A 54,528-nucleotide genomic window follows, 5' to 3' on the forward strand; every position below is an offset into this window, starting at 1 on the left:
CCGGACGACCTGCTCTCGGGCACCGGCATCCGCTTCATGGAAGGCGCGATCCTCGCCGTCCCGCTGGTCGGCACCTACATCCAGATGTTCCTGTTCGGGGGCGAGTTCCCCGGCCACGACATCGTGCCGCGCTTCTTCACCGTCCACGTGCTGCTGATCCCGGGCATCATGCTGGGCCTGCTCGTCGCCCACCTGATCCTGGTCTTCTACCACAAGCACACCCAATGGGCGGGCCCCGGAAAGACCGAGAAGAACGTCGTCGGCATGCCGCTGATGCCGGTCTACCTGGCCAAGGCCGGCGGCTTCTTCTTCCTCGTCTTCGGCGTCATCGCCCTGATGGCCGCCGTCGCCACGATCAACCCGATCTGGGCGTACGGCCCGTACCGGCCGGACCAGGTGTCGACCGACGCCCAGCCCGACTGGTACATGGGCTTCGCCGAGGGGCTCATCCGGGTGATGCCGGGCTGGGAGATCGGCGTCTGGGGGCACACCCTCAACCTCGGCGTACTGGTCCCCTTCACCCTCTTCCCGGTGATCCTCGGCGCGATCGCGGTCTACCCCTTCGTGGAGAGCTGGGCGACCGACGACCGGCGCGAGCACCACCTGCTCGACCGGCCGCGCAACGCGCCGGTGCGGACCGCCCTCGGCGCGGCCTGGATCTCCCTGTACCTGGTGATGCTGGCCGGCGGCGGCAACGACCTGTTCGCCACCCATCTGCACCTGTCGCTCAACTCCATCACCTACGCCGTCCGGGTGGGATTCGTCGCCGTCCCGGTGGTCGTGTTCGTGGTCACCAAGCGCTGGTGCCTCGGCCTCCAGCGCCGCGACCGGGAGAAGGTGCTGCACGGCCGCGAGACCGGCGTCGTCAAGCGCCTGCCGCACGGCGAGTTCGTGGAGGTGCACGCCCCGCTCGCGCCCGCCGAACTGCACCGGCTCACCGCCCACGAGCAGCCGCGCCCCCTCGAACTGCCCGCCCCCGTCGACGAGAATGGAGTCGCCCACCCGGCAGGTGTGCTGGAGCGCACCCGTGCGAGGCTGTCCCGTGGGCTGCACGGCGAGGGAAGCAGGATCGCCAAGCCCACCGCCGGCGAGTACCACGAGATCACCGACGGCCGCGGCCACTGAGGCGCCCGCCCCGGAGCCCCGCCGCCGGCCACGAACCGTCCGACTCGGAGAGGGTGGACATCGTGCACGACCGTACCGACCAGCTCGCCGACAGCAGGTACCTCCTGCTCACCACCTTCAGTGACGACGGCCGTCAGGTGCACTCACAGAGCTGGGTGGTCGCCGACGGCACGGCGCTCGGCATCTGGACGCCCGTGCACTCGGGCGACGCCGACCGCGTCCGCCGCCGCCCCAAGGTCCTCGTCGGCCCCTGCGACGCCCACGGCCGCCCGACCGGGCGTCAACTCCCGGCCCGCGCCGCCGTCTGCGACGAGGACGACACCGCCCGCTACCGCACCTCGCTGATCAACAAGTACGGCCTGCCGGCCCTCGTCGCGCTCGCCCGCAGCCGGATGCGGCTCGGGCTGGCGGGGACGGTCGGCATCCGGATCACGCTCAGCGAGCTGGAACAGCGACTGGTCGGCCCGGAGTGGCAGGTGCCGGGCACCTACTGCCCGAACTGAGCGGCCCCGGGGCGCACGGCGTCCCGAGGTGCGGCGTCCCGGGGGCGCCGTACGCCCGCGCCCCCGGGGCGCACCCCCCGGGGGCGCCGGCCTTCAGGCCGTGTCGTCGTCCGGCGCCCGGGCCAGGTCGCCCGGCTCGCAGGCCTCCTGACCGGTGCCGACGTGCACCACCTTCACCGCGCGCCCCGGGCCGCCCGGCACGACCTGCTGCTCCCGGCCGCAGCGCGGACAGATCAGCGGAATGCGCGTCCCGCGGCCCTCCGGTCCACCCGACCCCGCGGCACCACCGGGCGCCGTCACGTCAGCGGGTGGGTCGGGATCGGGCTGACCGCCTGGATCTCCCCGTGCGCCTTGGTGAGGAGCTGTGAGGCGAGGTCGTTGAGCGCCCGGGCCGCCGCGATCTCCTCGCCGACCCGCAACTGCTCCGGGTCCGACGGGTGGCGGCTGGTGTAGCCGTGGGCACGCACCTCGGTGCCGTCCCCGAGTCTCAGCAGGGCGGCGGCGGTCGTGCGCGCCCCCTCCTCGCGGAACTCCATCTCGATGTGCCAGCCGACCAGTGTCTGCATGGCGGATCACCTCCGGCGGTCGTTCCGGTCGTTCCGGTCGTTCCCCGTTCGGTTACTCCTCCAGGGTGCGCCGACCCCACCGGGAACACCAGGGCAGGGCTCCGGGGAGGCAGGTCGCGGAGATCTCCCCAGGGAACTTGAACGCGTTCAATATGCGGCGTAGAGTCGCCGACGCCATCGTTTGAACACGTTCAAGGTAAGGGGCGGCCATGGGGCGGGGCACCGTCGAACTCGTCGACCTGCTGGTCCTGCTCGGCATGGGGGCGGTGATCCCGATCGGCCTCGCCCTGATCGACGAGCCCGGACTCGCCCGTCTGCGCCGGTACTGGCCACTGGCCGCCGTCCCCGGTGCGCTCTCGCTCTGGCTGCCACGCGGCGGACTCGCCACCGGCAGCGCCGTCCTGTACGCGCTCGGCACGCTCGCCGTCGCCGCCCACGTCCCGGTCCGGCTGGCCCGCACCCGCTCGCTCGCACCGCACGAGATCGCCGTGCTCACCGCCCTCGCCGCCCCCTCGGTGGCCGGCCTCGCCCTGGTCGCCGAACGCTCGGGGCACGAGCTGTTCGGCTTCGACCTCGACATCCTCGCCCTGACCGTTCCGCACTTCCACTACGCCGGATTCACCGCCGCGCTGGTCGCCGGGCTGGTCTGCCGGGCCGTGCCGGACAGCCGGGCCGCCCGCTGGGCCGCACTCAGCGTCCCCGTCGGCACCCTGCTCGTGCTGGCCGGCTACTTCGTCGACGACTGGGCCGAACTGGTCGGCGCCGCGGTCCTCACCACGGGCATGTGGCTGGTCGGCCTGCTCACCTGGCGCGACCTGCGACCCCGCGTCCGCGCCGGTGGCGACCGCGGCGGCGGTGACGGCGGTGACGGCCCCGGTGGCGGCGACGGCCGGCACCGGACCACCGCCGCGCTGCTCGGCGTCTCCGGTGCCGTGCTCGCCGTCACCATGCTGCTCGCCCTCTGGTGGGCGCTCGGCGAGGCCTCCGGACTCCCCCACCCCACCCTCGGCTGGATGGCCGCCACCCACGGCGTCGGCAACGCGCTCGGCTTCGCGCTCTGCTCACTGCTCGCCTGGCGCCGCCTCGCCCGCCCCCAGGAGAACGCCCGATGACCGGCACCCCGCACCCGGCCGACCTGAACTACCCCGAGGTCGGCGCCAGCACCGCGCTCGACCGGCCCCTGCCCGCCGGCTACCACCACCTCCGCCACCGCGCCCCGATCGGGCGCGGCCGCGCCGCCCTGGACGCCGCCGGCACCGCTCTCCTCGGCTGGCGGATGCACCGCGCCGCAGGTGTCCGGATCACCGCCGAGGCCGACCGCGCCGCCCCCGGGGTCGCCGTCCGGTGCGCCATCGGCCTCGGCCCGTTCCGGGCCGGTGCCCCCTGCCGAGTGGTCTCGACCACCGACGGCCCCGACCGCTACGGCTTCACCTACGGCACCCGGTGCGGGCATCTGGCCGTGGGCGAGGAGACGTTCGTGGTCGAGATGGACCCGGACCGGATCGTCTGGTTCACCGTCAACGCCTTCAGCCGCCCCCGTCGCTGGTACGCCCGCCTCGCCGGCCCGTTCCTTCCCCTCGCCCAGCGGCTCTTCGCCCACTGCTGCGCCCGGGCACTCACCCGGATCGCGGCGGAGGCCGACCGGTCGGAACGGACGGCCGGGGGCAGGGGCCGGCGACGTGAACGGCGGGGCTGGGCCCGGTAGTCCCCGGGCGGAGGCGGCCGGCTTCCCGCGCCGGACCCCGGCCGGGCCGCGGAGCGGGAAGCCGGCCTCCCCGCCGAGCCCTCCCCCGGGGGCCCGATCGCCGGCGTGTCGCCCGCGGGCCCTCGGCGGACCACCGGCGGAATAGCCCGGCCACGGCAGCCGTTGTCGCGGGCACATGGCCTGGACCGCCACCACCGGAAGGGCAGGAATCGCGACATGAGCAGCACGGTCGAGCTGACCAAGGAGAACTTCGACGACGTCGTCCCCGGTCAGGGGGGCAAGGACTTCGTCTTCATCGACTTCTGGGCCAGCTGGTGCGGCCCGTGTCGCCAGTTCGCGCCGGTCTTCGAGAAGGCCGCCGAACGCCACCCGGACCTGGTCTTCGCCAAGGTGGACACCGAGGCACAGCAGGAGCTGGCCGCGGCGTTCGGTATCCAGTCGATCCCGACGCTGGCGATCATCCGTGAGGGCGTCCTCGTCTTCTCGCAGGCGGGCGCCCTGCCGGAGCCGGTCTTCGAGGATCTGATCGGTCAGGCGCGGAAGCTGGACATGGACGAGGTGAAGCGGAAGGTGGCGGCCGAACAGAACGGCGGCCCGCAGGACTGACGCCGCCGAGAGGCGAGTGCCCCGGGTGGCTGACGCCCTGAGGCGGTGACGCACGGCGGGTCCCGGTGGTGTCCTTCGACGCCCCGGGGCCCGTCGGCGCGCGTCCGGACGCGTTCAGACGGACGCCTCGGTGTCGCTCCACCCGGTGAGACGGGCGGCCAGGGCCCGGACCTCCACGCGCAGTTCGTCCGGCCGGAGGACGGTGAACGGCCAGCCGAGGCCGGCCAGCATGACCGCCATCCCGTCCAACTGCTGTGCCCGGGCCCGCAGCAGGACCCGACCGTCGTCGGTGGCGGTGACCGCACCGGCGGTGGGCGGAATCCGTCGGCGGGCCTCGACGAGCGTGGTGGTGAGCACCACCTCCACCTCGTGCGTCCAGGGCACCGAGGCGAGGGACTCCAGCACCCGCTGGACCGGGTCGACACCCGCCGGGGGTTCGAATCCGGTCTCGCGCAGTTCCGCGGAGCGGATCCGGTCGAGCCGGAAGGTCCGCTGCTCGCCGCTGCGGTGGTCCAGCCCGGTGGTGTACCAGCGGCCCGAGTGGAAGACCAGCCCGTACGGGTCGAACTCGCGCTCGCTGGGCGTGCCTTCGCGGTCCCGGTAGTCGAGCCGGACCCGGCGCCGGCGGCGCGCCGCCTCGGCCAGCGTGAACAGCGCGGCGGCGGCCGGACTGGGGCCGCCGACGGGCGCGCCGGTCAGACCGAGGGTCTGCTCGACCGCCGCCACCCGCTCGCGCAGCTCCGGCGGCAGCACTCGTTGGATCTTGGCGAGCGCCGTCTCGCCGGCCTGCTCCCCCACCGAGAGCCCGGACCGCCGCCCCGCCAGCAGCCCGAGCACCACGGAGGCGGCCTCGTCCCCGGTGAGCATCAGGGGCGGCAGCCGGAAGCCGGGCATCAGCCGGTAGCCGCCGTACCGGCCGCGTTCGGCCTGGACCGGGATGCCGAGGTCGACCAGCCGGGTCGCGTAGCGGCGGACGGTGCGGGCGTCGACCTCCAGCCGCTCGGCCAGCTCGGCGCCGGTGAGGCCGGGACGCGCCTGCAGGATCTCCAGCAGGGCGAGCGTGCGGCTGACCGGATGGTCCATCGGTGTCCCTTCGTCGGGCCGTCGTTCGGCCTTCGTTCGACCTTCGCCCGCGCCTCGGCACACGCCTTGGCATACGCCTTTGGTCCGCGCCTCCGTTCCGGCCGCGAACCGACGGTGCGACCCGGCGGTGAGGCCGACAGGTCGGAGGCGAACCGACGGGGTGGTCGAGCCGTGGGACCGGCCCGGGAAGTCCGCCGGTTAATCCGGTCGCGTTCTGTCCGCATTCGATCCTAGGGTCGAAGACAGCGGCCGGCACCCCAGGGGTTCCTCGGGGCACCAACAGCCGCGCACGGCACGGAAGACAAGCACGGCATGGATGCCCGGAGAGGATTTTCCACCATGAGCACCTTCGTACTCGTTCCCGGATTCTGGCTCGGCGGTTGGGCCTGGGACGCGGTCGCCGAACCGCTGCGCGCGGCCGGTCACACCGTCCACGCGGTGACCCTGCCCGGCCTCGGCGAACGGGCCGGTGAGGGCTCGCCCGAGACCGGCGCGGAGACCCACATCGCGGACCTGACCGACCTGCTGGTCCGTGAGGACCTCCGGGACGTGGTGCTGGTGGCCCACAGCGGCGGCACCATCGCCGTCTCCGGCGCGGCCGACCGGGTGCCCGAGCGCATCCGACGGGTCGTCTTCCTCGACTCCGGCCCGCTCGGCGACGGTGTCGCGCTGGCCGACCTCTGGGAGCCGGCCTACCGCGAGACACTGGAGGCCTCGGTGGTCGACGGCTGGCGGCTGCCGCTGCCGTCGTGGGAGGTGCTGGCCTCCGACGGGGCCAGTGTCGACGGGATCGACGAGGCGGGGCTGGCCCGGTTCCGCGAGCTGGCCACCGACCAGCCGGCCGGGACGGTCACGGAGCCGATGCGGCTGACCGGCGGGGCGGAGAAGCTGCCCAAGGGCCTGATCTCGTGCTCCATCCCGTTGGAGCAGGTCCGCGCGATGATCGCCGACGGTCACCCGTACTTCGCCCTGCTCGGCGGCCCGGAGTGGGAGCTGCGCGAGGTGCTGACCGGGCACTGGCCGATGTTCTCGCGGCCGGCCGAGACGGCGGCGGCACTGGTGGAGCTGGCCGAGGTCGAGTAGCGGGCGACCGGGCCGGGACGGGGGGCGGAGCGGGGCCGGACGGCAGACTCGTCCGCGTGTTCGGCTGCGAGGGGCGGCCGGGTCGGCGCAGGATGGGCACGGTGCCCCGGCCCGGCACGCCGACCTGCACCGACCTGCACCGACCTGCACCGACGACCGAACGGGGGCGACCTTGCCGATGTTCGCGGGACGCACGGGGCGGAGCGGTGCCCGGACCGGGCCCGACCACCGGACGAACGGGGGTGCCGGCCCGCCTCAGCACCGGGCCGCACCCGTCGGCGCGTTCGGCGCCGCCCGGCACCCCGACGTCCGCGAACGCACGCCCGTCACCCCGGCCCTGCCGGCCGGGGCGACCGTCACCACCACGGAGGACCAGGCATGACCACCGATCCCACCGCTTCCGCCGCCGCCTCGTCGGCCGTTCCCGAGGAGTACGACGTCATCGTCGTCGGGGCCGGCCCGACCGGCGAGAACGTCGCCGACCGGACCGCCGCCGCCGGGCTGCGCACGGTGATCGTGGAGAGCGAACTGGTAGGCGGCGAGTGCTCGTACTGGGCCTGCATGCCCAGCAAGGCGCTGCTGCGCCCGGTGGCCGCGCTGGCCGACGCCCGCGCGGTGGCGGGCGCCCGGGAGGCCGTGGGCAGCGGCGGGCTGGACCCGGCCGCCGTGCTGGCCCGGCGCGACTCGTTCACCTCCCACTGGAAGGACGACGGCCAGGTGAAGTGGGTCCGCGAGACCGGTATCGACCTGGTCCGCGGCCACGGCCGGCTCGCCGGCGAGCGCAGGGTGACCGTCGAGGCGGAGGACGGCAGCGAGCGGCTGCTGGTCGCCCGCCACGCCGTCGCGGTCTGTACCGGCAGCCGGTCCGTCCTGCCGCAGGACGTCCCCGGGCTCGCCGAGGCCCGCCCGTGGACCAACCGGGAGGCGACCGCCTCGCCCACCGTGCCCGGGCGGCTGGCCGTGGTCGGCGGCGGCGTGGTCGGCGTGGAGCTGGCCACCGCCTGGCGCGCGCTCGGTTCGGAGGTCGTGCTGCTGGTACGCGGCTCCGGGCTGCTGCCCCGGATGGAACCGTTCGCGGGCGAGCTGGTCGCGGAGGGCCTGCGGGACGCCGGGGTGGACCTGCGGTTCGGGACCTCGGTCGCCTCGCTGGAGCGGGCGGACGAGCCCGGCGCGGACGTCGTCCTGGTCCTGGCCGACAGCGAGCGGCTGGCCGTCGACGAGGTGCTCTACGCCACCGGCCGGGCCCCGCGCACGGCGGACATCGGGCTGGAGCAGGTGGGTCTGCACCCCGGCGGCTGGCTCGACGTGGACGACAGCTGCACCGTGCTCGGTGTCGACGGCGACTGGCTGTACGCGGCCGGCGACGTCAACCACCGGGCGCTGCTCACCCACCAGGGCAAGTACCAGGCGCGGATCGCCGGCGCGGCGATCGCCGCACGCGCCCAGGGGCGTCCGCTGGACACCGCACGCTGGGGCAAGCACGCCGCGTCGGCCGACAGCGCAGGCGCGCCCCAGGTCGTCTTCACGCACCCCGAGGTCGCGGCCGTCGGCCTCACTCTGGACGCGGCCGAGCGGGCCGGGCTTCGGGTGAAGGCGATCGACCACGACCTCGGGGCGGTCGCCGGTGCCTCGCTCTACGGCGACGACTACCGGGGGCGGGCGCGGGTCGTCTTCGACCTGGACCGGGAGGTGCTGGTGGGCGCCTCCTTCGTCGGCCCCGGGGTCTCCGAGCTCCTGCACTCGGCCACCGTCGCGGTGGTGGGTGAAGTGCCGATCGACCGGCTCTGGCACGCCGTCCCGGCCTACCCGACGATCAGCGAGGTCTGGCTGCGGCTGCTGGAGGGCTGTCGCGGGTGAGCCGGTACCGCCCCGGGCCCGCCGTCCGCCCGGACGCGGCCCGGGGCGGACGGGGGCCGGGGCGGACGGGGGCCGGGGCGGACGGGGGCCGGGGCGGACGGGGGCCGGGGCGGACGGGGGCCGGGGCGGACGGGGGCCGGGGCGGACGGGGGCCGGCTGCCCCGGGCGCGGGCCGCAGGCACCGGCGCGGCGAGGTGTGGGAGCCGCCGGGCGGCGCGACACTGGCCGGAGGGGGTGTCCGTGCGGGGGCCGTTACGCCGACCAGGTGGTGTGTGATGACCGAGGTGCTGTTGGCCGTCGGGACCGAGAAGGGCCTCTTTCTCGGACGCAGCCGCGACCGGCTGAACTGGGAGTTCAGCGGGCCGCACTTCCGGATGAACGCGGTCTACTCCGTCGCCGTCGACAGCCGGGACCCCGTCGACGGCGGGAACCGCCGCGACGGCCGGGTCCGGCTGCTGGTGGGCGCCGACAGCAGCCACTGGGGGCCGACCGTCCGGCGCTCGGACGACCTGGGTTCGACCTGGTCCGAACCGTCCGCACCGGCGATCCGCTTCCCCGAGCACACCGGCGCCTCGCTCACCCGGGTCTGGCAGCTCCAGCCGGCCGGCCCCGAGGCTCCGGGCGTGGTCTACGCGGGCACCGAGCCGGCCGCGCTGTTCCGCTCCGCGGACGGCGGCGAGACCTTCACGCTGGTCGAGTCGCTCTGGGAGCACCCGCAGCGCGCCGAGTGGGGCGCCGGCTACGGCGGCCAGGGCCTGCACACCGTCCTCACCGACCCGCGCGACCCCGAACGGCTGCTGGTCGCGATCTCCAGCGGCGGCGTCTACCGCAGCAAGGACGGCGGCGGCACCTGGGAGCCCTCCAACTCCGGGCTGCGCGCCGAGTTCCTCCCGGAGGAGAGCCAGTACCCCGAGTTCGGCCAGTGCGTCCACAAGATCGCGCGGGACGCCGTCAACCCCGACCGGCTCTACCTGCAGAACCACGGCGGCGTCTACCGCAGCGACGACGCGGGCGCGAGCTGGCGGTCCGTCGCCGACGGACTGCCCGCCGACTTCGGCTTCGCCGTGGCCGCCCACCCGCGCCGCGCCGACACCGCGTACGTGTTCCCGCTCGGCGGCGCCGACGACCGCATCCCGCCCGACCGCCGGTGCCGCGTCTTCCGCACCGCGGACGGCGGCGACAGCTGGCAGCCCCTGGCCGACGGGCTCCCCGGCGGGGACCACTACGGCGTCGTGCTGCGCGACGCGCTGCGCACCGACGACGCCGACCCGGCCGGGCTCTACTTCGGCACCCGCACCGGCGAGGTGTACGCCAGCCACGACGAGGGCGAGCACTGGTCACCGCTGGTCTCCCACCTGCCGGACGTCCTCTGCGTCCGCGCGGCGGTGGTGGCGGACTGACCCCGCCCTCCCCCTGGGCGCCGTCCCGCGCACCGCGAGCGGCACGGCGGCCGGGTCGTGCCCGACGTGACGCCGGCAGACCGGTCCGGCCGGGAAACGGGGTTGCCGTCGAACGGGACGCTCACGGAGCATGGCCGACGACGGGGTGTTCCGGTTCTCGGAGATCGGAGGGGCGGCGTGGCGGAAGCGGAAGCCGGCTGGCGGTTCGGGTACGGCACCGACGGCCTTCCGGTCGTGCGGTACCAGCGGGGCGAGCGGGAGGGCCTCCCCTGGGCCGACCGGTTGGACGTGGTCGGCCACCACCCGGACCCGGCCGTCCCGGCCCGGTACGTGCTGGCGGAGATGGCCGGCTGGGTGGTCTCCGGCCCCGTCCCGCTCGGCCGGGAGCTGCTGCGCCGCGGCGCGACCCCGCTGCGGCACGGCCACACCATGCACCGGAGCCTGGTCGACGCGCCTCCCGCCGGGGGCTGGCCGTCCTGGGCGCGGACCCCGCTCCGGGAGGGTTTCCAGGTCGTACCGTGCGACCGCGGGGCCACCGAGCTGGACGGGCCGTCCCGGGCCGCCTTCCGTCCCGGGCACCCCGACCACCGCCCCGAGGCGCAGGGGGACGACCCGGTGCGGCGGATGGCCGAACTGCTCTCCGGAAGCGTCATCGGCCCCCTGCTGCCGGCCAGCGCCCTGGTCGTCGACGACGCCGACCGGGTGGCCGCCGGCGCCGTCCTGACCGACTGGGACGGCCTGCCCTGGATCGCCCACGTCTTCCGTGACCCGGACCTCGGCTACCCCGGCCTCGGCCGGGACCTGCTGCGCCGCGTCCTCGCCGGAATCGCCGCCGACGGCGCCACCGGGATCGGCCTGGCGGTGACCGAGGGCAACCGGGCCCGGCAGCTGTACGAGTCGCTCGGCTTCTCGGTCACGCGCAGCACGCTGACGGTGATCGTCCCCTGAGTCGTGCGGCGGCCGGGCCGTACGACACCCCGGGCGGACCGGGGAGCACCGGTCCGCCCCGCCCGGGACAGCTCCCGCCCGGGACAGCCTCAGGGGCGGGCCAGCTCCAGGACGGCTATCCCGGCCAGGACGGTCGCGCTCGCCGCCATCCACATCCGCCCGAGGCGCTCCCGGAAGACCACGGTGGCGATCAGTGCGGCCATCACGATGCTCGTCTCGCGCAGCGCGGCGATGCTCGCCAGGTTCCCCCGCGACTGTGCCCAGACCACCAGCCCGTACGCCGTCAGCGACAGCACCCCGCCGAGCAGCCCCACCGGGACCAGCGGGCCGGCCCCGACCAGCAGGCCCCGGCCCCTGCGCGCCCAGGCGATCAGGGCCAGGACCGGCCCCTGGAGCAGGAACAGCCAGGCCACGTAGCCGCCGACCGTCCCCGCGTGCCGCACGCCGCCGCCGTCCAGCACCGTGTACGCGGCGATCATCACCCCGGTACCGGCGGCCGCCCCGAGCGCGGGCAGGTGCGCCCGCCCCGGTATCCCCCGGGCGAAGGCCAGTCCGATCAGACCGCAGGAGATGACGGCGACGCCGAGCAGTTCCCCGCCGCCGAGCTCGTCGCCCAGCACCGTGACGGACAGGACCGCCACCAGCAGCGGAGCCGAGCCCCGGGCGATCGGGTACATCTGCCCGAAGTCCCCCAGCTGGTAGGCCCGGAGGAGCAGCAGCTGGGAGGTCACCTGCATCACCACCGAGGCGATCAGGTACGGCCAGGCCGCGGCGGCCGGCAGCGGGTTGAGCAGCACCAGCACCGCCGCGCACCCGGTGTACACGAGGTTGATCAGGGCGAAACCGACCAGTTTGTCCTGGAGCCGGTGGGCCAGGCCGTTCCAGACCGCGTGCAGCACGGCGGCGGCGAGGACCACCACCGGGACGGCCGCAGGACCGGACACGGGGCCGGCCCCGGCAGTGGCCGCGGCGACGGCCACTGCTCCGGCGGTGACAGCAGGCATGGCGGAACTCCCCCTCTGAATCCTCGGACCTGGAACAGAATTCCACGCTACAGTAGATCCATGGAAGAGCGTTCCGAATATTTCCCCCCGCCGGAGACCCGGCTGGAATCCCGGCTGGCCGCGCACATCCGCGCGCGGCTCGGCGAGTTGCGGGGCACCGAGGCCCGGGTCGCCCGGGTGGTCCTCGCCCGGGGCGCCGACCTGGTCGACCTCAGCGTCAGCGACGTCGCGGAGCTCGCCGGCACCGCGCCGTCCTCCGTGGTCCGGGCCTGCCAGCGGCTCGGCTTCCGCGGCTACCAGGAGCTGAAGATCGCCGCCGTCCGACAGGCGCCCGCGCCGGCGCCCGACCCGGCGGACCCCCGGGACCCGGCGGCGCGGGCCCTCGCCGACACCGTCCGCGCCGCCCGCGAGGCGCTCGACGGGATGGCCGCCACCCTCGGCGCCGACGACCTCCGGGCGGCGGCCGAGGCCCTCGACTCCGCCGACCACGTCCTGGTCGTCGGCGCGGGCCTCTCCGGCGCGGTCGTCCTCGACGCCGCCTACCGCCTGCGCGCCCTGGGCATCCTCGCCGACTCACCCGCCGACCCGATCACCGCCCAGTTCGCGGCCGCCCAACTCCCCTCCACCGCAGCCTGCCTGGCCGTCAGTCACACCGGTGCCACGCGCACCGTCGTCGACGCCGCCCGCCACGCCCGCGCCAACGGCGCCGCCGTCGTCGCCCTCACGAGCTACGCCCGCTCGCCGCTCAGCGAGACGGCGACGCACACGCTGGTCGCCGGCGGGCAGGACCTCGTCTTCGGCCTGGAGACCACCGCCAGCCGCATCGCCCACCTCACCGTCGTCGACGCGCTGACCTCGACACTGCTCTCCCTGCGCGGTGAGACGGCCGAGCGGGCCCTGCGCCTGTCGGCGGACGTGACGGCGGACCACGCGTACTGAAGGGGGCGGCCGGGCTCGGACGGGACCCCTGCCCTGCTCTCAAGGGGTGAAATGGCAACGTCGCCGGTCAGGCGCGGTGTGTAGGCTCGCGGACATGGCGAGGGTGACGCGGGACGACGTGGCGAGGGTGGCGGGGACGTCTACCGCGGTCGTGAGTTATGTGATCAACGACGGACCGCGCCCGGTGGCTGCTGCCACCCGGGCCCGAGTCCTGGCAGCGGTCGAGGAGTTGGGGTACCGGCCGAACCGGGTCGCGCAGGCGATGGCGCGGCGGCGCACCGACCTGATCGGGATGGTCGTGCCGGACGCCCGGCAGCCGTTCTTCGCCGAACTGGCGCACACGGTGGAGCGGGCGGCGGCCGAACGCGGGCGGCTGCTGCTCATCGGCAACTCCGACTACGCCGACGAACGCGAGGCCCACTACATCCGCGCCTTCCTCGGGATGCAGGTGGACGGGCTGATCCTGGTCACCCAGGACCCGTCGGCCCCCGGGGTGGTCGGCATCGACTCCACCGAGGGAACGCCGGTGGTACTGCTGCACCACCGGGCGGAGACCGAGCACGGGCTCGCCGTGGTGGCCGACGACGAGGGCGGCGCCCGGGAGGTCGTGCGCCACCTGCTCGGCCACGGGCACGCCGAAGTCCACTGCTTCGGCGGCACCTTCTCGCTCAGCCCGAGCGACCCGGTGACCGTGCGGACCGCAGGCTGGGCCGTCGCCCTCACCGAGGCGGGGATCTCCACCGAGGGGCGGCTGACGCAGGCGCCCTTCGACCGCGTGCGGGCGCACCGTGAGGCGCTCACGCTGCTGGCGCGCGCCGACCGTCCGTCCGCGGTCTTCTGCGCGACCGACGACCAGGCGATCGGCCTGCTGCGGGCCGCCGACGACCTGGGCATCCGGGTGCCGGAGGACCTCGCGGTGGCGGGCTTCGACGACATCGCCGAGGCGGTGATCGCCGGTCCGTCGCTGACCAGCGTGGCCACCGCTCAGGAGGAGATGGCACGCGCCGCCGTCGGCCTGGTGCTCGGGGACCGCCCGGGCGGGGAGGGTGACGCGCGGCCGGACGGCGAACCCGCGTCGAACGGGGCCCGGATGTTCCCGGCCCGGATGGTCGTCCGCCGCTCCTGCGGTTGCGATCCGAAGCGCCCGGAGCAGGACACCGGGCGGAGCGAGGAGCCGGGCCGAGCCGTCCTGCGCTGAGCCCCACCGCACCGGGCCGACGCCGCACGGGAACAGCGAGCGGCGGGCGACCGGCGGGCGCTACCCCTCCGCGCCCGGCGGCGGGCCGAGCATGACGTCCAGGTTCTCGTGGCCGTCGGGGGCGACGAGCCGGTCCAGGTTGAGGGCGGAGATGCCCGCCCAGAACGCGCCGCGCTCGAACATCGCCTTCTCGTACCCGGCGATCGCGGCGTCGAGCGCTCCCGCCTCCCACCGCTCGTCGGCGAGGACGGGGGCCACGGCGAGAGCGAGCTCGGCCGCGTCCCACATCGCGAGGTTGACACCCTTGCCCGCGAACGGCGACATCAGGTGCGCCGCGTCGCCGACCAGGGTGACCCCCGGGGCGCGCCGCCAGGTCAGGCCGACCGGGAGCATGTCCAGCCGCTGGGCGCGCAGGCTGTCGTCACAGGCGGCCAGCGCCGACCGGAACTCCGGCGCCCAGTCCGCGAAGTGACGCGCGACGGCGGCGCGGGTGCGGACCGGGTCCTGCTCGGAGAGGCCGGCGGACTCCAGCCAGCTCTCGGCGCTGCGGTAGAAGGCGTAGATCCGGATCCGGCCGTCGCTGTTGCGTTGCAGGGCGAGGCCCTTGTTGTCCTGGAAGGCGTACAGGCTGCCGTTGCCGACGAAGGCGGCGGCCCCGGGAGCGGTGCGGTCCGCGTCCGGGATGCCGAGTTCGACGAGGCTGACACCGGTGTAGCGCGGCTCGGTGCCGGTGAGAAGGGGGCGGACGCGCGAGCGGGCGCCCTCGGCGCCGACGAGCAGGTCGCAGGTCTCGACCGTGCCGTTGTCGAAGTGGAGCCGGTGCCGGCCGTCGCCGAGCGGTTCGGCGCGGTCGAGGCGGTGCCCCCACCGGACGGTGGCCGGGGGGAGGGAGTCGAGGAGGAGGGCGCGCAGGTCGCCGCGGTCGATCTCGGGAGCGCCGTCCTCGTCGGGCGAGTTCGCGTTGCCGGGGGCGCCCGGGCGCGCTCCTCGGCCCTCTCCCGCTTCCGTTCCTGCGCCCTCGCCGGCGGGTCGGCCGGTGTCGAAGGCGCTGTGGACGGTGCCGTGCTTGTCGAGCAGGCGGAAGTCCTCGCCCTCGGGTCGGGCCTTGGCCCAGAACTCGGTGTCCAGCCCGGCCTCCCGGACGGCGCGCCGACCGGTGTCGCCGTGCAGGTCGAGAGTGCCTCCCTGGACGCGGGCGTCGCGGGAGGGCTCGCGCTCGTACACGGTGGCGGCGACGCCGTGGACGTGGAGGACGCGGGCGAGGGTGAGTCCGGCGGGGCCGCCGCCGATGACGGCGACGTGCGGCGTGGTCGTGATTCCGGTCATTGGTGCGCACTTCTCCTTGAGAGGGGGAGATGGCGAAGGCCCGAACGCCGTCCCAGTCTGGTCGGCCGGGCGCTCGGGTTGAAGACCGGAATCGGACGGTACGGGCCGGCACCGTGAACGGAGGGGACGGCCCGGGCCCGGACGGGGATCCGGCGGGGAACGTGCGTGTGCCCGCGCCGGTGTCCGGTGCGGGCACACGCACGTCGGGCCCCGGCTCTCGCCGGAGTTCGTCGACCGGGTCGTCGTCCGGCAGGGGCCCGCGCCGGGGACGGGCCGCCCCCGGCGGAGCAGGTCACCGCCCTCGCCGACGCATCGGGCCGGAAGGCCCGGTGACGACGCGACACCGCCGGGGCGGGCGGCGCCGGCCCGGATTGCGCCCGGACCGGACCGGAATCGTCCGAGGTGCCCGAGGTGTCCGAGACGACGTACTTGCGGATCGCGCCCGAACGGCCGACGGTCGCCCGGACCTCAGCCCGAGGCCCTGGCGATCCGCCGGAACACCACCGCGAGGGCGATGACGGCGAGCACGACCAGGATGCCCGTCTCGACGAGCTGGATCGGGACGAAGTGCGAGACCGGGTGGTAGTGCCCCCAGGCGCCGACCGCTTCGTCGCACTCGTAGCTCGCCACGCAGTACCCGTCCGGGGCCCTCGTGCCGTCCGGCAGGATGATGCCCCGCTCGACCAGCCAGGCGTTGGTGGGCTGCATGAAGCCGCCCATGGACTCGTCGTACGGCACCACGGCGTCGACCACCGGCCAGAGGTACGGCCGGACCAGCCGCACCACGACGCTCGCGATCACCATCAGCACCCCGCTCACCAGCACGGCGGTGACCGTCCGGCGCACCAGTTCCCCGACCAGCACCCCCAGCGCCAGGCCGAACAGCGACCAGGCGAACGGGGCCAGGCCGAGCGCGGGGTAGGTGGAGGTCTGGAACGGCGGGTCGAAGCCGGCCGGACCGTGGATGACGTCGGTCCACCACACCCAGGTGGTCAGCAGGGACAACACCCCGACGGCCGGCAGGACGACCAGCCCGGCGACGGCGAGCCGGGCCGCGAGCCAGCGACGCGGAGCGACGGACTGCGCCAGCACCAGGCGGATCGTGCCGCGCTCGTACTCCTGGGCGAGCAGCGGCCCCCCGAGGAACATGCCCAGCACGACGGGAAGCGCGAAGACGGCGGGCTGGACCAGATCGGTGAACGCCCGGGCCGCGAGGTCGATCCGCTGGATCAGGGGCCAGCACTGCTGTTCCCCCCAGAAGGACGAGTCCAGGCAGCCCCTCTGCTCCATGACCCCGGCCCGGTCCTGGACGACGAAGTGGATGGCGAGCAGCACGACGGTGGCGAGGACGAGCAGGGCGGCGGTGACCCGGATCGCGGACCGGCTCTGCCGGAGGGCCAGCCACAAGAGCCCGGTCGGTCGGCGCGCGGGACGGGTCGGGCCCGCCGGGCCGTCGGCGGACCCCTGGGCGGCCCGGCCGTTCAACAGGCTGGTGCTCATGCGGCGGCCTCTCGGTCGGGCTCTGCGGAGCCGGCGGTACGCGTGGTGGTGCCGGGGCGGTCGGCGATCGGGGTGCGGAGGTAGGCCAGCAGCAGTTCCTCCAGGCTCGGCCGGGTCGCCTCCCACGGGCCCGCCACCGCCTCCCCGGTGCGGATCAGCGCGGTGACCTGACGCCCCCGGACGCGCTTCTCCACGGCCAGGTCGTCGGGGAGTTGGGCGGCCCCGGCCGCACCGGTGAGCAGCTGGTGGCCGTCGAGGATCTCCTCCAGGTCGCCGGCGAGCCGGATGCGCCCGGACTGCATCAGGAGCAAGTGGTCGATGACGCCGTCGAGTTCGGGCAGGATGTGGGAGGAGATCAGGATCGTGGTGCCGCGGTCGGCAGCCTCCGCCATCAGGGCGCCCATCAGTTCGTGCCGGGCGAGCGGGTCGAGGTCGGCCATCGGCTCGTCCAGCAGGAGCAGGTCGGCGCGCTTGCCGAGGGCGACGGCGAGCGCGACCCGGGTCCGCTGGCCGCCCGAGAGCGAACCGATCTTCGCCCGATGGTCCAACTCCCCCAGGTTCACGACCTTCTGCGCCACGTCCTCGTCCCAGCGCGGGTTCAGCTCGCGGCCGAGACGGAGGGTGTCGGCCACCGTGAAGGAGGGGTAGAGCGGCTTCTCCTGGGTCACGTAGGCGACCCGGGTCCGCAGCTCGGGGGTGCCCGACGGCTCGCCGAGGACCCGCAGTTCCCCGGCGGTGGGCTTGATCAGACGGGCGGCCAGCGTCAACAGGGTGCTCTTTCCGGCCCCGTTGGCGCCGACCACCCCGCAGATCCGGCCGGCCGGAACGGTGAAGCTGCAGTCCCGCAGGGCCCACCGGTCCCCCCGGTAGCGCTTGCCCAGCCCCACGGCCTCGACCGCCGGTCGGCTGTCGGCCTCGGATGTCATGCGGTCCCCCCGCCCTCCTTGTTCGGCACCGCCGGGGCGACCCCGGTCTCGAAGCGCTGTTCCAGTACGGAGGCCATCAGGGCGTCGATGTCCTCCCGGTCGAGCCCGGCCTCCCGGGCCTCGTCGACCCACCCGACCAGTCCCGCGCGCAACGGACCGTCGGCGGCCGCCTCCGGTCGGGCGAGGGAGCGGCGGACGAAGGTGCCGAGTCCCGGTCGGGGTTCGACCAGCCCTTCGCGTTCCAGCTCGCGGTAGGCCTTGAGCACCGTGTTGGGGTTGATCGCGGTCTGCTCGACCACCTCCCGCGCGGTCGGCAGCTTGTCCCCCGGCTGGAGCATCCCGAGCCGCAGCGCCTGCTTGGTCTGCTGCACGATCTGCTGGTACGTGGAGACGCCGCTGCGCCGCTCGATGCGGTACTCGATCACACTCGCATCGCCCTTTCACTAGTTCAATAGTGGAATGGTGGCGCACCGCACCACCGCGGTCAAGTCGAACCAGGGGGGTCGCCGGAGGCTACGGGCGCTTCAGCAGGAGCAGGCCGCCGCCGTCCACGACGGGCCGGTAGCCCTCCCGCTCGTAGCGGCCGAGCATGCGCCTGGTGTCCTCGACCGCACAGGGCGCCTGCACGCTCGGGTCCGTGAGGTCGACGGCCACCCACTGCGGCCCGGTGGGCGCCGGCGCACCGGACGCCGGCGCCGGCTCGCGGCAGACCAGGGCGACCGTCGCCCGCCCGGTCAGCTGCGCGGCGAGCCGGTTGGACGCGGCGACGGTGGCGCCGTCGGGTATCCGGGCGAGCATCGCCCGGGCCTGCGCGAGCCGGGGCGACGTCTGCCAGGCCTCGGGCATCACCACCTCGTGCAGCGGGAAGGCGGGGAACGTCACGGCGGCGACCAGCGCACCGACCGCCAGGGCCCGCCGGGCGCTGCGGACGCGGCGGACCCGGCCGGGCTCCACGGCGTCCGCGGCACCTCCCGGCGCCTCGACCGGCCCCGGCACCTCCGCCGCCCCCGGGGCGCCGGACCCGTCCCGGGCGCCCTCCGGGGCGGTCGCATCCGCCCGGCCCGGCAGCCCGGCCCGGCCCAGGGCGTCCACCAGGGCCGCCACCGCCAGCGGCATCAGCACCGCGCTGTAGTGGTAACCCACTCCCCAGTAGTGCGGGTTGTCGGCGAGCAGCCGCCAGGCGAGGGTGGGCACGCAGAGCAGCGCGAGCGGCGAGCGCAGCCCGAGGAACCCCGCGGTCGCGGCGAGCAGGAACAGCAGCAGCCACTTCAGCGGCGGCCACCCGAGGCGGGCGACCGGCGCCCACGGCGCCGTGGTGGTGCCGCCGGAACCGAGCTGGCGCCAGTAGTCGAAGCCGCCGTCCGGATTGAACGACGGCAGCACCACCAGCACGGTCAGTGCGGTGGCGGCGACCCCGAGGAGCGCCACGCCGAACCCCAGCGCCCGACCGCCGCCCGCGCGCGGTGCCCGCCGGAAGATCAGCACCCCGAAGGCCGCGACGGTCAGCCCGAGGTCCTCCTTCACCAGGACCAGCGGCAGGGCCCAGAGCGCCGCGGCCACGGGCCGGCCTCGCCCGAGCGCCGTCGCCGCGAACGCGAGCAGCGGCACGGCGAACGCGATCTCGTGGAAGTCGTCGGCGGCCGCGTTGACGATCCCCCAGGACGCCCCCGTCAGCACCCCGACGGTCAGCGCGACCCGCCGCCCGCCCACCTCGTACGCCCAGCAGGTGAGCGGCACGACCGCCAGCGCCATCAGCACCGCCTGTGCGACGAGCAGCGTCACGGCGCCGGGAAACGCCCGGTAGAACGGGGCCAGCGTGACGAGCACCGGGTGGAAGTGGTCCCCGAGCAGGTGGTAGCCGGGCCCCTTGAGCAGGACGACCGGCGCCTCACCGTGGGCGTACGCGCGGACCGCCTGCTCGAAGATCCCCAGGTCGTACGCCTGGGTGAGCATGCGCCGGTGCCGGTTGACGGCGACGCAGCCGTACAGGACGGCGAAGAGGCCCGCCAGCGCCCAGGCCGGTGCCCAGGCCGGCCGCGGCGCCGACGACCGGGCAGACAGTCGCACCGACGACCGCACCGACGACCCGGGGCGGCGGAGGCGGGACCGGAGGAGGGAGAGGAACGGGAGCATGGGCAAAGTACCCTTCCACTAATGAATTAGTGGAAGGGTGATGGAGCCCCGGAGCGCCAGTCAACCCCGGCCCGGCCGACGCCGACCGGGCCCTCCGGCCTGCCCTCGGGCCCCCGGATCAGCCCGAAAGGTCAGCCCGAAAAGGCAGCTCGGAGGGGTTCCGGCGGTGGTCGGAGGTCAGAAGTTGAGGTGGGCGAGGACGGCGAGGACCCGCCGGTTGTCGTCGCCCGACTGCGCGAGGCCCAGCTTTCCGAAGATGTTGTTGGTGTGCTTGCTCACCGACTTCTCCGTGATGCAGAGCTCCCGGGCCACCGCCGCGTTGCTGCGCCCCTCGGCCATCAGCGCGAGCACCTCACGCTCCCGGGTGGTGAGCGACCGCATCGAGTCCTTCGTCGAGTTCCGTTGCAGCAGCTGGGAGATGACCGAGGTGTCCATCGCGGTCCCACCCGCGGCCACCCGCCGCACCGCATCGACGAACTCGCTGACCTCGAAGACCCGGTCCTTGAGCAGGTACCCGATGCCGCCCCGGTGGTCCGTGAGCAGCTCCCGGGCGTAGAGGTGCTCGACGTGCTGCGACAGCACCAGCACGGGCAGGTCGGGGAGTTCGCGCCGGGCCCGGGTGACCGCGTGCAACCCCTCGTCGGTGAAGGTCGGCGGGAGCCGGACGTCGACGACCGCGACGTCCGGGCGGTGTTCCAGCAGCGCCGTCAGCAGGCTCGGGCCGTCGTCCACCGCCGCGACCACCTCGAAGTCGTTGAGCGTCAGCAGCTGGGTGATGCCCTCCCGCAGCAGCGCCAGGTCCTCGGCGATCACAACACGCATGGCAGCTCCATCGTCACCGTGGTGGGGCCACCCACCGGACTGTGCAGGTCGAGGGTCCCGTCGAAGGGCGCGAGCCGTCGACGCAGACCGTCCAGTCCACCGCCCTCGCGGACCTTCGCACCCCCGCCGCCGTCGTCGCCGACGACCAGCCGGAGCCGGCCGTCGGCGTACCCGAGCCGGATCCAGGCCGAGCCGGCGGCGCTGTGCTTGGCCACGTTCGCGAGGACCTCGGCGACGGCGAAGTAGCCGGCCGACTCGACGGGCGGTTCCGGCCGCCCCGGCAGGTCTATGTCGACCTGGACCGGGATCGGCAGATCGAGGGCGAGCGCCCGGACGGCACCGTCGAGACCGCGCTCGGCGAGGACCGGCGGGTGGATGCCGCGGACGAGGTCCCGCAGCTCGGCGAGCGCCTGGGCGCTGGCCGCACGGGCATCGGCCAGCAGCCGGTACGCGGTGTCCGGATCCTTGCGGAACATCTGGGACGCCAGACCGAGCTTGAGCCCGATCGCCACCAGCCGGGCCTGGGCACCGTCGTGCAGGTCCCGCTCGATCCGGCGCAGCTCGGCGGCCTGCGCGTCCACCGCCGCCGACCGCGTCTCGGTCAGCTCCGCGACCCGCCGCGAGAGGTACGCCTCGGCGGTCGGGGAGAGCAGCCTGCGCGTGATCCGGCTGTGCGCACGCAGGAGCCGTTCCGCGCTCCAGAACCCGAGGAGCAGGATGACCGTCCCCTGGAAGAACGAGAGCAGCGCCGCCGTGGTGCTGTCCACGGGCCAGATCAGCCCGTACCCGTACCCGGGGTCCATCAGCGGCCAGAACAGCGGGGTGGCGACCACGCCGTGGATGCCGTAGATCATCAGCCAGCAGGGCAGGAGGCCGAGGAGCAGGCCGACCGGGACGTCGACGAGCAGCCAGAGCAGGTCCCGCCAGGTCGACCGGTCGGTGAGCAGCAGCCGGCAGTAGCGCACGCTGCTCGGCACGTCGAGCAGCTCGAACTCGTCGCCCTCGCGTGGCCGGTAGGGGCTGGGTATGGCCACGCCGCACCAACTGCCGAGGAACCGCCGGTGCAGGTCGGCGAGGCCGCGCACGGCGAACAGCGCGATCGGCAGGGTGATGAAGCCGACCCCCAGCGGGAGCAGCCCCAGCGACACGACCGAGAGCACGAGCAGCGGCACGGCGCCGAGCTGGGAGAGCAGGGCCACGGCCAGGCCGCGCCGCGCGGCCACCAGGCCGTCCCGCAGCCAGGTGAGGAGATCGGCACGCGGCCACGGCGGCCACCGGGCACTGCTCACGGGCACTGTAGGCTCCCGGCTCCCGGCTAGTCAGTCCACGGTTCGTCCGCCCACGGCGACCGCCACGGACCCCCCACCACGTCCCCCCTTCACGAAGGGTACTTGAGCAGGACAACCCCAGGGCCCGAAGGGGGGTTAACTCCCCCCTGAGGAGGGGGGTTACTCCGGTTCTCCCGGGGCCCCCCACCGACCAGACTTCTCGCCATGAGCGCTGAGTCCGCGACCTTGCCCGAAGTCCCCGCCGTCCACCGGGACGCCTCCCGGCCCGAGTCCGGCGGCAGTGACTTCGCCCAGCTGACCCGCCGAATAGCGGCCGAGGGGCTGCTCGACCGACGTCCCGTCTACTACACGGTGCGCATCGGCGTGGTGCTGGCCGCGTTCGCCGGCAGCTGGTGGGCGCTCTTCGCGCTGGGCGACACCTGGCTGCAGCTCGGCCTCGCGGCGGTGATGTCCGTCGTCTTCGCCCAGCTCGGACTGCTCTCGCACGACCTCGCCCACCGCCAGGTGTTCAACCAGCGCCTCCACAGCGAGTTCGGCGGGCGCATCGCCGCCAACCTGCTGATGGGCATGAGCTACGGCTGGTGGATGAACAAGCACACCCGCCACCACGCCAACCCGAACCACGAGGAGCGGGATCCGGACGTCAACCCGGAGATCGTGGTGTGGTCCCAGCAGCAGGCCCGCAAGGCCCGCGGGGTGGCCCGGTTCATCGGCCGGCGGCAGGCCTTCCTCTTCGTTCCGCTGCTCACCCTCGAAGGCCTCAACCTGAGCTTCAACAGCTTCCGGGCGCTCCGCAGCCCGATCATGAAGCGCCCGTACCTCGAAGGCACCCTGCTCGTCCTGCACTTCGCCGCGTACTTCGGACTCGTCTTCACCGCTCTCCCGGCCGGCAAGGCGTTCGCGTTCCTCGCCGTCCACCAGGCGCTGCTCGGCATCTACCTGGGGTGCGTCTTCGCCCCCAACCACAAGGGCATGCTGATGGTGACGCCCGAGATGAAGCTCGACTTCCTCCGCCGTCAGGTGCTCACCTCGCGCAACGTCCGCGGCGGGTTCACCATCGACGCGCTCATGGGCGGCCTCAACTACCAGGTCGAGCACCACCTCTTCCCCAGCATGCCGACCCCCGCCCTGGCCCGCGCCGCCCAGCTCACCCGTGAGTTCTGCGCGGAGAAGGACATCCCGTACTACGAGACCGGTCTGCTCCGCTCCTACCGGGAGATCTTCGCCCACCTCCACCGGACGGGCGAGCCGCTCCGCAGCGGGGAGTAGGGGAGCCGGGAACGCCGCGGCGGGCGCGGCGAGGGGCCGCCGTCGTCCCGGCGGCGGCGCCGGCGCTCGGTCGTGGCGGGGCGGGCAGTCACTGGACGAGCTCGTCGGCCAGCAGGTCCATCAGCAGATTGTCGTGCCACGTCCCGTCGGGCCCGCGCTCGTACTGCCGCATCGTCCCGACCGGGCGGAATCCGACCTTCTCGTAGCAGCGGATCGCCGCCGCGTTGTCGGCCGCGGGGTCGATGATCAGCCGGTGGTAGTGGTGGTGGTCGACGAGGTGACGGGCCAGGGTGCGGACGGCGTCCGTTCCGTACCCCCGGCCGTGGCAGACCGGGTCGACGTAGATGTCCATGCCCGCGTGGCGGTACTCGTCGTCGTTCTCCGCGTACCACTGGACGGCTCCGACCGTCTGCCCCTCCGCCTCGATCACCAGGGTCTCGGTGCCCGGTTCGGCGAGGTCGGTGGTGACGGCGTCGGTGAGGTCGTCACCACCCCGCCAGCGGGCGTAGACCTCGGGTGTGCGGCGCACGGCGACGAGGGCCGGGATGTCGTCGGCCGTTGCGGAGCGGAGCGTGACGTGGGTGCCGTGCAGGATCGTCCCCATAGAGCGCATGCTTCCACGGAAGGGGTCGTTCGGCGAGCCGTTTTCCGCGTGGCACCCACCCGCCGTCACCAGGAGCGACTCGCCGCCGCGCAGGTGGGCCCGGGGCGTCAGCTGCCGAGCACGCGGGCCTTCTGCGCCGCGAACTCCTCGTCCGTGAGGACGCCCTGGTCACGGAGCGTGGCGAGTTCCTTGAGCTGGTCGAGCTTCTCCTCCATGGAGGACGCGGCGGCCGGCGGGGCCGCGGGCGGTGGGGCCGCGGGAGCGGGAGCCGGGGCGGGCTCCTGCTGGGCCCACCGGCCGGCCTGGCGGCGGGACACCCTGTTGGAGACGGCGGTGGCCGTACCGGCGACGACCGCGGTACGGGCGACCCCGCGGAGCAATCCGGGCATGGTCTCCTCCTTCGGACGTGGGGACGGAGGTGGTGCGGTACGTCGGGCGGTGTGTCAGCGGAGTTCTTCGAGCGCGTCCAGCGCCTCCACGAGGTCCTGGAGCGGCACGCGGCCGCTCGCGATCATCCGGGCACCCGTCCGGCGCAGCGCGGCGGCCAGCGGAGCGGCCCAGAGGTTCTCGTAGAGGAGGACGGCGGCGGAGTCGCCCGGTTCGAGGAGGGCGCCCGCCTCGGCGACGTCCTCCTCGTCGACCAGCCCGGAGGAGGCGCCTTCGAACACGGTCAGGTCGAGCCGGCCGTCCCCGTCGACGTCCGCGAGTTCGAGGCCGACCAGCGACCCGTCCTCCTCCTTCTTGACGAAGGTCAGGTCGAGGATGCGGATGATGCCGCGGTCGACCAGGTCGACCAGCAGGGGCATCCCCTCGCCGGTCAGCCGGCTGCCGGGGAACTGGATGATGACGTAGTCGATGGGGCCCGGTTCGAGCGGTTCGCCGGCTTCGCCCGTCGCGGCGGCTTCGGCGGGGTCGTTGCTCACATCAGCTCCTGGAGGACGCGGCCCGGGGGAAGGACGGGCTCGGCACCACCGGGGGACGTGCTGCGGCGTGGACCGACACGGCGCGACGACGTCGTCGGGCACCACGGGACGGCGTCCGGCGCAGCAGCCGGCGGGCCGGGAGAGGTGTTGTCTGCGACGCTACCCCGCCGGACCGGGCCCGGCATCACGAGTGCGGGAGGCGGCGGAGCCCGGTGGCCGGGCCGGACATCTCTCGGAAGAATCTCGGCGTGGGTGTCGATCCGGCCGCTGCCCGTTCGACGCAGGGGTGAGAGGCGGGGAGACGCCCCGCCCGCATCGACGAGGAGTGAGCCACCATGCCGCGCTTCATGACACTGATCCGCATCGACGAGCAGGACGGCCCCGGCCAGGCCGAGCCAGACCCCGGGTTCGAGGAGCGGATGGGGGCGCTGTTCGCGGAGATCACCAAGGCCGGGGTGATGCTGGACACCGCCGGGCTGCTGCCGACCGAGGAGGGCACCCGGATCCTCTGGGAGGGCGGGAAGCTCAGCTACACCGACGGGCCGTTCACCGAGACCAAGGAGGTGGTGGGCGGCTACGCACTCCTCCAGTGCAAGGACAAGGCCGAGGCGCTGGAGTGGACCAGGCGGTTTCTGGAGACCCACCCGGTGAACTGGACGGTGGGTGCCGAACTGCGGCAGATCGACGAGGCCGCCACGCCTCCGGAGGCCTGATCGTCGGACGATCGGACGGGTCGTGGCCGCGTTTGCCCCGGTCCGGTGCGGCTGCTCTGATGGGTGACCGTGACGGAGCGCAGCGGGGCCGGCGCGGCCGGCCCGACCGACCCGACGGAAACGGCGGACGCGGTCGGCCCGGCCGGCGGGGCGGGTACGGCCGGCGGGGCCGGCGTCGCCGCGATGGTCGAGACGGTCTTCAGGATCGAGTCGGCGCGGATCATCGCCGGTGCCGCCCGCATCGTCCGCGACGTCGGCATCGCGGAGGAACTGGCCCAGGACGCGCTGGTCGCCGCGTTGGAGCAGTGGCCGGAGTCGGGGGTCCCGGAGCGCCCGGGCGCCTGGCTCACGGCCGCCGCCAAGCACCGGGCGATCGACCTCGTCCGCCGCAGGGAGACCTACGCGCGCAAGCTCGCCGAGGTCGGGCGCACGCTGGAGGACGTCCCGCCGCCCGAGCCCGCCGGGCCGGACGACATCGACGACGACCTGCTGAGGCTGATCTTCACCGCCTGCCACCCGGTGCTGTCGGCGGAGGCCCGGATCGCGCTGACCCTGCGGCTGCTCGGCGGGCTGACCACCCCGGAGATCGCCCGCGCCTTCCTCGCCTCCGAGGCGACCGTCGCCCAGCGGATCGTGCGCGCCAAGCGCGGCCTGGCGAAGGCCCGGGTCCCGTTCGAGGTCCCGTACGGGGCGGAGCGGGCGGCGCGGCTCTCCTCCGTCCTGGAGGTCATCTACCTGATCTTCAACGAGGGCTACGCGGCCACCGCCGGGGACGACCTGCTCCGGCCCGGGCTCTGCGAGGACGCGCTACGGCTGGCCCGGGTCCTCGCCGGGCTGATGCCCGAGGAGCCCGAGGTGCACGGCCTGGCGGCCCTGCTGGAGCTCCAGGCCTCCCGGACGGCCGCCCGGACCGGGCCGGACGGGCGACCGGTCCTGCTGGCCGACCAGAACCGCGCCCGCTGGGACCGGCTGCTGATCCGGCGCGGCTTCGCCGCCCTCCGCCGGGCCGGCACCGGGCCGTACGCGGTCCAGGCCGCGATCGCCGCCTGCCACGCGCAGGCCGCGCGGTACGAGGACACCGACTGGGCCACCATCGCCGCCCTCTACGCGCGGCTGATGGCGATCACGCCGTCCCCCGTGGTGGAACTGAACCGGGCGGTGGCCGTGTCGATGGCCGAGGGCCCCGCCGCCGCGCTGGAGGTGGTGGACGCGCTGATGGCGGAACCGGCACTGGCCGGGTACCACCTGCTGCCGAGCGTGCGGGGCGACCTGCTGGCGCGCCTGGGGCGCGGCGCGGAGGCCCGGGCGGAGTTCACGCGCGCGGCGGGCCTGACCCGCAACGCACGGGAGCGGGAGCTGCTGTTGGCGAGGGCTGCGGCCACCGGGGCGGACACCTCCGGGACGACGGGCACGTTCGGCGGAGCGGGAGCGGGAGCGGAGTCCGGCGGAGCGAAGTCCGGCGGAGCAGGTTCCGGCGGAGCGGAGGGGCGGGCGGGGCGGTGAGCCCTCAGAGTGCCTCGTCCAGCCGCAACCGGGCGCTGACCTGGCCGAGGCCCTGGGCCAGGACGGTGAGCTGCTCCCGGCTGAGGACGTCGATCAGCAGCTCCCGGACCAGGGCGACGTGGCCGGGGGCGGCCTCGCGGAGCATCTCGTGCCCCTCCTCCGTGAGTTCGGCGAAGACCCCGCGCACGTCGCTGGGGCAGGAGCGGCGTCCGACCAGGCCCATCCGCTCCAGCTGGGTGACCTGGTAGGTCAGTCCGCTCTTGGAGGTGACCAGCTTGTCCGCCAACTCGGTCATCCGCAGCGAGCCGGCCGGCGCCGCGGAGAGGTGGACCAGGATCTCGTACTGGGTGTGGGAGAGCCCCGAGTCCTCCTTGAGCTGGCGTTCCAGGCGGCGGTTGAGGAGGTTGCTCGCGGTGACGAAGCCCCGCCAGGCTGCCATCTCCTCGTCGTCCAGCCAGCGGGTTTCGCTCGGCGGGCGCGTGGAGGGCGCGGGGGGCGCGGAGGGTGCGGACGACGTGGAGGGCATGAATGGATCGTACTCCTGTTGTTCAAATTCGAACGACGGTGTACGGTCTAAAGTGTCGGAGTTCAAATTTGAACTACTAGCCGGTCGCCCGACCACCCGCCCGAGGAGCAGAGGAAGAGACGTCATGAGCACCGCGGCCCCCGAGCGCATGCCCGCCCTCTACCTGTCGCACGGCGCGCCGCCGCTCGCCGACGACCCGATCTGGCCCGGCCAGCTGGCCGCCTGGTCGGCCGACCTGCCGCGCCCCAAGGCGATCCTGATGGTCTCCGCGCACTGGGAGGAGGCCCCGCTCGCCCTCGGCGCCGTCCTGCCCGTACCGCTGGTCTACGACTTCTGGGGCTTCCCCGAGCACTACTACCGGGTCCGGTACGCCGCTCCCGGCGCACCGGAGCTCGCCGAGCGCGTGCGCAAGCTGCTGCGCGCCCCCGGCACCCCCGTGCAGGACATCCCGGACCGCGGCCTCGACCACGGCGCGTACGTGCCGCTGGTCGAGATGTTCCCCGAGGCGGACGTCCCCGTCCTCCAGGTCTCGATGCCCACCCTCGACCCGCAGCGGCTGCTGGAGATCGGCCGCCGGCTCGCGCCCCTGCGCGACGAGGGCGTCCTGATCGTCGGCAGCGGCTTCTTCACCCACAACCTGCGGGCGCTCAGCCAGGACGGCCGGGTCACCTCGGTGATGGCCGAGTTCGACGACTGGGGCCGGCGCGCCCTGGCGGCGCAGGACCTCGACGCACTGCTCGACTTCGAGCGGAAGGCCCCGGCCGGACGGCTCGCCCACCCGCGGACCGAGCACTTCGCGCCGCTCTTCGTCACGCTCGGCGCGGGCGAGGGCGAGCTGGGCAGTCAGCGCACGGTCATCGACGGGTTCTGGAACGGACTGGCGAAGCGCTCGATCCAGGTGGGCTGACCCGGGTCTCCGGAGACCGGGTCCGGGCCCCCGGAGGCCGGAGGCCGCGCCGGGCGCGGCACGCCGGACGGCCGCCCGCAGGATCTCGTGAGATCCGGCGGGCGGCCGTGGAATCAGACCGTGGAATCAGGCCGTGGAATCAGGCCGTGGGCCGGGCCGTGTCACGGTCAGGCGGTGGCGGTGGCCGACTCGGTCGCGATCCGCTCGGCGGCGCTGCGCTCGACGCAGAACTCGTTGCCCTCGATGTCCGCGAGCGTGGCCCAGCCCTTGCCGTCGGGCGTGCGGTGGTCGCCGACCAGCGTCGCGCCCAGCGCGAGCACGCGCTCCACCTCCTCGTCCCGGGTACGGTCCTGCGGCTGGACGTCGAGGTGGATGCGGTTCTTCACCGTCTTGCCCTCGGGCACCTGGATGAACAGCAGCGAGACGCCCGACGAGACCACCAGGGCCTCCGGGTCACCGGGGTTGTCGTCGTCGCCGACCTTGCCGTCCAGCACCTGCGCCCAGAACTGGGCGAGGCGGTAGGCGTCGGCACAATCGATCGTCACATGTCGCACAAGAGAAGCCATGAGGGCCACTCTGACCTCGATCTTCCTCCCGGTCCAGCACTTAATCCGGGCCGCTCCCCGGACCGGCGACGGGAGCGGTGGGATCGGAGGCCGACCCGGGCGCCCGGCGGCTGTGCAGGTGGCCGTCGAGCGGGAACGGGGGGAACGCCGGGAGGAGCGCCCGGTAGCGGTAGCCGGTCTTCTCCGCCACCCGGCACGACGCCGGGTTGTCCACCTGGTGCAGCAGGTCCAACCGGACCAGGCCGTCCGCCGCGAACACCTCGAACGCCCAGCCGGTGAGCGCCTCCAGCGCGCGCGGAGCCACACCCCGGCCGCGCGCGGCGGCGGCCGTCCAGTAGCCCACCTCGGAGACGGGGCTGCCGCGCTCGCCGCGCTTGAGCACCACGTTGGCGAGCAGCGTCCCGGCCGGACCGCCGGGGCCTCCGGAACCGCCGGGGCCGCCGGGATCCTCCGCGCCGCCCCCGCCCGCCAGGACGGCGAAGCTGTACCGGGTGCCCTCCGCCCAGCCGCGTTCCTGCGCGTCGAGCCAGCGGGCGGCCCCGTCGAGGCCGGTCACCGGGAACCGGGTGAAGTGCCGCAGCGTCGCGTCCCGGTAGATCTCGACCAGGGCCGGGGCGTCCTCCGCCCGGAAGGGGCGCAGGACGAGCCCGTCGGCCGCCGGCCCGCCGAGCACGGTCGTCACCGGCGCCCCTCCCAGCCCCACCGAGGGGTGGGACCCGGGTCTCCGAGGTCGGTGCCGGCCGGGGAGGCGGAGACGTCCTTGGCGATCCTGGTGCCCCAGTCGAAGTACTCCAGGACGCGGCGGCGGAGGAGTTCGTCGTCGGGCAGTTCCTTCCCGACGGCCTCGGCCATGAGCTCCACCCAGCGGGTGCGCTGTTCCTCGGTGATGGCGAGGCCGAGGTGGGAGCGGAGCAGGGACTGGTGACCGCCGAGGTCGGTGGTGAAGCGGTCCGGACCGTCGAAGATCTCGGCCAGCCAGACGGCGACGTGCTCGATGTGGGTGAGCGTGAAGTCCGCGAAGACCGGCGCGAGGAGCGGGTCGGCGAGGACGCCCCGGTAGAAGGTGTTGCTCAGCCGGCGAAGGGCGTCCAGGCCGCCGATCGCGTCGTAGAAGCTGTCGGAACGGTCGAGGCTGTCGGAGCGGTGGTCGCTCATCAGCGGTACTCCCCCGTGGGTCGGTGTGTCGTGACCCTTCCTAGCAGGGGTGCGGAGCGCGCCGTTCCTCCTCCCGGGTGTTTTCGCCGCCGGCTCAGCAACCGGATGTCGGCCTTCCGGTTCGGGCGCCCTTGACCTTGACGCAGGCGGCAGGGTCGGAAGGTTGCGCCATGAACGGGACGACGCGGACACGTGAGGCAGTGCGGCAGGACCCCCGGGTGGTCGTGGTCACCGGGGCGGGGACGGGGATCGGGCAGGAGACGGCGTGGGCGTTCGCCGCGCAGGGGCCGGAGGTCCGGGTGGTGGCGGTCGGGCGGCGGGCCGAACCGCTCGCGGAGACGGCGAGCCGCGCACCGGGCCGGATCGTGCCGCTGGCGGTGGACATCACGGCGCCGGACGGGCCGGAGGCGATCGTCCGGGAGACGCTGGAGCGGTTCGGGCGACTGGACGTCCTGGTCAACAACGCCGGCATCGCCCCGCCCGGCCCGCTCGGCGACTACACCGCGGAGGGCGTCGGCGCGCTCCTCGCCACCAACCTCACCGCCCCCGTCCTGCTCGGCCAGGCCGCCCTCGCCGCACTGACGGCGAGCCGGGGCGTGATCGTCAACGTCAGCACCGCCGTCGGCCAACGGGGTTGGCCGACGAACTCGGTGTACGCGGCGGGCAAGGCCGCGATCGACACGATCACCCGCAGCTGGGCGGTGGAGCTGGCGCCGCGCGGCATCCGGGTGGTGGCGGTGGCACCCGGCGCGATCGAGACGCCGATCGCCGGCGCGCTGCGGATCGCCCGGGAGCGGCTGGCCGTGCTGGAACGCCGCATCGCCGCGCAGCACGAGGCCCGGGACCGGCTGGTCGCCGCGATCGCGGCCGCGGAGGCCGAAACCCTCGCACAGGGCGCGTCTCCCGGGCAGGGAGTGGCCTCGGTCGCGGCCGACGAGGCGGCCGCACCGGCCTGATGCCGGACGGCGACGCGGCGGGCGCGGGGGCCGGACGGGCCGGCGGTTCGGCGCGGGCGCCCGTACGGGTGACACCCCCGATCGGGGGTGTGCAGGGCGCGACGCGCGGAGGACAGTGGGCGCATGCAGATTCCACTCTCCGTGATGGACTTCCTCGACCGGGCCGAGCTGGTCTACGGCGACCGGGTCGGCATCGTCGACGAGCCGCTCCAACCGGCCGAATCCTGGGGCGATCTGACATATCGTCAGGTCGCCCGGCTGGCCCGGGCACAGGCCGCCGGACTGGACCGGCTCGGGGTCGGCCCGGGCGAGCGGGTCGCCGTCGTGTCGCACAACTCCGCCCGGCTGCTGACCTCGATGTACGGCGTGAGCGGCCACGGCCGGGTACTGGTGCCGGTGAACTTCCGCCTGAAGGCGGAGGAGGTGTCGTACATCGTCGAGCAGAGCGGCGCCTCCGTCCTGCTGGTGGACCCTGAACTGGCCGACCCGCTGGCCGGGGTGGTCGCCAAGCACAAGTTCGTGATCGGTGCGGACAGCGACGCCCTGCTGTACGACTTCGACAACGCGCCGCGCCGGTACGCGATCTCCGAGAACGACACCGCCACCGTCAACTACACCAGCGGAACCACCGCCCGCCCCAAGGGCGTTCAGCTCACCCACCGGAACATCTGGCTGAACGCCGTCCTGATGGGACTGCACTTCGGGGCCGGCGACCGGGACGTCTACCTGCACACCCTGCCGATGTTCCACGCCAACGGCTGGGGCCTGCCGTTCTCCCTCACCGGGCTGGGCGCGCAGCACGTGGTGCTCCGGAAGGTGGACGGCGCCGAGATCCTGCGCCGGATCGACCGGCACGGGGTGACCTTCCTCTGCGGCGCGCCGGCGGTGGTGCAGATGGTGCTGGACGCGGCCGAGGACTGGGACGGTCCGGTCCCCGGCCGGGACCGGGTGCGGATCATCGTGGCCGGGGCGCCGCCGCCGACCTCGGTGGTGCAGCGGGTCGAGTCCGAACTCGGCTGGGAGTTCATGCAGATCTACGGCCTGACCGAGACCTCGCCGGTGGTGACGGTGAACCGCTCCCGCGCCGAGTGGGACCTCCTCCCCGCCGCCGAGCGGGCCGAGAGGCTGGTGCAGGCGGGCTCGCCCGCGATCGGCAACCAGGTGCGGGTGGACGACCAGGGCGAGGTCCTGGTCCGCTCCAACGTGGTGCTGGACGGCTACTGGCAGCAGCCGGCGGCCACCGCCGAGGCGATCCGGGACGGCTGGTTCCACACCGGCGACGGCGGCACCCTGGTCGACGGCTACCTGACCATCTCGGACCGGAAGAAGGACGTGATCATCAGCGGTGGGGAGAACGTCTCCTCGATCGAGGTGGAGGACTGCCTCTACGACCACCCCGCGGTGGGCGAGGCCGCGGTGATCGGCGTCCCGGACGCCAGGTGGGGCGAGACGGTCAAGGCGCTGGTGGTGCTCAAGCCGGGCGCCGAGGCCGACGAGGCGGAGCTCATCGCGCACTGCAAGGAGCGCCTGGCCGGATACAAGTCACCCACCTCGGTGGAGATCCGGGACACGCTGCCGCGCACGACCACCGGCAAGCTGCAGAAGTTCCGGCTCCGCGAGCCGTACTGGGCGGGGCGGGACCGGAAGGTCAACTAGCTCGCGTCCAGGAGGCCCGACTCGCGCGCCGCCAGGGCGAGTTCGGTGCGGTTGCGGACACCCAGCTTGTGCATGGCGCTCTTCAGGTAGCCGGTCACCGTGTTGCAGGTGAGGCCGAGCTGGGCGGCGATCTCCGGGTTGGTCCGGCCGGTCGCCGCCCAGCGGAGCACCTCGTGCTCGCGCCGGGTCAACGGCGTCGCGGGGGCCGCCGCCCCGGTCGCCTTCCGGGTCGGGGGGCCGCTCCAGGCGGCGGCCCCGGCCAGCGCCCTGGTGGCCGCCTCGGCCAGCCTGCCGACGGCGGCGATCCGGACGTCCCCGAACGGGACGACCGCACGCAGCGACGCGTACACCACGCCGTGCACGGCACCGCCGTGCAGCAGCGGGACGGTGAGCATCGCGTACAGGTCCTCGGCGATGACGGCGGCGTCGTAGTGGTGCGAGATGGTGGTGGCGGCCCGGTAGTCGGGCACCCAGCTGGGGGCGCGCTCGGCCAGCGCCCGGCCGCCGAGGCCGGTCCCGGCGGGGACGGCGAGGCCGTGCAACAGGTCGGCCCTGGTGCCGGCCCAGTGCCGCAGCACCATGCCCGCGGGACCGCGCCCGCGGGCTCCCCGGCCGGGCGCACCCGGTTCCGGCACGCCGACCAGGCCGACGTCGGCGCCGCAGTCGGCCACCACCCGGCGGGCGAGGTCGCCGAGCACGGCGTCCCGCACGAGCTCGGCGGCCCGTGCGGCGAGGTCGTCGGGGGCTCCGGTGACGGCGGTCGTGGCGGTCATGCGTGATTCTCACACGGGGTCCGGGCGTTGAGGAGGGGTCGGGACGCGCCTTCGGCGTGCGTGTTCCGTGGAGTTCCGGGCGAGTCCGGGCGGCACGGCGTAGGGTGCGGGCGCGAGGTTACCGGCGAGTCACTACCAGGGTGGCCACAGGTGCGAAGGGGAGATCCATGACGGAACCGAACACTCCCGGGGGGTCGGCCGTGCTGACCGGACTGCTGGCCGACCTGCGGGCCGAGAGCGAGGTGCTGGACGGGCTGGTCGCCGGACTGGAGCCGGAACAGTGGGCCGCGGACACCCCCGCCCGGGGGTGGACGATCGCGCACCAGATCGCGCACCTCGCCTGGACGGACGACTGGTCGGACCGGGCGGCCCGCGACCCCGAGGGCTTCGTCACCGAGTCCGGCCGGATCTTCGGCGAACTGCTGGCGGCCGGCGCGGACCCGGTCGAGGACGGCGCCTCCCGCGGAGCCGCCGAGGATCCGGCCGCCCTGCTGGCCCGCTGGCGGTCGGGGCGGGGGCGGCTGGCGGAGGCCCTCGCGGCGGTGCCGGCCGACACGCGCCTGCCGTGGCTGGGCCCGCCGATGAAGGCCCCGTCGATGGCGACCGCGCGCCTGATGGAGACCTGGGCGCACGGGCAGGACGTCGCGGACGCGCTCGGCGCCGTCCGCGAGCCGACCGCGCGGCTGCGGCACATCGCGCACCTGGGCATCCGGACCAGGGGGTTCGCGTTCACGGTGCACGGACTGCCGGTGCCGGAGTCCCCGGTGCGGGTGGAACTCACCGCGCCGGACGGGACGGTGTGGACGTGGGGCCCGGCCGGGGCGGCGGACCGGGTCGACGGGCCCGCCCTGGACTTCTGCCTGCTGGTCACCCGGCGCCGGCACCGCGACGACCTCTCGCTGACGACCACCGGCGACGCGGCGGAGACCTGGCTGCCGATCGCACAGGCCTTCGCGGGGCCGCCCGGGGAGGGCCGGAAAGCGGGATCATCACCCCGGTAAACAACATGATGATGCGTCATATCACGGCGCAATCGCTCTAAACCACACGTTTCGGCGATAGCCAGAGTTCGTTGGCGAATGATGGACTGCCGCCATGACTCGGATGAACACCATGCGTACCGTCCTGGCCGGCGCCGCCGCCCTCCTCGCGGTGGGCGGCCTGGCCGCCACACCCGCCCAGGCCGCGTTCGCGCCGCCCGCGGGCACGGCCGCCGCCACGCACGCGGAGGTGCGGGCCGGCACTCCGGCCGCCCACCGGGTGGTCACCTTCTTCGAGGAGTACCGTCGGGCGGTCCTCGGGGAGAGCGGCGAGACCCCGCGCGCCGTCCGCGAGCGCTACCTCACCCCGCACCTCGACTTCCGGCTCGACGCCTGGGCGCACGATCACGACGCCGACCCGGTGTTCCGCGCCCAGAACGTCCCGGCGGACTGGTCCGCCCAGCAGGTGAAGGAGGAACTCGGCTTCGCCTCCGTCCGGCTCACCGAGTTCTGGGGCGGGGGCGAGAGCCGGCACGTCTGGTACGTCGTCCGCCTCGTCGACCTGCGGATCGTCGAACTCAACGACCGGCCCGCCTTCTGAGCCCCGGGGAACGACCTCCGGACGGCTGAGAGAAGAACTCCGGCGCGGCGCAGACACCCCCCACGACTGCGCCGCGCCGGTGACGTCCCCGGGCGACGGGGCCCGGGTCACCTGCCGCCGTCGCGGACGAGGAGCAGGCCCCGGCCCGCGCCGAGCGCCCCGTCGACCCAGGCCGACAGGTCCTCTCCGACCAGTGCCTCGACCTCCTCGATCGCGTCCTCGTCACCGCCCGGGAGCAGCTCGACGTCGTCGTGGATCCGGCCGGTGTCGAAGCCGGCCAGTTCGGCGAGGACGGCGGCGAGGGCCCCCGGCTCCGCGAAGGTGGGGAAGGGCCACGGATCGTCGGGCGCCGCCCCGGCCCGCGGGAAGGCCCACGGCCGCCCCCAGAGCTCGGCGAGGGCCGGCAGCCCCCAGGCGACGAAGGCCTCCGTCAGCTCGTCCCAGCCCCGACCGGGCAGGACGATCGAACCGAGCGGCTCCCCGACCGTGGGGCCGAGGAGTTCCAGCAGCCAGGTGTAGCCCGCCGGGCGGTCCGGATCGAGACGCCCGGTGACGAGCTCCCGCAGCGCCGTTCGGACCTCGGCGGGCTCGGTGGCCCGCAGCAGGGCACCGGCCGCCGTCAGGTCCTCGATCCTTCCGAGGGCCTGCCGGACGAGGTCCTCGTCCCGGGATCCGACCAGGGAGAGGAGGGCGTCCGCGTCGACCGCGTATGCGGAGAGGTACTGTTCAGCCATCCCCGACTATCTGCACACCGCCATGTCGGCTCCACCGCAGGGTCGTTGAGGGGCACGACGGCACGACCCGGCCCGCCCCGGGGTCACGGGGTCACGGGGTCACGGGGTCACGGGGTCACGGGGTCGACTGTCCGGGCCGCCGGTCCGGCGTCCGCGCGGCGGTCTCGGCCGACTTGGTCCAGGGGGAGACACCGAGCTTGCCGGTGGTCCCCAGATCGAGCTCGGCGGGAACGGTGAGACGGGGGCGGCCCGGCAGCGGGGCGACGTCCAGGAAGCGGCCGTGGTCGGCCGCCCTGTCGCCCGCGGTGACGGTGTTGCGCCAGGCCACCTGGAACTCGGCGGTCTCCCCGGGCCGGAGGGTGACCGGCTTCGCGGCTGCGTCGAAGTTCTCCAGCGTCGCGATGCCCGCCGAACCGCTGCCGACGGTCACCGCGAGGGGCGCGCGTTCGGCGTCGAGGACGCGGATGCCGGGACGGCCGTTGAGGGTGTAGGGGCGGGTCCCGCAGTTGGTCAGCCGGATCGACATGACACGCAGGCCCATCGCCGCGGCGACCTCGCCGACGGCCGGCGAGACGCCCTCGGGGGAACAGACGGGGGCAGGGGTCGACGGCCCGGGGGGCACGGCACCGGAGGGAAGGGCATCGGCGGTGACCAGCGGGAAGGCGGTCGGCCGGGCGCTCGCCGCCGGGGCGGTGGCAGCCGAGGCGGTGGGCGCGGCCGAGGACGGCGCGTCGCCGATCGTGCGCGCCGGGCCGGGCGCTCCCCCGCCGGCCCCGGTCACCGAGGTGCTTCCGCAGCCGGCCACCGCCACGACGGCCCCGAGCAGCACGCCTGCCCGGGCCGGGATGGGTGTCCGGCGGGCGGCGGCCGACTGGGTCGAGTTCATGGGACCGATCATGGCATGAAACGGGAGGCACTCCGTTCGTGCGCGGCGTAGGCTCGCGCCATGCTCGACGCGCCGCCGGTCCCCGACCTCCTGTCCCATCTCCGTTCCGTGGGAACGGTGTTCGCCTCCTTCACCGCACAGGACTCCGGCTGCGTGGCGTACGGGGTGGTGGAACCCGGCGGGGCCCGCTGGTTCGTGAAGGCCGCCGTGACGGAGCGCGCGGTGGCCTCGATGGAGCGGGCCGCCGCACTGCACGCCGCCGTCCGGCACGAGGCGATCGTCCCGCAGCTGCACCGCTTCACGGCCGCCGGGCTGCCGGCGGTGGTGATGCCGTGGCGCGACGGCGAGGTGCTGTACCACCCGACGACGGACGGCGGCCGGGGTACCGCCGCCCGGACCGACCCGGCGAGCCCGACCGCCCGCTTCCGTTCCCTGCCGGTGCCCCTGGTGGCGGAGGCCCTGGACACCGTCCTGGACGCGCATCTGGCGGTCGCCCGAGCCGGGTTCGTCGCCTGCGACTTCTACGACGGCTGCCTGCTGTACGACTTCGCGCGGCACCGGCTGCACCTGTGCGACCTGGACGAGTACCGCCCGGGGCCGTTCACCGTCGACGTGGACCGGCTGCCGGGCTCGAAGCGGTTCATGGCGCCGGAGGAGTTCCGGCGCGGCGCGGTGATCGACGCCCGCACCACGGTGTTCACGCTGGGCCGTGCCCTGCGGCTCCTGCTCGACGCCGGCGACGAGGAACGGGACTGGCGCGGGGGCCCGGCCCGACTCGCCGTGCTGGAGCGGGCCACGGCGGCCGATCCGACCGAACGCTGGCCCGGCGTCGAGGAGTTCGCCGCCGCCTGGCGAGCCGCGTGAGTCGCCCGGGCCGTCTGCGCCGCCCGAACCGTCCGGACCGCTGAACCACCCGAACCCCGTCCGGACCGCTGCGGAGGCGGCGGGTCCGGGGGCCCGGGGCCTCCGCCGGGCCGCGGCGCCTCAGATGCCGATCCGCAGCGGGGTGAGCCGGGTGGCGATCAGGTTGGTGGCGCCCCGGTCGCGCTCGACGTGCCCGTACACGAGCAGGCCGGCCCGGTCGAGGGCGGCGCGGCGCTGCGACTCCCAGACCGGCCGACTGCAGATGACGTTGATCAGCCCGGTCTCGTCCTCCAGGCTGAGGAAGAGCACCCCGCCCGCCGTCGGCGGACGCTGCCGGTGGGTGACCAGCCCGCCGACCACCACCGCCGAACCCGGCACCACGTCCGGGAGCTGGGCGGCGGTGAGCGCGCCGCCGCGTTCCAGGTGGTCGCGCAGGTGCTGGAGCGGGTGGCTGGTCGCGGAGGTGCCGGTCGCCCAGAGGTCGGCGATGGTCTCCTCGATCGGGGTCATCCCGGGGAGCGGCGGCGCCTCGGTGCCGGGCGTCGTCCCGGGGATGAGATCCGCCGAGACCCCCGCGAACGCCCCTGCCGCCCAGAGCGCCTGCCGCCTGTTCAACCCGAAGCAGCCGAACGCGCCCGCCGAGGCGAGCGCCTCCATGGCCGGTGCGGGCAGACCGGTCCGGCGGGCGAAGTCCTCCAGGTCCGTGTACGGCTGCCCGGCCGCGACCGCCTCGGCCTGCGCGGCGCCGATGCCCCGTACGGTGTCCAGGCCGAGCCGGATCGCGGGCTGCGGCGTGCCCGCGGTCAGCGGCGGCGCGGGCGTCGGCCCCCGGTACGGTTCCAGGGTGGGCCGGGACCCGCTGGCGTTGACGTCCACCCCGCGCACCCGGACGCCGTGCCGCCGGACGTCCGCGATCAGGCTGAGCGACGAGTAGAAGCCCATCGGCTGGTTGGCCAGCAGCGCGCAGGTGAAGGCCGCCGGATAGTGGTACTTGAGCCAGGCGCTGGCGTACACGAGGTAGGCGAAGCTGATCGCGTGCGACTCCGGGAATCCGTAGTTGGAGAAGGCCTCGATCTTGGTGTAGACGTCCTCGGCGACCTCCTCCGGGATGCCGCGTTCGGCCATCCCGCCCAACAGCCGCTCGCGCAGCCGGGCCACGCGTTCGTGCGAGCGCTTGGCGCCCATCGCCTGACGGAGGAGGTCCGCCTCGGCGGGAGTGAACCCCGCGCAGTCGATGGCCAGTTGCATCATCTGCTCCTGGAACAGCGGCACCCCGAGGGTCTTGCCGAGCGCGTTCTCCATCAGCGGGTGCGGGCAGCCGGCCGGCTCCACCCCCGCACGCCGGCGCAGGTACGGGTGGACGGACCCGCCCTGGATCGGGCCGGGCCGGATCAGCGCGACCTCCACCACCAGGTCGTAGAAGTGGTCCGGCTTGAGCCTCGGCAGGGTGGCCATCTGGGCGCGCGACTCGACCTGGAAGACACCCACCGTGTCGGCCCGCCGCAGCATCGCGTACACGCCCGGGTCGTCGTCCGGGACGGTCGCCAGGTCGTAGCGCCGGCCGTGGTGCTGCTCGACCAGGTCACAGGCGTCGTGCAGGGCCGCGAGCATGCCGAGACCGAGCAGGTCGATCTTCACGAGTCCGGCGCCGGCCACCGACTCCTTGTCCCACTGCAGCACGGACCGCCCCGGCATCCGGGCCCACTCGGTCGGGCAGATCTCCGCGATCGGCTCCCGGGTGAGCACCATGCCGCCCGAGTGGATGCCCAGGTGGCGCGGCAGACCGTGGAGTTGTCCGGCGAGGGAGAGCACGTCGGCGGGCACCACGGCGTCCGCGCCGGGCGGGGAGCGGAAGTCGGCCTGCCGGCTGAACGCGTCCACCTGCCCCTGCGGGTAGCCGAGCACCCGGGCGGCGTCGCGCAGTGCCAGCCGGGGCCGGTAGGTGATCACGTTGGCGACCTGGGCGGCGTGCTCGCGCCCGTACCGGCGGTAGACGTACTGGATGACCTCCTCGCGGCGGCGGTTCTCGATGTCCAGGTCGATGTCGGGCGGCCCGTCGCGGGCGGTGGAGAGGAAGCGCTCGAAGAGCAGCCGGTAGTGGACCGGGTCGACGGCGGTGATCCCGAGCGCGAAGCAGACCGCCGAGTTGGCCGCCGAACCGCGCCCCTGGCACCAGATCCCCTCCCGGCGGCAGAAGTCGACGATGTCGTGGACGATCAGGAAGTACCCGGCCAGGTCGAGATCCTCGATGACGTCCAGCTCGCGGGCGAGCTGACGGCGGGCCGGGCCGTTGCCGGGCCCGAAGCGGGCCGGGCCGCCCTCGGCGACCAGCGCGCGCAGATGGCTGATCTCGGTGTGGCCGGACGGGACGGGGTAGCCGGGCAGTTCCGGATCCAGCTTGGCGAAGTCGAAGGCGCAGGCACGGGCCAGGTCCACGGTCGCCTCCCGCACGCCGGGGAAGCGGGCCAGCCTGGCGGCCATCTCGCGGCCGGAGCGCAGGTGCGCGGTGCCGGCGGCCTGCGTCCAGCCCGCCGCCTCCGGGAGCGTACGGCGGTCGTGCAGCGCGGCGAGGCTCTGGGCGAGACGGCCCTGGGCGGGGCCGGCGTGGTGGGCGTTGGTGGAGGCGACGGTGGTCAGGCCCAGCCGGGCGGCCAGGGCCGCGAGGGCGTCGTTGCGCAGGTCGTCGCCGGGCAGCCACTGGTCGATCAGTTCGACGTGGACGTTGTCGCGACCGAACGCCTCGGCGAGCGAGCGGAGTTGACGCTCGGCCCCGCCGGCGTCGGAGCCGGGGCCGGGGCCGGGGAGGAGGGCGGGTCCGGGGAGGAGGGCGGGGCCGGGAAGGAGGGTGGGGACGGGGACAGGACCGCCGCCGGTGCCGGGACCGGCGGGTGCGGCCGGGGACGCGGGGGTGCTCGCGAGGGCGGCGGGGACGCGGCCGAGGCGGCAGCCGGTGAGCACCGCCCAGTGGCCGTCGTGCGCGTCCGCGAGAGCCGCGAAGTCGTAGGCCGGCCTCCCCTTGGCCCCGCCCGCGAGTTGGGCCGCCCCGATGGCGGCGGACAGGCGGCGGTAGCCCTCCGGGTCGCGCGCCAGGACGAGGAGGTGTTCGACCCGCCCCCTCTCGTGACCGATCGTCAGTTCCGCGCCGAAGACGGTGGCCACGCCCGCCTCACGGGCCGCCGCGGCGAGTCTGACCGCTCCGTAGAGGCCGTCGTGATCGGTGAGCGCGAGCGCCTCGACGCCCAACCGGGCGGCCTCGGCGACCAGTGCCTCGGGGTCGCTGGCGCCGTCGAGGAAGCTGAAGGCGGAGTGGACGTGCAGTTCGGCCCAGGCGGGGGCAGGGGCGGAGGCAGAGGCCGGGCCGGTGGCACCGGCAGACCCGGCAGACCCGGCGGGTCCGGCGGGTCCGGCGGGTCCGGCGGTTTCAGGATCGCGGCGCAGCGGGACGACGTCGCCACCCGCCGGGCCGGGCCGGCCGCCGGTCAGGCGGCGGCGCAGCTCGCTCCAGGGGAGGGTGGGGTGACTCGTGAATCCCATCGGGGGTGACGCCTTCGGTCTCTCGTTTTCCTGACCCCCCTCGGTCGTTCGCGCCGGGCCGCCGGAGCGCCCCGGTGTCAGTCGTAGCCGGCCTCCACGAGCCAGACGCCCCCCTCCACCGTCAGCAGCAGCGCGAGGCCGCCCGCCACCGTGACCTGGAAGCGCGCCCGTCGGCGGGCGCGCGCCGGATCCCACCAGTACTCGACGGCCGGCCAGGGCCCGGTCCAGCCGTCCACCGCCAGTTGCCGCCCGCGCACCGTGACGGTGGACGGCCGGGCCGACACCCCCGCCCGGCCGTCCACCGTCACCGGTCGCCCGTCCGCGTCCAGCACCGCCGCCGGCAGCGGGGTGCGGTGCACCACGGTCGGCCAGACGTCCCGCAGCCGCCCCGGCCAGGGCGCGTCGGCGGGCGCGTCCGGGTCGTACGGCTCGCCCCACGGCACTCGGACCGCCTGCTCGTCCGGCCCCCGTCCGCCTGCCGGCTCGATCCGGCGCAGCCCGGCATGCCCGAGCACCGCCTGGACCCTGGCCACCGCGCGTTCCACCCGGTCGTCCGCCACCGCCTGCCCCCAGAGGGCGAGTTGCCGGCCCTGGTCGGGGGTGAGGTCGTCGGGGACGAGGCGCAGCGCGGTGAAGCCTCCCGCGCCGGGGTCCTCGGAGTCGTGGCGGCTCTCCGGGCCCCGGGGGTTCCGGCGGCCCCGGGGACTGCCGGGGCCGCGGAGGCCGTCCGGGCCGCGGGGGCCGCCGGCCGGCCCGGCGTCGAAGGTGCCCGTGCTCTGCCAGGCCTGGAGCTGCCAGCGGACCCGTTCGGCGAGCGCCGTCGCCGAGAGCCGGCCCTCGTGCCGCCAGAGCCGCGCCACGGTCCGACCGTCCGCGCACTCCACCTCGACGGCCACCCGCTGGCAGGTCAGCCCCGCCCCGGCGAGCCGTTGGTGCAGCCGCTCGGCCAGGGTCCGGGCCACGAACACCAGGGGCTCGGCGAGCGGCTCGGGCGGGTCGAAGCGCTGCTCGACCGAGAGGTCCGGCCCGCCCGTACGCGGCACCAGCGGGCGCGGCTGCAACCCGCGGGCCAGCCGGTGCGCCGTCGTACCGGCCGGGCCGAAGCGGTCCGCCACCGCCTCGGCCGGCAGCGCGGCGAACGCCCCGACCGTGGGCAGGCCCAGCCGGTCCAGCAGCTCCGCCAGTACCTCGTCACCGAGCACGGCCACGGGGTAGGGCGCGAGGAACTCCGCCGTCCGCCCGGCCGGGACCAGCACGCCGGCGCGGGCGGCGAGCACGGCGGCGAACAGGCCGTCGGCCACCCCGACCTGCCCGCACGGGGCAGGGGCAGCGGCGAGACCCTCCGCCGCAGGGGGCCCCGGTCGCCCGGCCGCCGGCCCCCCGGGCTGCGGGCCGGACGGGTCGGGCTGCGGGCGCGCGCCCTCCCGACGGGACTCCGCCGGGTGAGGAGCCTCCGGCGGGTGCGCAGCCGCCGGGCCGAGGCCGTCCGGGCGGGACTCCGGACGGGCGGGTTCCGGGCGGCCGTCCGGACGGGCGGGTTCCGGCGGGTAGGCCGCCGGCCGGGCGAAACCGCCGCGCGCGCCGTCCCTGGCCGCGGGCGTGGCGGCGAACAGCTCGTCCACCCCGGCGGTCCGGCGGCGGGGTGCGGTCCGGTCCGCGTCCGCGTCCGCCGGGTGCAGCGGGACGACCTCGGCGACCTCGGCGACCGGAGCGGGGCCCCGGTCGTCGGGGCTCGTGCCGGGACGGGTGCCGGGGTCGAGTCCGGGGTCCGGCGCAGGGCGGACACCGGCCGCCGACTCGGCATCTACCGGGTGCACCGGCCGGCCGGCCGCCGCAGGGCCGGCGTCGGTGGCCGCCGCCGTCGGGACGGCCGCCGCCAGGGCAGCCGTCACCGCGCCCTGGACCTTCGCCGCGAGCGCCTCCTCCCCGCCGAAGTACCGGCCCGGCCCCTTCACCGGGATCGCGCACAGCCCCGGGCGCAGCACCTCCACCCGCGGGGTGAAGGCCTCCACCGCCGCGACCACCGGCTCGAACCGCCGGGTCTCCGCCTCCGGGTCGCGGTCGCGCAGCTCCAGCGCGGGGCAGAGGCGCTGGGCCAGCTTGAGCCGCTGCCCCTGCCGCACTCCGGCCGCCCGGGCCGCCGCCGAGCACGCCAGCACCCGGCCGCCCTCGACCACCGCCACCGGGATGCCGCCGCCGGCACTCCCCGCCGCGACCGGGCGCCCGTCCGCGCCGATGCTCCCGTCCGCACCGGCGGCCACCGCCGGGCCGGCGTCCCCGGGGCGCTCGACGGCCACCACCGGCCAGTCCGGGCACCAGACCACCAGCACCCGCGGGGTACCGGCCCCGCTCACCCCGCTCGCTCCGCCGTCGGCCATCTCACACCACCGCCATACGGTCGAGGCCCGCCCCGGCCCCCGACGTCACGTCCTCCCCCGCCTCGTCCACCACGACCCCGGCGGCCGTCTCCTCCACGACCCGCGCCGTGCCGTGCGCGTCCGGCAGCCAGAGCCGGGCGGTCCGCCCGCGCACGGCCGAGCCGCGCCCCTCCGCGACGACCTCCACCTGCCGCCCGGTGAGCTGCCCGTGCCCGTCGCCCAGTCCGAACCACTGCCCGGACCGCACGCCCAACCGCAGCCCGGCCCCCGGCCACGGCCCGGCCACCAGGAGCACGCAGGCGCTGCGGCGCAGCACGGCCGCCAGCCGGGCGGCCAGGTTCGGCGGAACGGGGCCGTCCGGGCGCAGCATGATCAGCTCGACCGCCCCGGCCAGCACCGACACCACCTCGGCCCAGTGCGGCCCGGGGTCGTCGGCCACCAGCAGTCTCCGCAGGTCCAGCCCGTATCCGGCGGCCGCGGCCAGCCCGAGGTCAGGCAGCCCGACCGCCGCCGCCCACCCGCCCTCGGTCTCCCGCACTCCGGCGGCCAGCGCGAGCAGCAGCCCGGCGTCCCCGCCCGCCACCGACACCGCCGTCCCGCGCCGCAGGCCGCCCTCCGGCAGTACGCCCCGCAGCGCCGGCACCACCGGGAGCAGTCCGCGCCCGGCGTCGGTGCCCGTCCCGCCGGCCTCGCACAGCGCAGCCGCAGACGCCACCGGTCGGAGCGGCCTCCGCTCGACGGTGGATTCGAAAACAGATTCGAAAACGGGCACGCCCCCAGGATCGAACATTCGTTCGTAAAGATTCAAGTCCGATTACCCCACCCCAGCCGCTACGCTCCGTGACATCGACGGGCGTCCCGGCATCGACCGGGCACCCGGCCCAGGGGTCGGGGAGCCGGCGGCCGGGGCGCCCGCAGGATCCGGAACCCGCCCTCGACCGCCCCACCGCGAACCGTCTCGGACCGTCTCGGACCGTCTCGGACCGCGCTCGACCACCCCTCACCGTCGAAGGCCCGACGCGGGTCCGGACGCCGAAGTACCCGACGGGGACATAGGGGTGATCGAACGTCGAGGGGACAGCAGACTTCCCCCATGACGCGCACGGATCACTTCAAGAAGGACCTCCGGACCTATCTGCAGGACGCCCGCGACGCCCTGCTGTGGAAGCTCGAAGGGCTGTCGGAGTACGACGTCCGCCGACCGCTGACCCCCACCGGGACCAACCTGCTGGGGCTGGTCAAACACACGACCGCCGCGGAGGCGATGTACTTCGGAGAGGTCTTCGGGCGGCCGTTCGAGGCGCCGCGCCCCTGGATCACGGGTGACGCCGAACCCAACTCGGACTTCTGGGCGACGCCGGAGGAGAGCCGGGAAGACATCGTCGAGCTGTACCGCGCGGCCTGCGCCCACGCCGACGAGACCATCGCGTCACTGGCGCTGGAGGCGGTCGGACGGGTGCCCTGGGGGAACCGGAGCGAGGTGACCCTCCACCACAGCCTGGTCCACATGATCGCCGAGACCCAGCGGCACGCCGGGCACGCCGACGTCGTCCGGGAGCTCGTGGACGGTGCCACCGGACAACGCCGGGAGGGCGGCAACATGGCGCCCGGCGACGAGGCGTGGTGGGCGGGGCACCGGGACCGGGTGGAGCACGCCGCCCAGGAGGCCGGGAGGGCTCAGGCGGGCGGGAGCGGGGGCGGGGCGTAGCGGCGGGCGAGGGCGGTGACGGCCCGGGCGACGGCGCTGCGGAGGTCGGGCGGGCCGAGGACCTCGGCCTCGGGGCCCAGGCGGAGGAGGTCCCCGACGGCCACCGCCGTGCTCTCGACGGAGAGTCGCACCTCCGTCCAGCCCTCGGCGTCGGGCGGTCCGGCGGTGGCGAGCGCCCGGGCGCCGGCGGCACCGAACCGCATGGGGAGCAGGCGCCGGGCCTCCGGGGAGACGCGGAGGTGGGCGGTCTGCTGGTGGAGGGCCGCCGTCAGACGGCGGGAGTTCTCCTCCCAGTGCGCGGCCAGGTCGAAGCCGGCGGGGCGTTCGAAGGTCTCGGCGGTGACGTCGACGGCGAGGAGACGCGAGACCCGGTAGGTGCGGACGGACTCGGCGGGGGCGGCCGAGTCCGCGACGGCGGGGGCCGCCGGGGCAGGGGCCACCGCGACGGCGGGGGCCGTGCGGGCCACCAGGTACCAGATGCCGCCCTTGAGGACGAGGCCCAGCGGGTGCAGCACCCGGTGCACCTCGCCGCGCCAGCGGCGGTAGTGGACGCGCACCACCCGCCGGTCCCAGACCGCCCGCGCGACGGGGGCCAGGAGGGCGACCGGGTCGGCGTCGCGGAACCAGGCCGGTGTGTCGAGGTGGAAGCGGTCCTGGACGCGGCGGGTGCGTTCGGCGAGTTCGGCCGGAAGGGCGGCCTGGAGCTTCAGTTGCGCGGTGGCGAGCACCGCGCCGAGGCCGAGCTCCCGCGCCGGGCCGGGCGCCCCGGTGAGGAAGAGGGCGTCGGCCTCCGCGTCGGTGAGCCCGGTGAGCCGGGTGCGGTACCCGTCCATCAGCCGGTAGCCGCCCTCGGGACCCCGGTCGGCGACGACGGGGACGCCCGACGCGGCCAACGCCTCGACGTCCCGGTAGACGGTACGGACCGACACCTCCAGCTCGGCGGCGAGTTCGCCGGCCGTCGTCCGGCCACGGTTCTGGAGCAGGAGCAGGAGGGCGAGGAGCCGGTCGGCGCGCATGCCCGCATTCTGCTGCCCGTACCTGACAGAAGGTGTCAGGTACGGGCACCAGAGTGGTCCTCGGGGGTACGGCACACCTGCCGTACGCAGGGCGGGTGCAGGCGCGCGCCCAGCCGCACCGGCGCGCGGTCACACAGGCGCACGCCCGCACTCCCCGCCCGCACTTCCCGCCCGCACACGCGGACTATTCCGAGGACGGCAATGAGCGCACAGACCATCACCACCACCGGCCGGATCGGCTACGCCCAGTGGGAGGAGACGGCGATCGGTTCGACGGAGGTCACGCCCCGGCTGGCGCGCGCCTCCGTCGTCAACACCTTCACCGGCGGGATCGAGGCGGCGGACACCGCCTGCGAGTACGTCTTCGTCTACGCGACCGGGACGACCGGCACCTTCACCGGGCTGGAGTCGGTCACCGGACGACTGGACGGCCGCGCGGGCTCCTTCACCCTGGAGGAACGCGGATCGTTCGAGGAGGACGGCACGGTGCGCTGCACCTTCGAGGTGGTCCCGGGAACGGCCGTCGGCGAGCTGGCCGGCCTGCGCGGGAGCGGCTCCTTCGTCTACCGTCCGGGCGAGTCGCCGTTCCCGTACGTCTTCGCCTACGAACTCGACTGAGCCCGCCGCCCGGGGACGCCCCCCGCGTCCGCCCCTCGTCCTCGCCCGCCTCCCCGCCCCCGCCCGGTGGCTACGCCCGCCCGGTGAGGACGGAGACCCGGACCTGCTCCGGGTAGCCGCGGTCGCCGGGCTCGGGCAGCGCGGCGAGCAGCCGGGCGGCGAAGGCGGGGCGCTCGGCCGGGGCGGGCAGTTCGGGGGCGGGGATGGCGGAGTAGACGGTGCCGAGGAGCTGGTCGGGGGTCAGGGCGTCCTCGTAGTCGAGGACGGTCTCGCCGACGTCCGCGAACCCGGCGGCGGCCAGCGCCCGGGCGTAGCGGTCGCGGTCGTCGGTCGCGGTCCCGCAGGAGGTGGCGGCCGGACGGCCGAAGTGGTCCTCCAGGACGGACCGCAGGGCACGCGACCAGTCGGTGTCCTGGGCCCAGACGGGAGTGCCGTTGGCGATCACCGCGACGCCTCCGCCCGGGCGGGTGAGCGGGCGGAGGGTGCGGAAGAGCTCGTCGGGGCGCATCCAGTGGATGGCGTTGCCGATCACGGTCACGCCGAGCGGACGGCGGCCGGGCAGCAGGGCGGAGAGGGCCGGGACGTCGGCGTCGGTGCCGAGCAGCCAGAGCGCGTTGTGCACGCCGTCGCGGTCGGCGGCGGCTCTGGCCTGGCGGAGCATGTCCGGCTCGGGGTCCATGCCGATGACGGTGCGGACGTGGGCGGCGAGCGGGAGGGCGAGTTGACCGGTGCCGCAGCCGAGGTCGAGGGCGAGGTCACCGATGGCGGGGTGGGCGTCCAGGGCGAAGGCGGTCCGCAGCGCGTCGAGGACGGGCGGCGGGTAGCCGCGGCGGTAGTCGGCGTAGTAGGCGGCCACGTCACCGGAGAAGTCGGGGGGCGCGGACGCGGCATGGGCGTCGGAGGCGGAAGCGGGGACGGGAGCGGGGGCGGCCTCGGCGGCGGCGGGCGTCGTCATGGTCCGCAGCCTCCCCCGCCCCCGGCCGTTTCAGGCGACCGATCGCTGTCGGCGGACACGGCGGGCACGTCCCGGGCGGACGCCTCCCCCACGGGGGTCTCCCCCAGCGGCGCCGCCCCTCCCCCTGCCTCCGGCTCCGCCCCCGCCGCCGCCCGGGCCGCGCGCAGGCTGAGGTGGTGCCGTTCCGGGAGGCTGGCGGTGCGGCGGGCGGCGGCGCGGTAGTCGGCGACGGCGGCCTCCCGCTCCCCCGCCAGCTCGTGCAGGTGGGCCCGGACGGCGTACAGCCGGTGGTGGTCCGTCAGCGCGGGCGGCACCTCGGCGAGCAGGGCGAGGCCCGCCGCCGGGCCGTCCACCATGGCGGTGGCGACCGCCCGGTTCAGGGTGATCAGCGGATTGTCGGAGATCCGGGCCAGCACCCCGTACAGGGCGAGGATCTGCGGCCAGTCGGTCGCGGCCGCGGTCGGTGCCTCGTCGTGGACGGCCGCGATCGCCGCCTGCACCTGGTAGGGGCCGACCGGGCCGCGCGGCAGGGCGGCGGTGATCAGCGCGACGCCCTCCGCGATCGCGGCGGCGTCCCAGCGGCCGCGGTCCTGTTCGGCGAGCGGGACGAGCTCGCCGTCCGGGCGGGTGCGGGCCGGACCGCGGGCCTCCGTGAGCAGCATCAGCGCGAGCAGTCCGGCCACCTCGGCGTCGTCCGGTAGCAGCGCGTGGACGGCCCGGGTGAGGCGGATCGCCTCCCGGGACAGTTCGACGCGTCGCAGGGCGGGGCCGGTGCTGCTGGCGTAGCCCTCGTTGAAGACCAGGTAGAGGACGTGCAGCACCGCGTCGAGCCGGGCCGGCCACTCTGCGGCGTCCGGCTCCGGCATCCGGAACGGCACGCCGGAGGACTTGATCCGCTGCTTGGCGCGGCTGATCCGCTGTCCCATGGTCGCCTCGGGGACGAGGAAGGCACGGGCGATCTCGCCGGTCGTCAGGCCGCCGACCGAGCGGAGGGTGAGCGCGATCGCCGAGGCGGGCGAGAGGGCGGGGTGGCAGCAGAGGAAGAGCAGGGTGAGGGTGTCGTCCCGGGAGCCCCCGTCCTCGGCGTCGGCCGGGGGCGCGGCCTGCCGGTCGGCCGGGACCTGCCCGGCCACCAGGTCCTCGCGCCGGCGGCGGGCCTGTTCGCTGCGGACCTGCTCGGTCATCCGCCGGCCGGCCACCTGGACCAGCCAGCCGCGCGGGTTGCGCGGCACGCCCTCGTCCGGCCACTGGGTGGCGGCGTCCAGCAGGGCCTCCTGGACGGCGTCCTCGGCGGTGGCGAAGTCTCCGTAGCGGCGGGTGAGCACGCCGACGACCTGCGGCGCGAGGGAGCGCAGCAGGTCGTCGACGGCCGGTGGGGCGTCCGGTCCGGGCGCCGGCGGCTCGGGTCCGGTCACTGCTCGGTGGGCGGGGCCGACATGACCTGGCGCACCTCGATCGGCATGTTCAGCGGTTCCCCGCCCGGGCCGGGCGCGGCGGAGACGGCGGCGGCGATCTCGACCGCCCGGCGCTCGGTGTCACAGTCCACGATCCACCAGCCGGCCACCCACTCCTTGGTCTCCGGGAACGGCCCCTCGGTGACCACCGGGGCGCCGCCGCTGTGCGAGCGGACGATCCGGGCGGTCTCCGGCATGGCCAGACCCTGGGCGTCGACCAGTTCGCCGTCCTCGGCGAGCCTGGTGTTGGTGTCCCGCATGAAGCGGATGTGCGCCTGGATCTCCTCGGGCTTCCACTCGTCGATCTTCGGGAAGTCGGCGGCCTTCTCGCTGAACTGCATCAGCAGCATGTACTTCATGGTTCCGCTCCTCGTTCGTCGTGCCCGCCCCGGTCGGAGGGGCTCTCACGGGTAGGTAGAAGCACGCCGCGCGATTTCGACGTCCTCGGCGGGAATCTCGGGAAAAAGTTAGCCGGACCCCCCGACGGCCCGCGCGCAGCGACACCCCGCCCACCGCGGGAGGAGCCCGTTGACCGCTTCCCGACCGGCCCCCTAGGGTCGACCGGGTGCAGCGATACGACTGGCTGAGGAAGATTCAGCAGATGGACCCGGAGACCGAGTTCACCGAGATCTACCGGATCAGCAGCTGGTACGAGTTCCCCTGGGACACCGTCCAGTCACTCAGCTTCGCGCTCTACCGCACCTACGCGGTCCCCGGCATCGGCCGGCTGCTCGCGGAGACCGGCGAGTTCACCGGCCGCACGCAGAAGCGGTACGACGACACCACGCTGATCCTGGAGGCGGTGCTCGAACACGGCTTCGACTCCACGCAGGGGCGCGAGGCGATCCGCCGCATGAACCAGATGCACCGCCGGTACGACATCTCCGACGCCGACTTCCTGTACGTGCTCGCCACCTTCGTCGTGATCCCCAAGCGCTGGCTGGACGACTACGGCTGGCGCCGCTACTCCCCGCACGAGCGGCGGGCCGCCACCAACTACTTCCGCGAGCTGGGCCGGCACATGGGCCTGCCCGGGATACCGGAGACGTTCGAGGAGTTCGAGCAGCTGCTCGACGACTACGAGCGCGCGCACTTCGCCTTCGACCCGGGCGGCCGGGCGGTCTCCGACTCCACCCTGGGGCTGATGGCCTCCTGGTACCCCGCGCCGCTGCGGCCGTCGATGCGGCTCTCGTCGATCTGCCTGCTCGACGACCCGCTGCGCGAGGCGTTCGGCTACCCGGCCCCGCCGGCCGCGCTCCGGCGCGCCGTCCGCACCGGCATGTGGCTGCGCGGGCGCGCCGTCCGGCTCCTCCCGCCCCGGCGCCGGCCCTACCTGGCCCGTGACAACCGCCAGGTGCGCGGGTATCCCGGCTACCCGTACGGCTACCGGATCGGCGACCTCGGCACGTTCGAGGAGGGGTCCGGCCCGGCCGGCGGCTGCCCGTTCCCGCACGCGAAGTCCCCCGAGACCCGGGCCGCACAGGCGCGGGCGCCGCAGGCGCCGCAGGCCCCACAGACCCCGCAGGCCGACGGCTGAGCCGGATCCGCGGCAGCAGTACGGTGGCCGACGGGGGCGCAGGGAGGACCCGGCGCGCGGAGCGACGGTCCCGGCGTCCCCGTGTCCCGGCGGCTCCGCAAGGCGGGACGACGGGGGCGCGACGGGCGGCGGAGCGCGGAACGACAGGGTCACGAGGGTGGGGCGATGGCGGGACGACGACGGATCTGGGCCGAGGTCTCGGTGTGCTTCGCACCGCTGCTGGCGGTGCTGCTGTACGTGGGGACGTTCCTGATGACCCTGGAGTTCGACGAGATGTGCGCCCACGGGTTCTTCGCCGAGAAGGCCGGACCGTTCCTGAGGGCGGAGACCAGCGTGTTCCCCCCGCGCACGGTGTGCGAGCACGAACGCGGGACGGTGGCATCGGGGCCGCTCTGGCCGACCGGGGCGTTCTACGCGCTGCTGCTGCTGACGGTGGTCGCCGCGGTGGTCCTGTACCGGAACCGCTCGCCCAGGAAGCGGCGCCGGGACGCCGAGCCCCGCTGGGCGGCGGACGCGGAGGCCCTCGACCGGCCGTGACGGCCGCCGGGTCCGGAGGTCCGGTCAGGCTTCGGTGAGGTGCCTCAGCAGGGGCCCCGGGTCCTCGCTCCCGCAGGCGGCGCGGACGGCCGCGTCATGGGCGGCGGCGAGGGCGTCGAGGCGGGTCAGGCGGGTGTGGCCGCGGCGGGAGAGGTGGGCGGTGATGCGGCGGCGGTCGTGCTCGTCCTGCCTGCGGTAGACCCAGCCGGCCTCGGCGAGGGCGTCGACGATGCGGCTGAGGCTGGCCTGCGGGATCAGCAGGGTCTGGGCGAGCTCGCCCATGGAGCGGCCGGCGTCGTCGGTGAGGGCGCGCATGACCCGCCACTGGTCGAGCGTGCAGCCCTCGGCCTCCAGCTGGGCGGTGAGGCCCCGGGCCAGCCGGCGCTGGGCGACGGTGAGGAGCTCGATCAGGAGGGGCCGGTCGACGGCGGGCGCGGCGGCGGGGGCGGCGGACGCGGCTCCGGGAGTGGCGGCGGGGGCGGTCGCGCTGGGTGTCATGGCCGTGTCTCTTTCCCCGCCGTAGTGCCTGCTGCTTGGCCTGCTGCTTGCCGGATCGGCTGCCATGACGATACTCGCAAGCGATGAGCGCCGACGTGAAGCTCCTGGAACCGCTCGACGCGCTGCACCTCCCCCGCGAGGCGCCGGCGCTTCGGGTGGGCCTGGTCGTGCCGCAGTCCGGCCCGCTGGGGCTGACCGGACCGTCGGCGCTGGACGGGGCGCTGCTCGCCGCGCACGAGGTGAACGCCGGCGGCGGGGTGCGCGGCCTGCCGCTGGAGCTGGTGCTGGTGGACGGCGGGGGCGCACCGGCCGCGGTGGCCGGGGAGGTGGCCCGACTGCTGGACGCCGGGGCGGTCGACGCGGTGGCGGGCTGCCACTCCAGCGACGTGCACCGGGCCGTCGAGGCGGTGACGGCGGGACGCGCCGCGTACGTGTTCACCCCGCCGCACGAGGGCGGGCCGCGACTGCCCGGGGTGCTCTGCACCGGGGCGGACCCGGTCCGGCAGTTGGACGGCGTGGTCGAGCGGCTCACGGCCCGCCACCGGCTGCACCGCTGGGCGCTGGTCGGCAACGACTACATCTGGCCGCGCGCGGTGCACCGGGCCGCCGAGGCGGCGGTCGCCCGGGCCGGGGCGGGCGTGGTGCTGGAACGGCACCTGCCGTTCGGCACGACGGAGCGCGCGCTGGAGCCGCTGCTGGACGCGCTCCGGGCGTCGCGCGCGGACGCCCTGCTGCTGAGCCTGATCGGCGCCGACCTGGTGCGGTTCAACCGGGCGCTGCGGCGCAGCGGTCTGGACCGGCGGCTGGTGCGGCTCTCCGGCGCGCTGGAGGAGAACAGCCTGCTCGCCTACGGCGGCGACGACACGGGCACGCTGTACGCGGCGATGCCGTCGTTCGTCTCGCTCGCCGAGGACCGGCGGTTGCGGCTGGCCGAGCGGCACCGCGCGGTGTTCGGGCCGTACGCGCCGGTGCTGGACGCGTACGCGGTGGGCCTGTACGACGGGCTGCACCTGGCGGCGGCGCTCGCGTCGCGCGGCGAGCTGGTGCCGTCGGGCGGGCTGGCGCGGGCGGCGGCGCGGTTGCTGCACGGGGAGGGCGCGGCGGTCCGGCGGGCCTGGGCCCGGGCGCCGCTGGGGCCGCCCCGGGAGGGCGTGCACCTGGCGCGGGCGGAGGGCGCGGGGTTCACCGTCCTCTGGTGAGGCGTCGGCGGGGAGCGGCTCGGCGGGGAGCGGCTCGCGCCGGCATCGCGGCAGGCCACGGCACGAAAACCCTTCCATTTGGAAATAACTGCCTCTACTGTCTCCCCCACCACCCCGGGTCGTCACGGAGGAGAGCCCCCATGTCCGAAGCACCCGCGCCCCAGACCATCGAGAGCTACGGCTACCGACAGGAGCTGCGCCGCTCCCTGCGCTTCACGGACCTGCTGGTCTACGGACTGGTGTTCATGGTGCCGATCGCGCCGTTCGGCATCTTCGGCAGCGTCTTCCAGGGCTCCGGCGGCATGGTCGCCCTGGCGTACGTGCTCGGGATGGTGGCGATGATGTTCACCGCCCTGTCGTACGCGCAGATGTCGCGGGCCTTCCCGATGGCCGGTTCGGTGTACACCTATGCGGGGCGCGGCATCGCGCCGCCCGTCGGGTTCCTGTCCGGCTGGATGATCCTGCTGGACTACGTGCTGGTGCCCGGCCTGCTCTACCTGATCGCCGGGGTGGCGATGAACTCGCTGGTGCCCGCGGTACCGGTCTGGCTCTGGCTGGTCGGCTTCGTGCTGCTCAACACCGCCGTCAACTACCTGGGCGTCGAGATGACGTCGAAGGTCAACAAGGCGATGCTGGTCGGCGAGTTGATCGTACTGCTGGTGTTCATCGGGTTCGGCCTGGCGGCGCTGGCGGCCGGCAGGGGCCGGGGCTTCGACCTCACGCCGGTCTACAACTCGCAGACCTTCTCGTGGAGTCTGGCGTTCGGCGCGGTGTCGGTGGCGGTGCTGAGCTTCCTCGGCTTCGACGGGATCTCCACCCTCTCCGAGGAGAACCGCGACTCCGCCAAGGCGATCGGCCGCTCGATGATCGCCGCCCTGCTGCTGGCCGGCTCGCTGTTCATCGCGCAGACCTGGATCGCCTCCCTCCTCGTCCCGGACCCGGACGCGCTGATCGCGCAGGGCGATCCGGACGGCACCGCGTTCTACGACGCGGCCCGGGTCGCCGCCGGCGGCTGGCTCGCCACGGTGACGGCCGCCGCCACCGCCGTGGCCTGGGGGTTCGCCAACTCGCTGGTCGCCCAGGCCGCGACCTCGCGGCTGCTGTACGCGATGGCGCGGGACCGGCAGCTGCCCGCCTTCCTCGCCAAGGTCCACCCGCGCCACCGCGTCCCGGTGAACGCCACCCTGCTGACCGCCGGAATCTCACTGGTCCTCGGGCTCTACACCGCCTCGCGCGAGGACGGCATCACGCTGCTCTCCACCCTGGTCAACTTCGGCGCGCTGACCACGTTCCTCGTCCTGCACGTGTCGGTGGTGGTGCACTACGTCGTGCGGCGGCGCAGCCGGGACTGGTGGCGCCACCTGGTCGCGCCGGTCCTCGGGTTCGCGATCCTCGCCTACGTGGTCGTCAACGCCGACATCGCCGCCCAGCGGCTCGGCTTCGTCTGGCTGGTGGTCGGCGGACT

At 74.9% G+C, this 54,528-nt stretch carries 54 protein-coding genes (1 of these 54 only partly in view); 26 read left to right on the forward strand and 28 right to left on the reverse strand.

Going from position 1 to position 54,528, the window contains the following annotated elements; all coding sequences use genetic code 11:
* Positions 1-1,125: cytochrome b (locus PUR56_RS07040; RefSeq protein ID WP_329948273.1), on the forward strand; the 1,125-nt coding region annotated here is incomplete at its 5' end.
* A 62-nt stretch (positions 1,126-1,187) separates the two neighbouring features.
* Positions 1,188-1,628, forward strand: a complete 441-nt coding sequence (locus PUR56_RS07045) for a PPOX class F420-dependent oxidoreductase (RefSeq protein WP_329879298.1) — start codon at positions 1,188-1,190, stop codon at positions 1,626-1,628.
* Between the two features lie 296 nt (positions 1,629-1,924).
* Here the strand turns inward: PUR56_RS07045 and PUR56_RS07050 are convergent, their stop codons facing one another.
* Positions 1,925-2,194 carry a DUF1876 domain-containing protein gene (locus PUR56_RS07050; protein WP_329879299.1) on the reverse strand — a complete coding sequence of 90 codons (270 nt, stop codon included), beginning with the start codon at positions 2,192-2,194 and terminating at the stop codon, positions 1,925-1,927.
* Positions 2,195-2,403: 209 nt separating this feature from the next.
* On the opposite strand from PUR56_RS07050, the gene PUR56_RS07055 reads away from it, so the two are divergent.
* The 3 genes from PUR56_RS07055 to PUR56_RS07065 all read left to right on the forward strand — a co-directional run bounded on the left by PUR56_RS07055 (position 2,404) and on the right by PUR56_RS07065 (position 4,505).
* On the forward strand, positions 2,404-3,306 hold the full coding sequence (locus PUR56_RS07055; protein WP_329879300.1) for a YndJ family protein: 903 nt from the start codon (positions 2,404-2,406) through the stop codon (positions 3,304-3,306).
* Positions 3,303-3,899 (forward strand): DUF1990 family protein, encoded by a 597-nt coding sequence (locus PUR56_RS07060; RefSeq protein ID WP_329879301.1) that lies wholly within the window; start codon positions 3,303-3,305, stop codon positions 3,897-3,899. The genes PUR56_RS07055 and PUR56_RS07060 overlap by 4 nt, the downstream gene beginning before the upstream one ends.
* 216 nt (positions 3,900-4,115) lie before the next feature.
* Entirely contained in the window at positions 4,116-4,505 is a 390-nt protein-coding gene (locus PUR56_RS07065; protein WP_329879302.1) for a thioredoxin family protein, read from the forward strand.
* Positions 4,506-4,619: 114 nt separating this feature from the next.
* Here PUR56_RS07065 and PUR56_RS07070 read toward each other — a convergent pair whose 3' ends face one another.
* Positions 4,620-5,588 (reverse strand): helix-turn-helix transcriptional regulator, encoded by a 969-nt coding sequence (locus tag PUR56_RS07070; protein WP_329879303.1) that lies wholly within the window; start codon positions 5,586-5,588, stop codon positions 4,620-4,622.
* 339 nt (positions 5,589-5,927) lie between these two features.
* On the opposite strand from PUR56_RS07070, the gene PUR56_RS07075 reads away from it, so the two are divergent.
* The 4 genes from PUR56_RS07075 (at position 5,928) to PUR56_RS07090 (ending at position 10,876) form a co-directional block, all read left to right on the forward strand.
* A complete protein-coding gene (locus PUR56_RS07075) occupies positions 5,928-6,671 on the forward strand; it encodes an alpha/beta fold hydrolase (protein WP_329948274.1) in 744 nt (247 codons plus the stop codon).
* A gap of 378 nt (positions 6,672-7,049) precedes the next feature.
* On the forward strand, positions 7,050-8,528 hold the full coding sequence (locus tag PUR56_RS07080; protein ID WP_329948275.1) for a dihydrolipoyl dehydrogenase family protein: 1,479 nt from the start codon (positions 7,050-7,052) through the stop codon (positions 8,526-8,528).
* A 275-nt stretch (positions 8,529-8,803) separates the two neighbouring features.
* Complete coding sequence (locus tag PUR56_RS07085; protein ID WP_329948276.1) at positions 8,804-9,928, forward strand: WD40/YVTN/BNR-like repeat-containing protein; 1,125 nt, start codon at positions 8,804-8,806, stop codon at positions 9,926-9,928.
* A 177-nt stretch (positions 9,929-10,105) separates the two neighbouring features.
* The gene (locus PUR56_RS07090) at positions 10,106-10,876 is read left to right on the forward strand and encodes a GNAT family N-acetyltransferase (RefSeq protein ID WP_329948277.1); all 771 of its coding nucleotides are present in this window, start codon (positions 10,106-10,108) and stop codon (positions 10,874-10,876) included.
* 89 nt (positions 10,877-10,965) lie between these two features.
* Here PUR56_RS07090 and PUR56_RS07095 read toward each other — a convergent pair whose 3' ends face one another.
* Positions 10,966-11,880, reverse strand: a complete 915-nt coding sequence (locus tag PUR56_RS07095; RefSeq protein WP_329948278.1) for a DMT family transporter — start codon at positions 11,878-11,880, stop codon at positions 10,966-10,968.
* A gap of 60 nt (positions 11,881-11,940) precedes the next feature.
* Here PUR56_RS07095 and PUR56_RS07100 point away from each other — a divergent pair, with 60 nt between their 5' ends.
* Together PUR56_RS07100 and PUR56_RS07105 are read left to right on the forward strand one after the other, a co-directional pair.
* The gene (locus PUR56_RS07100; protein WP_329948279.1) at positions 11,941-12,819 is read left to right on the forward strand and encodes a MurR/RpiR family transcriptional regulator; all 879 of its coding nucleotides are present in this window, start codon (positions 11,941-11,943) and stop codon (positions 12,817-12,819) included.
* Between the two features lie 94 nt (positions 12,820-12,913).
* Entirely contained in the window at positions 12,914-14,017 is a 1,104-nt protein-coding gene (locus tag PUR56_RS07105; RefSeq protein WP_329948280.1) for a LacI family DNA-binding transcriptional regulator, read from the forward strand.
* 60 nt (positions 14,018-14,077) lie between these two features.
* Here the strand turns inward: PUR56_RS07105 and PUR56_RS07110 are convergent, their stop codons facing one another.
* The 7 genes from PUR56_RS07110 to PUR56_RS07140 form a co-directional block, all read right to left on the reverse strand.
* Positions 14,078-15,343, reverse strand: a complete 1,266-nt coding sequence (locus PUR56_RS07110; RefSeq protein WP_329948281.1) for an FAD-dependent oxidoreductase — start codon at positions 15,341-15,343, stop codon at positions 14,078-14,080.
* A gap of 468 nt (positions 15,344-15,811) precedes the next feature.
* Positions 15,812-16,843, reverse strand: coding sequence for an ABC transporter permease (locus PUR56_RS07115; RefSeq protein WP_329948282.1), 1,032 nt, complete (start codon positions 16,841-16,843; stop codon positions 15,812-15,814).
* Positions 16,840-17,769, reverse strand: a complete 930-nt coding sequence (locus PUR56_RS07120) for an ABC transporter ATP-binding protein (protein ID WP_329948283.1) — start codon at positions 17,767-17,769, stop codon at positions 16,840-16,842. Before PUR56_RS07120 ends, PUR56_RS07115 begins: the two co-directional genes overlap by 4 nt.
* Positions 17,766-18,194, reverse strand: a complete 429-nt coding sequence (locus PUR56_RS07125) for a GntR family transcriptional regulator (RefSeq protein WP_329948284.1) — start codon at positions 18,192-18,194, stop codon at positions 17,766-17,768. Before PUR56_RS07125 ends, PUR56_RS07120 begins: the two co-directional genes overlap by 4 nt.
* 88 nt (positions 18,195-18,282) lie before the next feature.
* A complete protein-coding gene (locus PUR56_RS07130; protein WP_329948285.1) occupies positions 18,283-19,836 on the reverse strand; it encodes a DUF2079 domain-containing protein in 1,554 nt (517 codons plus the stop codon).
* A 243-nt stretch (positions 19,837-20,079) separates the two neighbouring features.
* Positions 20,080-20,724 carry a response regulator transcription factor gene (locus PUR56_RS07135; protein WP_329879316.1) on the reverse strand — a complete coding sequence of 215 codons (645 nt, stop codon included), beginning with the start codon at positions 20,722-20,724 and terminating at the stop codon, positions 20,080-20,082.
* Complete coding sequence (locus PUR56_RS07140; protein WP_329879317.1) at positions 20,712-22,013, reverse strand: sensor histidine kinase; 1,302 nt, start codon at positions 22,011-22,013, stop codon at positions 20,712-20,714. Before PUR56_RS07140 ends, PUR56_RS07135 begins: the two co-directional genes overlap by 13 nt.
* Positions 22,014-22,217: 204 nt before the next feature.
* On the opposite strand from PUR56_RS07140, the gene PUR56_RS07145 reads away from it, so the two are divergent.
* On the forward strand, positions 22,218-23,282 hold the full coding sequence (locus tag PUR56_RS07145; RefSeq protein ID WP_329879318.1) for a fatty acid desaturase family protein: 1,065 nt from the start codon (positions 22,218-22,220) through the stop codon (positions 23,280-23,282).
* Positions 23,283-23,370: 88 nt separating this feature from the next.
* On the opposite strand, the gene PUR56_RS07150 is transcribed toward PUR56_RS07145, so the two are convergent.
* The 3 genes from PUR56_RS07150 to PUR56_RS07160 form a co-directional block, all read right to left on the reverse strand.
* Positions 23,371-23,886 carry a GNAT family N-acetyltransferase gene (locus PUR56_RS07150; protein WP_329879319.1) on the reverse strand — a complete coding sequence of 172 codons (516 nt, stop codon included), beginning with the start codon at positions 23,884-23,886 and terminating at the stop codon, positions 23,371-23,373.
* Between the two features lie 107 nt (positions 23,887-23,993).
* Positions 23,994-24,275, reverse strand: a complete 282-nt coding sequence (locus tag PUR56_RS07155; protein ID WP_329948286.1) for an SHOCT domain-containing protein — start codon at positions 24,273-24,275, stop codon at positions 23,994-23,996.
* Positions 24,276-24,329: 54 nt separating this feature from the next.
* Positions 24,330-24,809 carry a DUF6325 family protein gene (locus PUR56_RS07160; RefSeq protein WP_329879321.1) on the reverse strand — a complete coding sequence of 160 codons (480 nt, stop codon included), beginning with the start codon at positions 24,807-24,809 and terminating at the stop codon, positions 24,330-24,332.
* A 335-nt stretch (positions 24,810-25,144) separates the two neighbouring features.
* Here PUR56_RS07160 and PUR56_RS07165 point away from each other — a divergent pair, with 335 nt between their 5' ends.
* The gene (locus PUR56_RS07165; protein ID WP_329948287.1) at positions 25,145-25,522 is read left to right on the forward strand and encodes a YciI family protein; all 378 of its coding nucleotides are present in this window, start codon (positions 25,145-25,147) and stop codon (positions 25,520-25,522) included.
* A gap of 183 nt (positions 25,523-25,705) precedes the next feature.
* Complete coding sequence (locus PUR56_RS07170) at positions 25,706-27,025, forward strand: RNA polymerase sigma factor (protein WP_329948320.1); 1,320 nt, start codon at positions 25,706-25,708, stop codon at positions 27,023-27,025.
* Positions 27,026-27,029: 4 nt separating this feature from the next.
* Here the strand turns inward: PUR56_RS07170 and PUR56_RS07175 are convergent, their stop codons facing one another.
* A complete protein-coding gene (locus PUR56_RS07175) occupies positions 27,030-27,551 on the reverse strand; it encodes a MarR family winged helix-turn-helix transcriptional regulator (protein WP_329879323.1) in 522 nt (173 codons plus the stop codon).
* Positions 27,552-27,675: 124 nt separating this feature from the next.
* On the opposite strand from PUR56_RS07175, the gene PUR56_RS07180 reads away from it, so the two are divergent.
* Positions 27,676-28,458, forward strand: a complete 783-nt coding sequence (locus tag PUR56_RS07180; protein WP_329879324.1) for a dioxygenase family protein — start codon at positions 27,676-27,678, stop codon at positions 28,456-28,458.
* Between the two features lie 167 nt (positions 28,459-28,625).
* On the opposite strand, the gene PUR56_RS07185 is transcribed toward PUR56_RS07180, so the two are convergent.
* The 3 genes from PUR56_RS07185 to PUR56_RS07195 are packed head-to-tail and all read right to left on the reverse strand — an operon-like array spanning position 28,626 to position 30,179.
* Positions 28,626-29,024, reverse strand: a complete 399-nt coding sequence (locus PUR56_RS07185) for a VOC family protein (protein WP_329948288.1) — start codon at positions 29,022-29,024, stop codon at positions 28,626-28,628.
* A 40-nt stretch (positions 29,025-29,064) separates the two neighbouring features.
* Positions 29,065-29,706: a GNAT family N-acetyltransferase gene (locus PUR56_RS07190; protein WP_329948289.1), complete on the reverse strand. Its 642-nt coding sequence runs from the start codon at positions 29,704-29,706 to the stop codon at positions 29,065-29,067.
* A complete protein-coding gene (locus tag PUR56_RS07195; protein WP_329948290.1) occupies positions 29,703-30,179 on the reverse strand; it encodes a group II truncated hemoglobin in 477 nt (158 codons plus the stop codon). The genes PUR56_RS07190 and PUR56_RS07195 overlap by 4 nt, the downstream gene beginning before the upstream one ends.
* A gap of 170 nt (positions 30,180-30,349) precedes the next feature.
* Between PUR56_RS07195 and PUR56_RS07200 the strand changes: the two genes are divergently transcribed.
* Positions 30,350-31,135 carry an SDR family NAD(P)-dependent oxidoreductase gene (locus PUR56_RS07200; protein WP_329948291.1) on the forward strand — a complete coding sequence of 262 codons (786 nt, stop codon included), beginning with the start codon at positions 30,350-30,352 and terminating at the stop codon, positions 31,133-31,135.
* Positions 31,136-31,258: 123 nt separating this feature from the next.
* On the forward strand, positions 31,259-32,791 hold the full coding sequence (locus PUR56_RS07205) for an AMP-binding protein (protein ID WP_329948292.1): 1,533 nt from the start codon (positions 31,259-31,261) through the stop codon (positions 32,789-32,791).
* On the opposite strand, the gene PUR56_RS07210 is transcribed toward PUR56_RS07205, so the two are convergent.
* Positions 32,788-33,564: a helix-turn-helix transcriptional regulator gene (locus tag PUR56_RS07210; protein WP_329948293.1), complete on the reverse strand. Its 777-nt coding sequence runs from the start codon at positions 33,562-33,564 to the stop codon at positions 32,788-32,790. The two genes, PUR56_RS07205 and PUR56_RS07210, sit on opposite strands and share 4 nt — an antisense overlap.
* Positions 33,565-33,731: 167 nt before the next feature.
* Between PUR56_RS07210 and PUR56_RS07215 the strand changes: the two genes are divergently transcribed.
* Both PUR56_RS07215 and PUR56_RS07220 read left to right on the forward strand, forming a co-directional pair.
* Entirely contained in the window at positions 33,732-34,565 is an 834-nt protein-coding gene (locus tag PUR56_RS07215; protein WP_329948294.1) for a TIGR03084 family metal-binding protein, read from the forward strand.
* 94 nt (positions 34,566-34,659) lie between these two features.
* Positions 34,660-35,145, forward strand: coding sequence for a hypothetical protein (locus PUR56_RS07220; RefSeq protein ID WP_329948295.1), 486 nt, complete (start codon positions 34,660-34,662; stop codon positions 35,143-35,145).
* A 107-nt stretch (positions 35,146-35,252) separates the two neighbouring features.
* Here the strand turns inward: PUR56_RS07220 and PUR56_RS07225 are convergent, their stop codons facing one another.
* Both PUR56_RS07225 and PUR56_RS07230 read right to left on the reverse strand, forming a co-directional pair.
* Positions 35,253-35,879, reverse strand: coding sequence for a DUF7691 family protein (locus PUR56_RS07225; protein WP_329948296.1), 627 nt, complete (start codon positions 35,877-35,879; stop codon positions 35,253-35,255).
* Positions 35,880-35,994: 115 nt separating this feature from the next.
* Positions 35,995-36,765 (reverse strand): DUF4232 domain-containing protein, encoded by a 771-nt coding sequence (locus PUR56_RS07230; RefSeq protein WP_329948297.1) that lies wholly within the window; start codon positions 36,763-36,765, stop codon positions 35,995-35,997.
* Between the two features lie 60 nt (positions 36,766-36,825).
* Between PUR56_RS07230 and PUR56_RS07235 the strand changes: the two genes are divergently transcribed.
* On the forward strand, positions 36,826-37,629 hold the full coding sequence (locus PUR56_RS07235) for a serine/threonine protein kinase (protein ID WP_329948298.1): 804 nt from the start codon (positions 36,826-36,828) through the stop codon (positions 37,627-37,629).
* Between the two features lie 120 nt (positions 37,630-37,749).
* Here PUR56_RS07235 and PUR56_RS07240 read toward each other — a convergent pair whose 3' ends face one another.
* The 3 genes from PUR56_RS07240 to PUR56_RS07250 all read right to left on the reverse strand — a co-directional run bounded on the left by PUR56_RS07240 (position 37,750) and on the right by PUR56_RS07250 (position 44,256).
* Entirely contained in the window at positions 37,750-41,163 is a 3,414-nt protein-coding gene (locus PUR56_RS07240) for an error-prone DNA polymerase (protein WP_329948299.1), read from the reverse strand.
* A 77-nt stretch (positions 41,164-41,240) separates the two neighbouring features.
* On the reverse strand, positions 41,241-43,541 hold the full coding sequence (locus PUR56_RS07245; RefSeq protein ID WP_329948300.1) for a Y-family DNA polymerase: 2,301 nt from the start codon (positions 43,539-43,541) through the stop codon (positions 41,241-41,243).
* 1 nt (position 43,542) lies between these two features.
* Positions 43,543-44,256 carry a hypothetical protein gene (locus PUR56_RS07250; protein ID WP_329948301.1) on the reverse strand — a complete coding sequence of 238 codons (714 nt, stop codon included), beginning with the start codon at positions 44,254-44,256 and terminating at the stop codon, positions 43,543-43,545.
* A gap of 378 nt (positions 44,257-44,634) precedes the next feature.
* On the opposite strand from PUR56_RS07250, the gene PUR56_RS07255 reads away from it, so the two are divergent.
* Complete coding sequence (locus PUR56_RS07255) at positions 44,635-45,249, forward strand: DinB family protein (RefSeq protein ID WP_329948302.1); 615 nt, start codon at positions 44,635-44,637, stop codon at positions 45,247-45,249.
* On the opposite strand, the gene PUR56_RS07260 is transcribed toward PUR56_RS07255, so the two are convergent.
* The gene (locus PUR56_RS07260) at positions 45,219-46,265 is read right to left on the reverse strand and encodes a helix-turn-helix transcriptional regulator (RefSeq protein ID WP_329948303.1); all 1,047 of its coding nucleotides are present in this window, start codon (positions 46,263-46,265) and stop codon (positions 45,219-45,221) included. The two genes, PUR56_RS07255 and PUR56_RS07260, sit on opposite strands and share 31 nt — an antisense overlap.
* Positions 46,266-46,466: 201 nt before the next feature.
* Here PUR56_RS07260 and PUR56_RS07265 point away from each other — a divergent pair, with 201 nt between their 5' ends.
* Complete coding sequence (locus PUR56_RS07265; protein WP_329948304.1) at positions 46,467-46,883, forward strand: DUF3224 domain-containing protein; 417 nt, start codon at positions 46,467-46,469, stop codon at positions 46,881-46,883.
* A gap of 70 nt (positions 46,884-46,953) precedes the next feature.
* Here the strand turns inward: PUR56_RS07265 and PUR56_RS07270 are convergent, their stop codons facing one another.
* From PUR56_RS07270 to PUR56_RS07280, 3 genes are read right to left on the reverse strand one after another with little or no spacing between them, the layout of a single operon-like run.
* Positions 46,954-47,838, reverse strand: a complete 885-nt coding sequence (locus PUR56_RS07270) for a class I SAM-dependent methyltransferase (protein WP_329948305.1) — start codon at positions 47,836-47,838, stop codon at positions 46,954-46,956.
* Positions 47,835-49,253, reverse strand: a complete 1,419-nt coding sequence (locus tag PUR56_RS07275; RefSeq protein WP_329948306.1) for an RNA polymerase sigma factor — start codon at positions 49,251-49,253, stop codon at positions 47,835-47,837. Before PUR56_RS07275 ends, PUR56_RS07270 begins: the two co-directional genes overlap by 4 nt.
* Complete coding sequence (locus tag PUR56_RS07280) at positions 49,250-49,651, reverse strand: YciI family protein (RefSeq protein ID WP_329879343.1); 402 nt, start codon at positions 49,649-49,651, stop codon at positions 49,250-49,252. Before PUR56_RS07280 ends, PUR56_RS07275 begins: the two co-directional genes overlap by 4 nt.
* Positions 49,652-49,857: 206 nt before the next feature.
* On the opposite strand from PUR56_RS07280, the gene PUR56_RS07285 reads away from it, so the two are divergent.
* Both PUR56_RS07285 and PUR56_RS07290 read left to right on the forward strand, forming a co-directional pair.
* Entirely contained in the window at positions 49,858-50,829 is a 972-nt protein-coding gene (locus tag PUR56_RS07285; protein ID WP_329948307.1) for an oxygenase MpaB family protein, read from the forward strand.
* 165 nt (positions 50,830-50,994) lie between these two features.
* A complete protein-coding gene (locus PUR56_RS07290) occupies positions 50,995-51,366 on the forward strand; it encodes a hypothetical protein (RefSeq protein WP_329948308.1) in 372 nt (123 codons plus the stop codon).
* A 24-nt stretch (positions 51,367-51,390) separates the two neighbouring features.
* Here PUR56_RS07290 and PUR56_RS07295 read toward each other — a convergent pair whose 3' ends face one another.
* Positions 51,391-51,864 carry a MarR family winged helix-turn-helix transcriptional regulator gene (locus PUR56_RS07295; protein ID WP_329948309.1) on the reverse strand — a complete coding sequence of 158 codons (474 nt, stop codon included), beginning with the start codon at positions 51,862-51,864 and terminating at the stop codon, positions 51,391-51,393.
* Positions 51,865-51,947: 83 nt separating this feature from the next.
* Between PUR56_RS07295 and PUR56_RS07300 the strand changes: the two genes are divergently transcribed.
* The gene (locus PUR56_RS07300) at positions 51,948-53,063 is read left to right on the forward strand and encodes an ABC transporter substrate-binding protein (protein ID WP_329948310.1); all 1,116 of its coding nucleotides are present in this window, start codon (positions 51,948-51,950) and stop codon (positions 53,061-53,063) included.
* A gap of 140 nt (positions 53,064-53,203) precedes the next feature.
* A protein-coding gene (locus PUR56_RS07305) for an APC family permease (RefSeq protein ID WP_329948311.1) crosses the window boundary here: on the forward strand, positions 53,204-54,528 show its 5' portion. It continues 133 nt past the right edge of the window; only the first 1,325 of its 1,458 coding nucleotides appear in the window; its start codon is at positions 53,204-53,206; the stop codon falls past the right edge of the window.

The sequence above is a fragment of the Streptomyces sp. BE303 genome (genome assembly GCF_036290945.1).
Taxonomy (GTDB): Bacteria; Actinomycetota; Actinomycetes; order Streptomycetales; family Streptomycetaceae; genus Kitasatospora.

What these genes read in the sequence shown, in the direction of transcription:
- PUR56_RS07065 (WP_329879302.1), top strand. Translation starts at nt 4,116, where the DNA reads ATGAGCAGCACGGTCGAGCTGACCAAGGAGAACTTCGACGACGTCGTC.
- PUR56_RS07095 (WP_329948278.1), bottom strand. Translation starts at nt 11,880, where the DNA reads ATGCCTGCTGTCACCGCCGGAGCAGTGGCCGTCGCCGCGGCCACTGCC.
- PUR56_RS07075 (WP_329948274.1), top strand. Translation starts at nt 5,928, where the DNA reads ATGAGCACCTTCGTACTCGTTCCCGGATTCTGGCTCGGCGGTTGGGCC.
- PUR56_RS07165 (WP_329948287.1), top strand. Translation starts at nt 25,145, where the DNA reads ATGCCGCGCTTCATGACACTGATCCGCATCGACGAGCAGGACGGCCCC.
- PUR56_RS07280 (WP_329879343.1), bottom strand. Translation starts at nt 49,651, where the DNA reads ATGAAGTACATGCTGCTGATGCAGTTCAGCGAGAAGGCCGCCGACTTC.
- PUR56_RS07150 (WP_329879319.1), bottom strand. Translation starts at nt 23,886, where the DNA reads ATGGGGACGATCCTGCACGGCACCCACGTCACGCTCCGCTCCGCAACG.
- PUR56_RS07120 (WP_329948283.1), bottom strand. Translation starts at nt 17,769, where the DNA reads ATGACATCCGAGGCCGACAGCCGACCGGCGGTCGAGGCCGTGGGGCTG.
- PUR56_RS07265 (WP_329948304.1), top strand. Translation starts at nt 46,467, where the DNA reads ATGAGCGCACAGACCATCACCACCACCGGCCGGATCGGCTACGCCCAG.
- PUR56_RS07295 (WP_329948309.1), bottom strand. Translation starts at nt 51,864, where the DNA reads ATGACACCCAGCGCGACCGCCCCCGCCGCCACTCCCGGAGCCGCGTCC.
- PUR56_RS07220 (WP_329948295.1), top strand. Translation starts at nt 34,660, where the DNA reads ATGACTCGGATGAACACCATGCGTACCGTCCTGGCCGGCGCCGCCGCC.
- PUR56_RS07105 (WP_329948280.1), top strand. Translation starts at nt 12,914, where the DNA reads ATGGCGAGGGTGACGCGGGACGACGTGGCGAGGGTGGCGGGGACGTCT.
- PUR56_RS07255 (WP_329948302.1), top strand. Translation starts at nt 44,635, where the DNA reads ATGACGCGCACGGATCACTTCAAGAAGGACCTCCGGACCTATCTGCAG.
- PUR56_RS07195 (WP_329948290.1), bottom strand. Translation starts at nt 30,179, where the DNA reads ATGAGCGACCACCGCTCCGACAGCCTCGACCGTTCCGACAGCTTCTAC.
- PUR56_RS07110 (WP_329948281.1), bottom strand. Translation starts at nt 15,343, where the DNA reads ATGACCGGAATCACGACCACGCCGCACGTCGCCGTCATCGGCGGCGGC.
- PUR56_RS07180 (WP_329879324.1), top strand. Translation starts at nt 27,676, where the DNA reads ATGAGCACCGCGGCCCCCGAGCGCATGCCCGCCCTCTACCTGTCGCAC.
- PUR56_RS07055 (WP_329879300.1), top strand. Translation starts at nt 2,404, where the DNA reads ATGGGGCGGGGCACCGTCGAACTCGTCGACCTGCTGGTCCTGCTCGGC.
- PUR56_RS07215 (WP_329948294.1), top strand. Translation starts at nt 33,732, where the DNA reads ATGACGGAACCGAACACTCCCGGGGGGTCGGCCGTGCTGACCGGACTG.
- PUR56_RS07230 (WP_329948297.1), bottom strand. Translation starts at nt 36,765, where the DNA reads ATGAACTCGACCCAGTCGGCCGCCGCCCGCCGGACACCCATCCCGGCC.
- PUR56_RS07175 (WP_329879323.1), bottom strand. Translation starts at nt 27,551, where the DNA reads ATGCCCTCCACGTCGTCCGCACCCTCCGCGCCCCCCGCGCCCTCCACG.
- PUR56_RS07100 (WP_329948279.1), top strand. Translation starts at nt 11,941, where the DNA reads ATGGAAGAGCGTTCCGAATATTTCCCCCCGCCGGAGACCCGGCTGGAA.
- PUR56_RS07170 (WP_329948320.1), top strand. Translation starts at nt 25,706, where the DNA reads ATGGTCGAGACGGTCTTCAGGATCGAGTCGGCGCGGATCATCGCCGGT.
- PUR56_RS07060 (WP_329879301.1), top strand. Translation starts at nt 3,303, where the DNA reads ATGACCGGCACCCCGCACCCGGCCGACCTGAACTACCCCGAGGTCGGC.
- PUR56_RS07260 (WP_329948303.1), bottom strand. Translation starts at nt 46,265, where the DNA reads ATGCGCGCCGACCGGCTCCTCGCCCTCCTGCTCCTGCTCCAGAACCGT.
- PUR56_RS07050 (WP_329879299.1), bottom strand. Translation starts at nt 2,194, where the DNA reads ATGCAGACACTGGTCGGCTGGCACATCGAGATGGAGTTCCGCGAGGAG.
- PUR56_RS07155 (WP_329948286.1), bottom strand. Translation starts at nt 24,275, where the DNA reads ATGCCCGGATTGCTCCGCGGGGTCGCCCGTACCGCGGTCGTCGCCGGT.
- PUR56_RS07235 (WP_329948298.1), top strand. Translation starts at nt 36,826, where the DNA reads ATGCTCGACGCGCCGCCGGTCCCCGACCTCCTGTCCCATCTCCGTTCC.
- PUR56_RS07145 (WP_329879318.1), top strand. Translation starts at nt 22,218, where the DNA reads ATGAGCGCTGAGTCCGCGACCTTGCCCGAAGTCCCCGCCGTCCACCGG.
- PUR56_RS07240 (WP_329948299.1), bottom strand. Translation starts at nt 41,163, where the DNA reads ATGGGATTCACGAGTCACCCCACCCTCCCCTGGAGCGAGCTGCGCCGC.
- PUR56_RS07225 (WP_329948296.1), bottom strand. Translation starts at nt 35,879, where the DNA reads ATGGCTGAACAGTACCTCTCCGCATACGCGGTCGACGCGGACGCCCTC.
- PUR56_RS07210 (WP_329948293.1), bottom strand. Translation starts at nt 33,564, where the DNA reads ATGACCGCCACGACCGCCGTCACCGGAGCCCCCGACGACCTCGCCGCA.
- PUR56_RS07270 (WP_329948305.1), bottom strand. Translation starts at nt 47,838, where the DNA reads ATGACGACGCCCGCCGCCGCCGAGGCCGCCCCCGCTCCCGTCCCCGCT.
- PUR56_RS07085 (WP_329948276.1), top strand. Translation starts at nt 8,804, where the DNA reads ATGACCGAGGTGCTGTTGGCCGTCGGGACCGAGAAGGGCCTCTTTCTC.
- PUR56_RS07245 (WP_329948300.1), bottom strand. Translation starts at nt 43,541, where the DNA reads ATGGCCGACGGCGGAGCGAGCGGGGTGAGCGGGGCCGGTACCCCGCGG.
- PUR56_RS07070 (WP_329879303.1), bottom strand. Translation starts at nt 5,588, where the DNA reads ATGGACCATCCGGTCAGCCGCACGCTCGCCCTGCTGGAGATCCTGCAG.
- PUR56_RS07205 (WP_329948292.1), top strand. Translation starts at nt 31,259, where the DNA reads ATGCAGATTCCACTCTCCGTGATGGACTTCCTCGACCGGGCCGAGCTG.
- PUR56_RS07080 (WP_329948275.1), top strand. Translation starts at nt 7,050, where the DNA reads ATGACCACCGATCCCACCGCTTCCGCCGCCGCCTCGTCGGCCGTTCCC.
- PUR56_RS07115 (WP_329948282.1), bottom strand. Translation starts at nt 16,843, where the DNA reads ATGAGCACCAGCCTGTTGAACGGCCGGGCCGCCCAGGGGTCCGCCGAC.
- PUR56_RS07185 (WP_329948288.1), bottom strand. Translation starts at nt 29,024, where the DNA reads ATGGCTTCTCTTGTGCGACATGTGACGATCGATTGTGCCGACGCCTAC.
- PUR56_RS07200 (WP_329948291.1), top strand. Translation starts at nt 30,350, where the DNA reads ATGAACGGGACGACGCGGACACGTGAGGCAGTGCGGCAGGACCCCCGG.
- PUR56_RS07290 (WP_329948308.1), top strand. Translation starts at nt 50,995, where the DNA reads ATGGCGGGACGACGACGGATCTGGGCCGAGGTCTCGGTGTGCTTCGCA.
- PUR56_RS07300 (WP_329948310.1), top strand. Translation starts at nt 51,948, where the DNA reads ATGAGCGCCGACGTGAAGCTCCTGGAACCGCTCGACGCGCTGCACCTC.
- PUR56_RS07135 (WP_329879316.1), bottom strand. Translation starts at nt 20,724, where the DNA reads ATGCGTGTTGTGATCGCCGAGGACCTGGCGCTGCTGCGGGAGGGCATC.